Raw genomic sequence first — 57079 nt, 5'->3', positions numbered from 1 at the left:
GGTGCCGGACGGCAGGCGGACGCCCTTGCCGTGGGGCGCGACGGGCTCTGGCTGGCCGCCATTCTGGGCCTGGCGGTGGCCGTGGCCGGGGCGTTCGCCGGCGGGCCGGTGCTCAACTCCATGGGAGCCAGGGGCGAGGTGCTCAGCTACGCACACGACTACTTCATGGTCAGCCTGGCAGGGATCCCGGCCATGCTGCTGGTCATGGCCGCCATGGGTGTGCTGCGCGGGCTGCAGGACACCAAGACGCCCCTCGTGGTTGCCACCGCCGGCTTTGCCGTCAACATCGCCATGAACTTCCTGTTGGTCTACGGCCTTGACCTGTCCGTGGGCGGTGCCGCGCTGGGGACTGTGATCGCCCAGTGGGGCATGGCGGCTGTGTACCTGGCCATCGTGGTCCGGGCCGCCCGACGGCACGGGGTGGGGCTGCGGCCGGACTGGGCAGGCGTGCGCACAGTGTCCCGGGTGGGCAGCTGGCTCATGCTGCGGACTCTGTCACTGCGGGCCGCCATCCTTGCCACCATCCTGGTGGCAACCGCGCAGGGACCCACAAACCTGGCCGCGCACCAACTCGCCATGACCATCTTCACGTTCCTCGCCTTCGCCCTCGACGCGCTGGCCATCGCCGCCCAGGCGCTCATCGGCAAGGAGCTGGGAGCCGGCAACATCCCCGAAGTCCGCGCCCTGACCCGGACCATGACGAAATGGGGCCTGGGCTTTGGTGTGCTGACCGGCCTTGGCCTGGCCGCCGCCTCCGGTGGGGTTGGCTGGATCTTCACGGGCGACCCCGGGGTTCATGCCGCACTGGCCGCGGCCCTGCTGGTTGTGGCCGTGGGCCAGCCGGTGGCGGGCTATGTGTTTGTGCTGGACGGAGTCCTCATCGGAGCCGGCGACGCCCGCTACCTGGCACTGGCAGGCCTGGCCAACCTGGTCCTCTACCTGCCGCTGCTGCTGTGGGTTGGCAGGGCCAGCCTTGGCGACACCCACGCCGGCCTGTTCTGGCTGTGGGCCGCCTTCAGCGTGGGCTACATGGGGGCCCGCGCCCTCACCCTGGGTCTGCGGGCCCGCACCGGGCGGTGGATGCAGGTCGGAGCGACGGCGGGCCGCGGCTAGACTTGACGGGTGAGTGAAACAGCCCGCCCCCAGCCCCTCAATGCCGCAACCGCCGGCTCCGGAACCACGCCATTGTGGCAGCCGCTGCTGCTGCGTGCCGCCGCCACGCTGGCATTTGGCCTGGTCACTGTCTTCTGGGCCGCACCCGGCACGGTGGGCCTGTGCGTTGGCATCGCCGCCTATTTCCTGGCCCTGACGGCCACCCAGTACTGGACCGTCCGCGCACTGCGCCTGCCGCGCGGGGACGCCAGGCGGCTTGCCCTCATCGCAGCCGCCGGCCTGCTCGCCGTCAGCGGCGTTGTCGTGGCGATTTCCGCAAGCGCCATTGTTGCCGCCTGGCTCGGCGGCGCTGCGCTCGCGGTCATGGGGGCCGCCGAGCTGTTTGCCGCGCTCCGCACTCCCAAGGCGGCTGCGGAGGCCGGGCGCGGACCCCGGGGTGACTGGATGATCTCCGGCGTTCTTGGCCTGGGCACGGGCATACTGCTGCCGTTCTTCGCGGCGGCGGGCCCGCACGGCCTCATGGGCGTGGCGGGTGGCGGGGCCATGATGTCGGGGGCGTTGTGGGCGTTGTCGGCACTCACCTTGCGCCATGACGGCGGCGGGGCAAAAGGCCGGTAAACTGGACACCACATGTTCTACTTTGCGTAGAAACGAGTGGTGCGCGCAACACCGAACAAGGCAAAGGACCAATTGTGGGCAATTCAGAGCCGCAAAAACCAAAACAAAACCAGGGAGCTTCCATCAAGTTCCCGCTGAGCTTTTCCGCTGCCCTCGGCGCAGTGGCCGGCCTGGTCACCCTCGTGGTCTCCGCCGGTGGCACCGAACACGGCCTGCGCTGGGACCTGGCCGGCATTGCCTTCGGCATAGCGTTTATTGCAACGCTGCTCATTTCCTCATTGCTGGTCATGGGCCACAAGGAAAATGACGACTACCTGGGCGAAGGCTCCGGTGTGAACCGACGTTCCTCCGACCGCCTGGATGCGGCAAGGTCCGAGGCTGAAAAAGCCGGGGATGCCACGGGCAACACGGATGAAAAGCCCGCAGGAAACTAACGGGGCAGCCGTACGGCAGGCACCCTGACGCGAAACGCGAAGGCCGCCATGACCACTGGTCATGGCGGCCTTTCCTGCGCCTCAAGGGACTTGCGTGGCCGGCCTAGCCGTCCCGGAGGGCCGCCAGGCTTGCCTTGATGCGGCCAAAGACGGTGGCGTCCACTGCCTCGCCGCTGCGCTTGAGGACCATGACCGCTGCCCCCACCGTGCCGTCGTCCACGAGCACCGGGGCCACGGCGCCACCGGCCGCTGCGAGCCTGTCCGTTACGGCCGTGGCAACGGCCCTGCCCTTGGTGAGCACACTGCCGCCGAAAACGAGCGGACCGGCCGCCACCCCCGCCGCGCTCCCCGCGCCGCGACCGCCCTGATTGCCGGTGGCACCCGGGCCGCCTGACGCTGCGGCCAGCAAGGTGCCCGCCAAGGCCTCGGCCGCCCGGGCGACGATGTCCTGGGCGACTGCGTCCCCAGGTGCGGCAAACACCATGGGGGCAAAGCGGGAAAGCTCAATGGCGCTGCGCTCGTACACCTTCAGGATCAGCTGCTGCTGGGCGCGGAGCCGGCCCTGCGTGCGGTCCAGGGGATCAAGGACTATGCCCAGCTCTGCCAGAAGCAGCCCGGTCAGGGCCGTCGCGGGGCCGCGGCCGTCCAGTGCGGCGCCCACTGCCTGGGCAACCTCTCGGCCAATCCAAAAGCCCGAGCCGGAGTCGCCGAGCAGCCACCCGGTGCCGTCGGCGACCGAGGCCAGCTGGCCTGCTTCAATGCGGGCACCCACCGCCCCTGTGCCGGCTATCAGCGCATGACCATCGTCATGAAATGTTCCGGAATAAAACGCAGCCAATAGATCAGATTCAATCATGACGTTTCCGGTGAGTCCCAGCGTAACGAAGGCGTCACGGAACAATTGGGTGGGCAATTCAAGTGATGCACCGGCCATGGCGAGCAGTGCCTGGGAGATTGGCCTTCCGGTGTCCCCAAGTGCCTTGCCGGACGCCTCGGTGAGGGCCTCGAGTGCGGGTCCAAATCCGCGTGAAACCGGGTTTCCACCGCCTGCAGTGGCATAGCCCAGGCACTCCCCGGAAGCGTCTACAAGTACGGCCCGCGTTGAGGTTCCGCCGGCGTCAATTGCTAGGTAATTGGGCATCGTTATCATTCCGTGTCTCGGTGTGACTTGACTTACATTGACCGTGAGAATAGTTTTCATTGTGTCAGCACGCAAAAGAAACGGATTTTCACATGTCAGCCTCCACGTCACCTCCCGCAGCAGCGACAGCTGCCGGTGTGGTGAACCGCATTCAGGCCAAATTACCTGACATGCCGGCCGCCATGGCGAAAATCGGGTCCTTTCTCCTGCAGCACCCGCAGGCGCCGCTGGAGCTGTCCATCATGGAGTTGGCCGAACAGACCAAGACCTCTCCTGCCACGGTGACGCGCTTCTGCCGCCTGCTGGGCTACGCGGGCTATGTCCCCTTCCGTGTCAGCATTGCCTCGGACATGGGGCGCAGTGACGCACGGGAGTCATGGAAAGCTGACATTGGCCGGGCCTTTGGGCCCGATGACTCGCCCCGGGATGTGCTCAGCACCCTGGTGAACGCCCACACGCGTTCACTTGAGGAGACTGCCGCTGTCATGGACCTGGCACTCATGAAGAAGATTGCGCGCCGCATTGCCATGAGCTCACATGTGGACATCTACGGGATTGGCGGCAGTGCCGTCATGGCCAAGGAACTGCAGTCCCGCCTCTACCGGATCGGCATCAATGCCCATCACTGGTCAGAGGTTCATGACGGGCTGACGAGTGCTGCCATCCAGGACACGAATTCCGTGGCCATCGGCATTTCCAACACGGGGCGCACCGAAGAGACCCTGCAAATGCTCCGTGAGGCCGGCGAAGCTGGCGCATTGACCATTGCACTGAGCAACAATCCGGGCTCCCCCTTGGCGGAGAGTGCCGATGAATCCATCATCACCTCGGTCCATGAGCAGTTCCTGCAGCCGGATGACCTCTCGGCCAAGCACGTGCAGCTGCTGGTCCTGGACCTGATCTACCTACTCGTGGCCCAGGTGAACTTCGCCCAGACCACCTCCAAGCTTGCGGCTTCAGCCATGGCTGTTTCGCCGCACCGCCGTCCCACCCGGGCCGCGCGGCTTGAACTTGGCGCCCACCGGGGCCAACGGACAACAGGAAAGGGTGAGGGCAATTTCTGATTCCATCACCACCTTCAGCCTGGAGGTCACCTCCCGGCTTGAGGCCATCACCGCCTGGGCCCGCGAGGGCGGCCTGGCAGAGGCTGCCGAGGCACTCGTCGAGGCGCTTGGCAATGGCGGCGTCATCCAGGCCTTCGGCACCGGCCACTCCGAGGCTTTTGCCATGGAGATTGCCGGCCGCGCCGGCGGGTTGATCCCGACCAGCAAGATTGCCCTGCGCGACCTGGTGCTGCACGGTGATCGGGACGTCGCGGTGCTTGACTCCCTTGAGGGCTCCGTCCTGGAGCGCGAGACGGGTGTTGCGGAGGAGCTCTTCGAGCTGTCCCTGGTGGATCCCCGCGACATATTCATCATCGCCTCCAACTCCGGTGTCAACGGGTCCATTGTGGGCCTGGCCCTGGCCGCCAAGGAACGCGGCCACAAGGTCATTGCCGTCACAAGCCTCGAACACACCAATGCCGTCGAAACAAAACACCCTTGTGGGATGCGTCTCAGTGAGATTGCAGATATTGTTATCGATAACAAGGCGCCGTATGGCGATACAACCCTTGAAGTTTCCGGCGGGGGAGGTGTTGGTGCCGTCTCATCGATCACGGCTGCGTACATCGCGCAGCTGCTGACCATCGAGACGGTCCAGAGCCTGGTCCGTGCGGGGAAGCAGCCGCCCATCTATATTTCGGCAAATATTCCGGGCGGAGACGAACACAACACCGCACTCGTGGGCCAATATGTTGGCCGGCTCAGGCGTGAGGCGTGATTGTCGCGGCACGCGGTTGAAGTCAGCCGCAATGCCTGCAGTCAGCCGAATGAATTGCAGTGAAATGCAGTGACGCACCGCTCCGGTGCACAGCAGTACCGAATTAGCGCTCGAACCATCAATGGAAGGCAGTACAACAAATGAGTATTCAGAACAAGCCGCTGCAGCGTCGTGGATTCCTCCGCGGTGCCCTGGCCACCGCCGTGCTCTTGCCCCTGGGTGGAGCCCTGGCTTCCTGTGCAGGTGGTTCCGGCACTGAGACTTCAAAGGCTCCCGGCGGCGACGTTGATCCCACGAAGAACCCGTTCGGTGTTGCCGCAACCGGCAAGCTTGACGCCGTTATCTTCAAGGGCGGCTACGGCATCGACTACGTCGAGTTCGCCGGCGCCATCGTGAAGAAGAACTTCCCGGACCTGGAAGTTGCGATCAACCCCTCCACCGACATCGCCCAGGAACTGCAGCCCCGCTTTGTCGGTGGCAACCCGCCGGACCTCGTTGACAACTCCGGTGCAAAGTCCATCGGTTTCAGCACCATCCTGGACCAGCTCGAGGACCTGCAGAGCGTCATTGACGCCAACAACCTTGAAGGCACCAAGATCGGCGACACCCTGTTCGACGGCGTGCTGGCACCGGGCACCTTCGACGGCAAGCTTGCCGCCATCAACTACGTGCTCACGGTTTACGCAATGTGGCACTCCGCCAGCCTGTTCAAGGAAAACAACTGGACCGTTCCCACCACCTGGGACGAAGCCTACGACCTGGGCGTCAAGGCCAAGGAAAAGGGCAAGTTCCTGTTCGTCTGGGGCAAGGAAGCCGCAACGTACTACCTGACCATGGCCATCGAATCAGCCATCAAGGAAGGCGGCGACGAAATTCGCCTCTCCCTGGAAAACCTGAAGCCCGATTGCTGGTCCGCCCCCGCCATGCAGAGCGTCCTGGCCGCCATGGAGAAGATCGTCAAGGCCGGCATGTTCAAGCCCGGTGGCGCAGGCACCGTCTTCACGGCTGCCCAGGCTGCATGGTCCAACGGCCAGGAAGCACTGCTTTACCCGTCCGGTTCCTGGATCGAGAACGAGATGAAGGACCAGACCAAGGCCGGCTTCGAAATGACGGGTACCCCGGTTCCCGTTGTCTCCGCCAGCCCGAAGATCGCCCAGACGGGTGTCCGCTCCGCAGGCGGCGAGCCCTTCATCGTTCCCTCCAAGGGTGCAAACGTTGCTGCCGGCAAGGAACTGCTGCGCACCATGCTTTCCAAGGAAGCAGCAACCAACTTTGCCAAGGAGAAGCTGGCCCCCACCGTCGTCAAGGGCACCGTTCCCGCCGACGGCTTCGGCTCCACGGCACTGGTCTCCCAGACCGCCATGCTGGACAAGGCCGGCAAGGACATCTTCACCTGGAACTTCATCGACACCTACGGCATGAACGGCGACCTGCTCGTGCCCTGGAACTCCTTCCTGGACGGCAAGCTCGACACTGCCGGCCTGACCAAGGCGATGCAGGAAATCACCGACAAGGTAGCCAACGACTCGTCGGTCAAGAAGATTGAAGTGAAGTGACACAAGCAACAAATGAAGTGCAGTCGGGCAGTGGCGTTGTCGCCACTGCCCGGCGGCGCCGGAAAAAACTGACATTCGACAAGGTCAGCTTCATGGCAGTCTTCTTGGGGCTGCCCCTGGTGATCTACCTGGTCTTCGTAATTTCGCCGTTCCTTCAGGCGATCTACTACTCGATGACCAGCTGGAGCGGCTTCGACAACAACATGCCGTTCGTGGGCCTCGACAACTACGTCAAGCTCTTCAACGATGACATTTTCATGATCTCGATCCGCAACAGCATCACGCTTGCGATCTTCCTGCCGATCATCACTGTCATCCTGGCATTGGTCCTGGCCACGCTCGTCACCATCGGCGGAAGCAGCCGCGGCCAGATCAAGGGTCTGAAGGGTGCCGGTTTCTACCGCGTCATCTCCTTCTTCCCCTACGTGATCCCCGCCGTCGTCATCGGCATTATCTGGCAACAGATTCTCAACCCGGACAATGGCTTGCTCAACGGCATCCTGACAAGCATCGGCATCGACTCGGCAAAGAACTTTGCTTGGCTCGGTGACCCCCGCACGGCCATGGGCGCCTCCATCTTTGTCATTGTGTGGGGCTTTGTGGGCTTCTACATGATCCTGTTCATTGCCGCCATCAAGGGCATCCCGGCCGAAACGTTTGAGGCTGCCCGCATCGACGGTGCCGGGCGCCTGCGCACGGCCGTGAGCATCACGATCCCGCTGATCCGCGACAACATCCAGACGGCCTACGTCTACATGGGCATCCTGGCCCTGGACGCGTTTGTCTACATGTCCGTGCTGAACTCCACGGGCGGCCCCGCCAACTCGACCCTGGTCATGGCACAAAAGCTCTTCAGCACCGCCTTCACCAAGGGCCAGTTTGGCCTGGCCTGCGCCATGGGTGTGGTTCTGGCAGTAATTACGCTGCTCTTCTCGGCCTTGGTCTTCCTGGTCAACAAGCTCACCGGCGGCAGCAAGGATGTGTCTGAATAATGTCTGTTAACACTTCAAAGAGGGTGGACACCGGCGCCCACGTTGAGCGCAAGGCCCAAGACACCAAGAGTGACAAGGTAGTTGCGGGCGTATCGCACTCCATGCTGGCCATTTGGGCTCTGCTGGTGCTCATCCCGCTGGGCTGGACCCTGATGTCGTCCTTCAAGACGACCTCGGAAATCTTTTCCTCCCCCTTCTCGCTCCCCGCCGATTGGAAGTTCGAGAACTACGTCAATGCCTGGAACACCGCCGGCATTGGCAGCTACTTCTTCAACACAGTGATCGTGGTGGGCTTTGCCCTGGTCATCGTCATGGTGCTCGGCGCCATGTGTGCCTACGTTCTGGCCCGCTTCGTGTTCCCCGGGTACCGTGCCGTCTACTACCTGATGCTCGCCGGCCTGACGTTCCCGGTCTTCCTGGCAATCGTGCCCCTGTTCTTCATCCTGAAAAACATTGGCCTTTTGAACACGCTGCCCGGCCTGATCATTGTGTACGTGGCGTTCGCGCTACCCTTTACCGTGTTCTTCCTGTTCTCCTTCTTCAAGGCGCTCCCGCACGAGATTGCCGAAGCTGCACAGATTGACGGAGCCGGCGAATGGCGCACGTTCTTCCAGGTCATGCTGCCCATGGCCAAGCCGGGCCTCGCCTCGGTGGCCATCTTCAACTTCCTGGGCCTGTGGAACCAGTACCTGATTCCCGTGGCCATCAACACCAGGCGTGAGAACTACGTTCTTTCGCAGGGCATCGCGGCCTACGCAGGCCAGATGGGCTACGCAGTGGACTTCGGTGCACTGTTCGCCGCCGCCATCATCGTGGTGGTCCCCGTGTTGGTCATGTACATCGTGTTCCAGCGCCAGCTTCAGGGCTCGGTGTCGGCAGGAACCATGAAGTAACGTTCTTCACTGTGAACGGGCAGTGGTTGTTGATGTTTTTGAAAAACGTCAACAACCACTGCCCGTTCCTTTTTGCTTAAGCGGTTGATTTTCGAAGCCGGTAGGCGGCCACGTGGGCGCGGTTGCCGCAGTTTCCGGTGTCGCAATACCGGCGGGAGCGGTTCTTGGACAGGTCGATCACCACGGCGCAGCAGTCGGGGGCGGCACACACTTTCAGGCGCTGAAGTTCCTTGCCCCTGATCACGTCCACCAGGGCCATGGCTGCCTCGACGCCCATGCGCTCGGCCAGCGGTGCCGCCTGCGCCGTGGCGTGCAGGTGCCAGTCCCACTCGTCATGCTTGACCAGCTGGGGCAGGGCCTGCGCCCGGGCCAGCAGCCCGTTGACCAGGCCCACGGCGTCCTCTTCGTCCGCAGTGAAGGTGGTCCTCAGTTCCCCGCGCATGGCCCGCACCGCCTGAACCTCCGCGGCCGAATGCTCCCGGGAGCCGGAAAAGCGCTCGCGGCGCACAAAGTCATCCAGGCTTGCCACAGTTTCCAGGGCATCCGGCCCCGTCACCTGGCCGTCCTCGGCCACCGACGTGGGTGCGGTGTTGATCAGGTTGACGGCAGAAAGCAGCGCCATTTCCGTGTCATGACTAAAGACCATGTTGACTCCTGACAAAGGGCGGGCGTAATGTCACTAGTCTAACGCCTTTCACTCCTGACATACGGATCTGCCATGACGACTTCAACCACCCCGTTCCGCGCCCCTGCCGTGCGCCCGCGCGCCGCACTGGCCTCCCCGGCCCTGCTGCTGGCGCTGATTTCGGCGGCCGCCTTTGCCCTCTCCGGATCCTTCGCTAAGTCGCTGTTCGACGCCGGCTGGTCCCCGGGCGCTGCCGTCGCCGTCCGGATTGGCGGCGCCGCCGTCGTCCTCTTCATTCCGGTGGTCATCACCCTGGTGCGGCGCTGGTCAACGGTCAAGCGTTCCTTGGGCAGGATCGCGATCTATGGTGTGGTGCCCATTGCCCTGTGCCAACTGTTCTTCTTCAACGCCGTCCAGCATTTGTCGGTGGGCGTGGCGCTGCTGCTGGAGTACCTCTCACCCGTGCTGCTCGTGGCCTGGGCCTGGCTCATGACCCGCAAGCGCCCGCGGCTGCTGACCATCATCGGCGGCGCCGCGGCCATGGGCGGCCTGGTGCTGGTGCTTGACTTGGCTGGCAGCCAGAAGGTCAGCGTGGAAGGCGTGCTGTGGGGGCTGGCCGCGGCGGTGTGCTCAGCCGTGTACTTCGTCATGTCCGCCAAGACGGACGACGACGTCCCTCCCGTGCTCATGGCCGGCGGCGGAATGCTCGTGGGTGCCGCAATGATCGTGTTGCTGGGCCTGGCCGGTGTGCTGCCCATGGCGTTCACATTCAACAGCCCCGTGTTTGCCGGTGTCCAGGTGCACTGGCTCGTGCCGGTGCTGGGCCTGGTGCTGGTGACAACTGTCTTTGCCTACCTCATGGGCATTGTCGCCACGCGCGGGCTCGGCTCCAAGGTGGCCTCATTCGTGGCCCTCTTCGAGGTGCTCTTTGCCGTGATCTGGGCCTGGCTGCTGCTGGGCGAAATGCCCCGGGCCGTCCAGCTGGCAGGCGGCTTGTTCATCATGTTTGGCGTGGTCATGGTGCGCCTGGACGAACTGCGGGGACTGCCCCCGGTTGGGGCAGTCCCCGCAGAGGAGCTGGACGGACTAGCGGCCGAAGCGGCGCAGCCGTAGCGAGTTCGCCACCACCAGCACCGAGCTGGCGGCCATGGCTGCCCCGGCAATCATGGGGTTGAGCAGTCCCAGCGCGGCCACCGGGATGCCGATCGCGTTGTAGAAGAAGGCCCAGAACAAGTTCACCTTGATGGTGCCCAGGGTCCTGCGGGACAGGGCGATGGCCGTGGCCACCTGGCCCAGGTCGCTGCCCATGACCGTGAGGTCGGCCGCGGCAATGGCCACATCGGTGCCGGATCCCATGGCGATGCCGAGATCGGCCTGGGCCAGTGCAGCGGCGTCATTCACGCCGTCGCCTGCCATGGCCACCGTGGCCCCTGCCTCCTGCAGCTTCTTGACGGCCTCCACCTTGCCCTCGGGCAGGACATCGGCAAACACATCCTCCGGGGCAATGCCTACGGCGGCTGCCACCTGGGCGGCCACGGCGGCGTTGTCGCCGGTCAGCAGGATGGGGCGCAGGCCCAGTTCCTTGAGCTTGGCAATGGCCTCCCTGGACCCTGCCTTGATGGTGTCCTTGAGGGCAATCAGGCCGGCGGCCTCGCCGTCCACGGCAACCCAGATGGCTGTGGTGCCGCGCTGCTGCTGTTCCGCCAGTGACGCGCGGGCCTCCGCGGACAGTGCGACGCCGTTCTCCTCGAGCCAGCCTGCACGGCCGGCCAGCACGGTGCGGCCCTCGATGACGGCCCGCACCCCGCCGCCCGGGGCGGACATGAAGTCCGCCAGTTCGGGCAGGTCCCCTGCCGCACGGGCATGCGCCGTGATGGCGTGGGCAATGGGGTGCTCGCTGTGGGACTCCACCGCACCGGCCAGGCGCAGGAGCTCCGCTGCCGGCAGCTGGCCAAGGGTGACCGTGTCGACCACGGAGAGGCGGCCCTCGGTGACGGTGCCGGTCTTGTCCAGCAGGATGGTGTCCACCGTGCGGGTGTCCTCCAGGACCTGCGGGCCCTTGATCAGGATGCCCAGCTGTGCCGCCCGGCCCGTTCCTGTCAGCAGTCCCACGGGCGTGGCCAGGCCCAGGGCGCAGGGGCAGGCGATGATCAGCACGGCGACGGCGGCCGTGAAGGCGGCCTGGATGTCGCCGCTGAACAGGAGCCAGAGCGCGAAGGTGACGACCGCGATGACCAGCACGATCGGCACAAACACGGCGCTGATGCGGTCCGCGAGCCGGGCGATGGGCGCCTTGGCGGCCTGGGCGTTGCTGACGAGCTTGCCCATCTGTGCCAGCGTGGTTTCACTGCCCACGCGGGTGGCCCGCACCAGCAGGCGGCCCGAGGTGTTGATCGTGGCGCCCGTGACGGCGTCATCAACGCCGACGTCGACGGGCAGGGATTCGCCCGTGATGAGCGAGGTGTCCACGGCCGAGATGCCGTCCGTGACCACACCGTCGGTGGCAATCTTCTCGCCCGGGCGGACCACGAAGATTTCATCCACGGCCAGTTCTGCCGCCGGAATCTTGACCTCGACGCCGTCGCGCAGCACGGTGGCTTCCTTGGCGCCCAGGCTCAGCAGCGCCTTGAGGGCGTCGCCGGCCTTGGACTTGGCCCGGGCCTCCAGGTAGCGGCCCAGCAGCAGGAACGTCACCACCACGGCGGAGACTTCAAAGTACAGCGGGGCGTGCCCTGCCATGTGGGCTCCGTGGGCCGTCATCATGGGATCCAGGGCCAGTTGCACGGCCGAGAAAATGAAGGCTGCACTGACGCCGATGGACACAAGGGTGTCCATCGTGGAGGCCAGGTGCCGGGCGTTGATGGCCGCGGCCCGGTGGAACGGCCAGGCCGACCACGTGACCACGGGCAGTGCCAGGATGCCGGCAACCCAGCCCCAGTGCGGGAACTGCAGCGCCGGGAACATGGACACCAGGAACACGGGAACGGTGAGGATGGCGGCCACGATCAGGCGCGGGCGCAGCGAGGCGGCGGTGCCGCCATGGGCCATGTGGTCCTCGTGAGAGGCGTGGTCCATGTGGTCGCCGTGCTGGGCGTCTTCCGTGGCGTTTTCCTGTGCGGCACCCGGGTGGGAGCCGTGTCCAAGGTGGTGCCCGGCGTCGTGCTTGACGGCCGGGGGAGCGGGGGGATTCTTCAGGCGCGCCGTGTATCCGGTGGCCTTGACGGTGTCGAGGATTTGTTGATCTGACATGCCGGCGGGGACCGTGACCTGGGCTGATTCCAGCGGGAGGTTCACGGAAGCGCTGACGCCTTCGAGTTTGCCCAACTTGCGTTCAACCCGGCTGACGCATGAGGCACAGGTCATGCCTTCAATGTCGATCTCGACCATGCGGGGGCCGGGTGAGGCGGTTTGGGACAAAATATCTGAGGCGCTCATGGCGCTCCTTACATTGTGTGTGGGTTTAGGCGTTGTTCGCCACGACGAGGTATCCGGCCTCTGCGACGGCCTCGGAAATTTCCGCGGTGTCCAGGGTCAGGGACGAGGTGATGGTGACCTCGGAGATGCCGCCGGCGTTGAGGTCGATGGAGACGTTCTCGACGCCCTTCAGGCCGGTGAGCTCCTCGGTGACCGAGCTGACGCAGTGGCCGCAGGTCATGCCGGAAACGTTGACGATTGTGGTGTTCATGGTGGTTAGCTCCTGAGTAGGCGTGAAATGGCGGCTGTTGCCTCGGCAACCTTTTCCGAGACGATCTCGGGGTTGCCGGATTCCTGTGATTCGTGGGCGGCGTTGACCACGCAGTGCGCAATGTGGTCTTCGAGCAGGCCGATGCTGACGGCATGCAGGGCCTTGTTGACGGCGGCCATTTGGGTGAGGATGTCGATGCAGTACTTGTCTTCCTCGACCATCCGCGCAATGCCGCGGACCTGGCCCTCGGCGCGCTTGAGACGCCGCAGGTAGGCCTGTTTCTCTTCGCTGTAGCCGTGCTGGCCGGTGGCTTCTTCTGTTTCCATGTCTTCAATTTATACCCCCATGGGGTATGTGTCAAGTACCCCTAGGGGGTATCCTCGACGACCCGGGAGGGTCAAGTTACCAGCGAGTAACCCTTGTTGCCCTGCGGGCGCGGTGGTCGAATTTAACCCATGACGCAGACCCATGAACCCGTAGCCGCACCTCCGAATGCCGCACACCTTCTTGCGGTGGGAACCAAGAAAGGCCTCTGGCTGGGCACCAGCGATGACCGCGTGAACTACACGTTCACCGGGCCGCATTTCCTCATGCAGGAAATCCCCAGCGTGGGCATTGACACGCGGGACGGCCGGACCCGCATCCTCGTGGGGCTGCGCAGTGAGCACTGGGGCCCCACGGTGGCGCACTCGGACGACCTTGGCGCCACCTGGCACGAGCCCGACAACGGCGCCATCACCTTCCCGCCCGACACCGGGGCCGCGCTGGAGCGCGTGTGGCAGATCCAGCCCGACGCCGAGGGCCGCGAGGGTGTGGTCTGGGCCGGCTGCGAGCCCATCTCGGTGTGGAAATCAACCGACGGCGGCGAGCACTTCGAGCTGAACCGGGGCCTGTGGGACCACCCGCACCGGAGCGAATGGGGTGCCGGATTTGGCGGGGCGGCGGCGCACACCGTCCTGCCCAGCCCATCCGACCCCGGCACCATCCACGTCGCCATGAGCACAGGCGGCGTGTACCGCAGCACCGACGCCGGCGAATCCTGGCAGCCGCGGAACAAGGGCATCGGTGCCAGCTTCATGCCGGAGGAAACCCCGGAATTCGGCCAGTGCGTGCACAAGGTGGCCCGGGACCCCAACCGGCCCGAGGTGCTGTTCGCGCAGAACCACGGCGGCGTCTACCGCAGCGGCGACAACGGGGACACCTGGGACTACATTGCCGACGGCCTGCCGGCGGACTTTGGCTTCACCATCCTCACCCACCCGCGCCGCTCCGACACGGCCTGGGTCATCCCGCTCATTGCCGATGCCCAGCGGATCCCGCCGGAGGGGAAGCTGGCTGTGCACCGCACAGACGACGGCGGGCAGTCCTGGACGCGCCTGGCCGACGGGCTCGTGGAGCCCGAGTACAACGTGGTGCTCAGGGATGCGGCTGCCGTGGACACCGCGGAGCCGGCCGGGCTGTTCTTCGGGACCCGCGGCGGCACCGTGTACGCAAGCGCTGACGAAGGGGCGCACTTCACGCCCGTGCTTGCACAGCTGCCGGATGTCCTGTGTGTCCGGGCCGCCACGATCAGTGCGTGAGGCGGGGCCATGGCGGGCGAGGTGACATTGCTGGTGCCGCGGCTGCTCCAGCCGCTGGTGGGCGGGAGCGCTGAATTGCGCCTTGATGTGGGGGAGGGCGCGCCCCTGGGGGAATTGCTGGATGCCGTTGCCGCCGACTTCCCGGTCTTTGGCCGCCGCGTGCGCGATGAAACCGGGACCCTGCGCCGCTTTGTGAACATCTACGTGGACGGCGACGACGTCCGGCGCCTGCAGGGCCTTAAAACGCGGATAGCCGCCGGCCAGGAACTGATGATTATTCAGTCCGTGGCCGGCGGCTGACGCCGCGACAGTTCCTAGACGGCGTCCAGATCGGTCTCGATCATTGCGGCAAGCTGGTCGAGGGCGGCGTCTGCGCCCTCGCCTTCGGCGCGCAGGACAACCACTGCGCCGTGCTCGGCGCCCAGGGTCATCAGGGACAGCATGCTGCTGGCATCCATGGCATCTTCTGCCGGGGTTCCATCCAGCGCGATCGTGACCTCAACATCCAGTTCTCCCGCTGCTGCGGCAAAAAGTGAGGCGGGGCGGGCGTGCAAGCCGGAGCTGCTGGCGACAGTTGCTTTGCGTTCGGACATGGTTCCTCCTGTGGGAGCGGGTGTGTGGCGTGGTGCTGGGCGTGAATCAGAGGCCAAGCTCGGCAAGGACCGGCAGCTTGGTGCGTGCGAGCTCCCGGGCCTGCTCAGGGCTGGTGGCGCGTAGAGACAGTGTAGCGATTTCCTGAGCTTCTTTCAGTGTGACCGTGGAAAGGACCGCGGCGACCCCCGCCAGCGAACGGGCCGTCATGGACAGGGTTGACACCCCCAGGCCCACAAGCACGACGGCGAGGGCCGGGTCGGCGGCAGCCTCACCGCAAACACCCACGGGCTTCCCGTTGCCCTCGGCCACGGAGCCGGCCACCGTCAGGCGGACCAGCTGGAGAACGGCCGGCTGCCACGGATTGTTCAGTGCCGCGAGCGACCCCAGTTGGCGGTCGGCGGCCATGGCGTACTGCGTCAGGTCATTGGTGCCCAGGCTGGCAAACTCCACCTGGCCCAGGATGGATTCGGCAGTGACTGCGGCGGAGGGAACCTCCACCATGACACCGGGAACCTTCAGCCCGGCGGCCCTGCACATGGCGGCAAAGTCGGCCGCCTCTGCGGGGGTGGAAATCATGGGGGCCATGACCCAGACATCGGCCGTGGTGCCCGTGGCTGCGTCCGCGATGGCCGCGAGCTGGCGCTCGAGCACGCCGGGGGAGGTGGTGTCGGTGCGGTAGCCGCGAACACCAAGCGCCGGGTTTGGTTCGCTCGCATCGGTCAGGAACGGCAGGGGCTTGTCGGCGCCGGCGTCCAGTGTGCGGACTACCACCTTCTTGCCCGGGAACGCGTCGAAGACGCCCCGGTACGCTTCCACCTGCTCCTGGTGGCTTGGCTCGGTTTCGCGTTCCAGGAAGCAGAACTCGGTGCGCAGCAGGCCCACGCCCTGGGCGCCCGCGGCGGCGGCCTTCACGGCGTCGGCGGCCCCACCCACATTGGCCAGCAGCGGCACCAGGTGGCCGTCTGCGGTGGTGCCATTTCCGTCAAAGACTGAGATGAGTGAAGCATTCGCGGCCCAGGCGGCCGCTGCGGCGCGCTCGGTGTCGCCAGGCTCGGTGGCCAGGGTTCCGGCCGCACCATCGACATACACCTCCGTGCCATCGGCCAGGTGGTCCACGCCGGCAGCCGCCACCACTGCCGGCAGCCCGAGGGAGCGGGCAATGATGGCCGTGTGCGACTGCGGGCCACCGCCGGAGGTGACCAGGGCGACAACGACGGCAGGGTCAAGGGTGGCGGTGTCGGCCGGGGCAAGGTCTTCGGCAACCAGGATGAAGGGGGTGCTGGAGGAGGGTATGCCGGGGGCGGGCACGCCGCGCAGTGCGGCCACGATCCGGGCCCTGACATCCAGCACGTCGGTGGCGCGTTCGGCCATGTAGCCGCCCAAGTTCACCAGCATGGCAGCAACGGTCTCGGCAGCATCCCAGATGGCCCGTTCGGCCGAGGCGCCGCCATTGATCAGCTTGATCGCGGCCTTGATGAGCATGGGGTCCACGGCCATGACGGCCGTTGCTTCCAGAACGGCCTTGGCGTCGGCGCGCGCAGTGGCGGCGCGGGACGCCAGTTCCGACTGCACGGCCTTGGCGGCTTCCCGCAGTGCCGACGCGGCGGCGTCCGGGCTGGTTCCCGCCGCCAGGGTCTCTCCGGCGGGCGGTTCGGCAAGCGCGCCGGGCATCTGCCTGATGGTCCCCGTGATGCGCCCGGGGCTGACGCCAACTCCTAGGAAGTTCTGCATTGAAAGTCCTTAATTTCGTGTTCTCTTGCCAGTGCGCATGCTGCAGGGCCTGGGCCCGGCGGCAGCTGCTTGTGGGATGTGGGGCTGTTCATAACGCAAGTCATGTGATTTGCTTCATATAGCAATGTTATAGATGCTAGGGTAGCAGTCATGAATATCGACAGCCAGCTTCCACCCAAGGCAAGGCTGCTGAGGGCTGCGGCCGAATTGTTGGCAGATTCGGGTGGAAAAACCGTCTCAACCCGGCAAATCACAGAGCTTGCCGGCGTGACAGCACCTACGCTTTACCACCACTTTGGTGACAAAGATGGACTCTTCAACGCAGTAATCGATGCGGGCTTTGAGGACTATGTGGCAGGCGAGCACAATTTTGTGCCCACCGGCACGCCTCTGGGCGACGTTCGCCAAATCTGGGACAACCACCTGAAGTTTGGTTTGGACAACCCGCAGCTGTACTCGGTGATGTTTGGCAACAACCGCCCGGAAAGCCGCCCGGCGCGGGTCGCCGAAGCCGAGGGCTTCATGGAGGAAATGCTCGAGCAGGCTGCCATGGCCGGCCAGCTGCGCGTTTCACCCAAGGAAGCCGCCCGAAGCATCCTGGCCGCCAATGTGGGCGTGACCTTGATGCTCATTGCGGAGCGCGCAGCGGACCGCAATTTTGACTTGTCCGACATGACCCGGGAAGCAGTGATCTCTGCCGTTTCCTCGGACGGGGAACTGAGCACGGCGGCCACACCCGTGGGCGCCTCCTCAGTGGTTGTGGCGGCCATCGCCCTCAACGCCGCACTTGAGTCATCCAGTCCGGAACAGCTCTCAACCACCGAGTTGAAAATGTTCCTGGAATGGCTTGACCGCATCGCCAAAACTTCATGAAACACCACCGAGCACCACAACAAATCCTGCACCGGCGCGGGACCAACCGTTAGGAAACTCTCATGGCAACACCAACAGTGGCCGCCCCGAAGGGCGGTGTGCGAGTTGGGGTGCAGAAATTTGGCACCTTCCTCTCCGGCATGATCATGCCCAACATTGGCGCCTTCATCGCCTGGGGACTCATCACGGCCCTCTTCATCCCGGCAGGGTTCCTGCCCAATGAATCGCTGGCCGCCATGGTGGGCCCCATGATCACCTACCTGCTGCCCCTGCTGATCGGCTACACCGGCGGCAAGATGATCCACGGAGTCCGCGGCGGCGTCGTCGGCGCCGTGGCAACCATGGGTGTCATCGTCGGCACCGACATCCCCATGTTCATCGGTGCCATGATCATGGGCCCGTTGACGGCCTGGGTCATGAAGAAGCTGGACAAGGTATGGGAAGGCCGCATCAAGCCCGGCTTCGAAATGCTCATTGACAATTTCTCCGCAGGCATCCTGGCCGGCATCATGGCCATCGTGGGCCTGAAAGCAGTTGGCCCCGTGGTCATTGCCTTCAGCAACGGCGCCGGAGAGGTAGTGGAATTCCTGGTCAGGAACGGCCTGCTGCCGCTGACCAGCATCTTCATTGAACCGGCCAAGGTCCTGTTCCTGAACAATGCCATCAACCACGGCATCCTGACCCCGCTGGGCACTGAGCAGGCGCTGGCCAACGGCAAGTCCATCCTGTTCCTGCTCGAGGCCAACCCCGGCCCCGGCCTTGGACTGCTGCTGGCCTACTCAATCTTTGGACGCGGCCTGGCCAAGGCCTCGGCCCCCGGCGCTGCCGTGATCCAGTTCTTCGGCGGCATCCACGAGATCTTCTTCCCGTACATCCTGATGAAGCCCGCCATGATCCTGGCCACCATCGGTGGCGGCATGACAGGCATCTTCATGCTGGTCCTGACCAACGCCGGCCTGGTGGCCCCCGCGGCCCCAGGCAGCATCTTTGCCGTCTTTGCCATGGCGTCCAAGGACAGCTACTTTGGCCTTGCCCTTTCCGTCTTTGCCGCGGCTGCTGTCTCGTTCGTCATTGGTTCGTTCATTCTCAAGATCAGCCCGGTCGCCGCCGACAGCGATGGCCTCAGCGATGCCACGGCCAAGATGGAGGCGCTCAAGGGCAAGAAGAGCTCGGTTGCGTTTGCACTGGCAGACGCCGGAACCAGCGGACCGATCGGCACTGTTGTGTTCGCCTGCGACGCCGGCATGGGGTCAAGCGCCATGGGCGCCTCGGTGCTGCGCAACATGATCAAGAAGGCCGGTTTCCCGGATGTGAAGGTCACCAACTCGGCCATCTCCAACCTGAGCGACACTTACGACGTCGTGGTCACGCACCAGGACCTGGCCGCCCGGGCGAAGCCGGTGACGGCAAGTGCGCTCCACGTCTCCGTGGACAACTTCATGAACAGCCCCCGCTACGAGGAGATTGTGGAGCTGGTCCGTTCCAGGAATTCAGCGGACGGACAGGCCGGCCAAGCCGCTGCGGAAGAAGTTGAGGAAGTTGCCGCCGGCGGTGGCACCATCCTGGCCCGTGAAAGCGTGATCCTGAGCGGCACCGCGACCACCCGGGACGGTGCCATCGACGAGGCCGGTGCCCTGCTGTTGGCCCGCGGCGCCGTGGATGCCGTCTACGTCAAGGCAATGCACGAGCGCGAAGCCTCGGTTTCGACCTACATGGGCAACTTCCTTGCCATCCCGCACGGAACGAACGAGGCCAAGGGCAACATCACCAGCTCGGCAGTCTCGATCATCCACTACCCCAACGGCATCGACTGGAACGGCAAGCCCGTGAAGTTCGTCGTGGGCGTCGCCGGCGTGAACAACGAGCACCTGGCCATCCTGTCCTCCATCGCCCGGGTCTTCACCGACAAGGCACAGGTCGCCAGGCTGGAAGCCGCCACCACGGTGGAGGAGATCTTGGACATCTTTGGGAAGGTAAACGCGTAATGAAAGCAGTGCACTTTGGGGCCGGCAACATCGGCCGTGGATTCGTGGGGCTGCTGCTCCATGAAGCAGGCTACGAGATTGTCTTTGCCGACGTCGCCGAAGCCCTGATCAATGACCTGGCAGCGGCGGAGAGCTACGACGTCCACGAGGTGGGTGAGAACGCCACCGTGCGCACCGTCACCAACTTCAGGGCGTTGAACTCCGCCACCGCAACTGACGCAGTGGTCGCAGAAATTGCGACGGCGGACATGGTCACCACCGCTGTGGGGCCGAACATCCTCAAGTTCGTTGCACCGCTGATCGCCCGCGCCATCGCCGACCGCGACGCCGGCCTGGCACCCCTGCAGGTCATGGCCTGCGAGAACGCCATCAACGCCACTGACATTCTCGAAGCGGCAGTCCGCGGCGACGACGCAGTGGACGCTGCCAAGGTTGATGCGGCTGCCGTGTTCGCCAACACGGCAGTGGACAGGATCGTGCCGAACCAGGCCGCAGGCCAGGGCCTGGACGTCACGGTGGAGACGTTCTTTGAATGGGTCATCGACAGGACCCCCTTCAAGGGCGGCGAGCCCGCCATCGGCGGGGCCACGTTCGTCGATGACCTGGGCCCCTACATTGAGCGCAAGCTGTTCACCGTCAACACCGGCCACGCGGCAACGGCCTACTTTGGCTACGCCGCAGGCATTGAAAAAATCTCCGACGCCATGGCAGACCCCGCGGTCAAGGCCAAGGTCCGGGCGGTGCTGGAAGAAACCAAGGCCTTGCTGGTGAACAAGCATGAGTTTGCCGAGGCCGAGCAGGAAGCCTACGTCCAGAAGATCCTGGTGCGGTTCTCCAACGAATTCCTGCCCGACACCGTGACACGCGTGGGCCGCGCCCCGATGCGCAAGCTCAGCCGGCACGAGCGGTTCATCGGCCCGGCCGCCGAGCTGGCCGAGAACGGGACCGTTCCGCTGGCCCTGCTCGACGCCATCGGCGCAGCGCTGCGTTTTGACGACGCCGGCGACGCCGAAGCAGTGGAGCTGGCCGAGATCATCGCTGCCAACACCGCCGATGACGCAACGGCACGGATCACCGGACTGGCTCCCGAGCATCCGCTGTTCTCGAAGGTCAGCACCGTAATTGACGCCCGGAAGTCCGGGCAGTAGTTCAAGCAATACCCCGAAGGGCCGGACGGCTGACCGTCCGGCCCTTCGCCGGCCCGGGGAAGCCGCCGCCTGGTCACCGCAGCAGGCTGGGCAACTTTCCCCGGGGATAGACTTCACCCAGATCAACCCATCCGGCCCGGAATCCCTCCCCAGGCCCCGCCGCAAGGAGTCCCATGCTCATCGCATCCGCCGTATTCGCCGCACTTGCAGCGCTTGTCCACGTCTACATTTTTGTGCTGGAATCCCTGCGCTGGACGGCCCCGGCTACCCGCAGGACGTTCGGCACCTCGGAGGCCGACGCCAACGCCACCAAGGAAATGGCCTTCAACCAGGGCTTCTACAACTTGTTCCTGGCCGTCATGGCGGCCGTGGGCATCATTGCCGCCGCATCAGGCCACCACGGAGTGGGCGTTGCCCTGATCCTGGCCGGCTGCGGCTCCATGCTGGCCGCCGGGCTGGTGCTGCTCATTTCCTCGCCCAGCAAGGCAAAGTCCGCCCTGACTCAACTGGCCTTCCCGCTGGTGGCCGTGGTGCTGGCCATCGTGTGGCTGGCCGCTTAAAACACTGCAGCCCCAGCCATTGAACGGGGCGCAAAACGGGCATAGCGTTGAAGTGCATCCAAGGGGGTGGCCCACATGGAAATCCACCGATGGTGGCTTGAACTGGAACTGCCGGCCAAGCAGTGGTTCCGCGAAAACAACGGCGCCGCGGAGGTGCCCGGCCCCGTTGCCGAGGCCGTGGCTGCGGCCGGCGGAAACCTGAGCGATGGAACCCTGACCTTGCGGGAATGGGATTTCATCGTGACCCAGTCGGAGTTTGTCGACTGATTGCCGGCGCAAGGGGGGCTTGCGGCGGCGCCCCGGGAGGCGCCGTCGCGCCTTCCGCTGTGGCCCAGTGTGATCTTGGCGGCCAACAGGGGACAGAAACGGGGGACCTGGGGGACAATGGAAAGGATGACTTCCCCCAAAAACACTCCCAGCCCCGCCGTCGACGCTTCCGCCGAGACCGCTCCGAAGACGCGCCCGGTTCGCCGTGCCGCCCAGGTCATGCCCGCGACCGAGGGCTGGAAGCAGGCGAAGGACCCGGGTGGACGGCCGCTGCTGCAGTTCAAGTCCCCGCGCGTTTCACAGCCGCCGGTGCACTTGGCCGACATGACGCTGCCCGAGCGTGAGGCGAAGTTCAAGGAGATGGGCCTGCCGGCGTTCCGTGCCAAGCAGCTCTCCGTGCATTACTTCCAGCACTACACCACCGATCCCGAGCGCATGAGCGACCTCCCCAAGGACCGCCGCGCCGAGATTGTGGACACCATGTTCCCCAAGCTCCTGACCGAGGTCAAGCGCCTCACCACGGACAACGGCGACACCATCAAGTTCCTGTGGCGCCTCTTTGACGGCTCCCTCGTGGAGTCCGTGCTGATGCGCTACACCGGCCGCGTGACCTTGTGCGTGTCCAGCCAGTGCGGCTGTGGCATGAACTGCCCGTTCTGCGCCACCGGCCAGGCCGGCCTGACCCGCAACATGTCCACCGCCGAGATCCTTGACCAGATTGTCCAGGCCAACCGGGTCATCGCCGAGGGCGGGCTGGGCCACCTGCGCCGCGACGGCGGGCACGACGCCGACCGCGTCACCAACATTGTCTTCATGGGCATGGGCGAGCCGCTGGCCAACTACAAGCGCGTCATGAACGCCGTGCACCGCATGGTGGCCGAAGGCCCCGAGGGCCTGGGCATGTCCGCCCGCGGCATCACGGTTTCCACAGTGGGCCTGGCTCCGGCCATCAACAAGTTGGCGCAGGAAGGCCTGGGCATCACGTTCGCGCTGTCCCTGCACGCGCCCGATGACGAGCTGCGCGATGAGCTCATCCCCGTCAACGACAAGTGGAAGGTGGACGAGGTCCTGGACGCCGCGTACAACTACTACAAGGTCACGGGCCGCCGCGTCTCCATCGAGTACGCGCTGATCAAGGACATGAACGACCACCCGTGGCGTGCCGAACTCCTCGCCAAGAAGCTGAACCAGCGCGGCCGCGGCTGGGTCCACGTGAACCCGATCCCGTTGAACCCGACCCCCGGCTCCATCTGGACGTCCTCCGAGCCGCATGTCATGCAGGAGTTCATTGACACGCTGGTCGAGCATGGCGTGCCCACCACGCTGCGGGACACCCGCGGCAAGGAAATCGACGGCGCCTGCGGCCAGCTCGCCGCCGCCGAGTAACACTCAAACAAAAGAACGACGCCGGAACCCAGGTTCCGGCGTCGTTCTTTTGTTTAAGCGGTGGCCAAGTGGCCCGTTGCGTTTAGGGGATGTCGTTGAGGGTCTTCTCGACCGCGGCCAGGCGCTTGTCGAGGGTCTCCAGCTTTCCGAGCAGTTCGGTGCTGACGGCCGTGTTTGCCTTGACCACGTCACGCAGTTCCGAGGCGCCCCCGAGCTCCACCTGGCGGGTCTTGGCGTTGGCCCGGGCTACGACGATCTGGTAGGTGATGCCGCCGATGATGCCGATGATTGCAATCCAGGCCCACCACGGTACAAATTCGATCCCCATGTCATTTACCGCTTTCTTGGTTCGTTTCGATGTCGGGCGCGTCCAGCGGTCCGACGGCTGCCATGATGGCAGCCGGGTCAATGGTGAGCTTGAACGGCACGACCTCGAAGTACTTCAGGGCCTTGCCGTCAGCCGAGAGCTCCAGCCGGCCGGAAAGGTATCCGGCCTCCTCGAGTCTCTGCAGGTGCATGTAAAGCAGTGGACGCGACATTCCCAGCTGCCTGGCCAATTCGCTCACATGGAGCGCTTGCGCCGAGAGGGCTGCGATGATGCGGTACCGCGTGGGGTGGGCAATTGCCGTGACCCTTGCAATCTCTTGTTCCAATGACATTTCTGCACCTCCTTTCACCTGTCAGTAAATAATTACACATGACGGTGTGGGGATGCAAGAGCTTTCTTGCGCGAGTTTTTTTGGAGTTGGCGGAGGCCCTATTTCCCCTTCGAGGCCGCCACATAGGCGGTGGTGGAGCCGGGCTCGATCTCGGTGCGTCCGGCGTCCTGGATGACAGGGCCGGCCGACTTGCGTGCGCCCTTGCGGAACTCCTTTGCGGGCAACTGTGTCACGCCAAGCGGGAAGTCGTTGGCGGCCCACGCCTCCACCGCGGCGGGCTTGGACTCCAAAACCCACGCGAAAAGGGCGTGAGCGGCCTGGGCGGCAGCCTTGCCAGTGGACATTTCCAGGGAGGCGTTCAGGACAATCGTCAGTGGCGCCGGCGGAAGCGGCTCCCCTTCGGGAAGCTGGGTGCCGGACACCTGCAGCTTGGCCAGCAGCTTGGGCAAGGCGGCCGCCGGCATGGGAGGCAGGCCTGCGGCAGATGCCTCGCCAACCGTTGCCAGCACGTGGTCCGGGAAGGCCGCCAGGACCTTCGCGAACATCTTGGCGTCGGCCCGGCGGACCGACTTGGCAAAAGCCCCGTTGGCCCACTGCCGCCAGTCTGCATTTTCCGGGTCGCGCATGAACGCCTGCACGGAGGCCAGGGCAGCGGCCGCAATGCCATGCTGCTCCCCGGCAGGGTCCTCGCGGTCAACGAGCAGGATGATGGGCTGGACCAATTCCTGGTCGGCGCGTTCTTCGGCGTCGGTTTCAGTAAATTCATTCACCCTCCAAGCGTAGGGGCATCGGAGGGAGCCCCGGGCAGGAGGGCCCGTGTGGCAAGCTGGAGGCTGGTCCATCAGCCCCACCCGCCTTCTGGGTCCCGCCCCAGCACGCCAGGAGTTCCCATGCACAAGCCCCTCACAGTTGCCGGCCGCTCCCACGTTGAGCCCTTTGCCGTCATGGACATCCTGCAGCGCGTGTCTGACCTGCGTGCGGCCGGCCGCGACGTCATCTCGCTGTGTGCCGGTGAGCCCGGCGGCGGCGCCCCACGTGCGGTGTCCGCCAGGGCGGCCGAGCTCCACACCTCAGGGGCCGCGCTGGGCTACACACCGCCGTTGGGTACCACGGAGCTGCGCCAGGCCATCGCGGGACACTACAAGCGCTGGTATGGAATCGAGGTTCCGGCAGAAAATGTTGCGGTGACCACGGGTTCCTCCGGCGCCTTCATGCTTGTCTTCCTGGCCGCGTTCAACCCCGGCGACAGGGTGGCGCTGGCCCGGCCCGGCTACCCCGCGTACAAGAACATCCTCACGGCCCTGGGCATCGAGGTGGTGGAGGTCGACGCCGGTGCCGACACCCGCTTCCAGCCCACCCCCGCGCTGCTCGAGGAGGCAGTTGCCGAACATGGTCCACTGGCCGGGCTGGTCCTGGCCTCCCCGGCCAACCCCACAGGAACCATGGTGACCCGCGCGGAGCTCGCCGCACTGATCTCCTGGTGCGCGGAGAACGGAGTGCGGCTGGTCAGTGACGAGATTTACCACGGCATAACGTTCCCCGCACCGGGTGGCACCGATCCGCGGGGCGTGTGCGCCTGGGAACTGGAGCGCACCGGCGTCGTTGTCTCCAGCTTCTCCAAGTACTGGGGCATGACGGGCTGGCGGCTTGGCTGGGCCATTGTGCCCGAGGACCTGCTGCCGGGCGTTGCCGCACTGGCCGGCAACGTGGCCCTGTGCCCGCCGGCGCCGGCCCAGATGGCGGCACTGGAGGCGTTTACCGAGGAGTCCTATGCCGAGGCCGATGCGTCAGTGGCCGAGTTTGCCCGCACCCGGGCCCTGGTGCTGGAGAAGGTGCCGGCCCTGGGCTGGCTGGATGCCGCCCCGGCCGACGGCGCCTTCTACTTCTACGCCAAGCTGGGCCCCGCGCTCGCAGGCTATGCAGACTCCCGTGAGTATTGTGCTGCGCTGCTGGAACGTGAAGCGGTGGCGCTGGTGCCCGGGCCGGACTTTGACAGTGCCGGCGGACACGCCACTGTCCGCTTGAGCTTCGCCGCCGGTTACGACGCCGTCCGCGAGGCCCTGGTGCGGATCGAAAGGTTCCAGGCAGGGTAGCCGGGACGGCCGTTCCTCCACAGCCGGGGGAGCGGGGCAGTTGCTCCACATTGTTCGCATGGCCCCTTCTGCGGGTGCCCATGCGTTGCCATTGTTGTTCCATGGAAAGGAAATCCCATGGATGAATTTGGCGAACTCAACGATGACGGAACTGAAGGAGATGAGGCGGATCGACAGTTTTGGCAGCTGACGAACTCGCTTGTGAGCCCTCACTACAACGAATGCCTGGTGTGCTTTTTGGTGCGGGCCGTGCCCTTGCTGGATCCCGCGGGCTTCGCCATGACCTGCCTGTTCCGGGAGACCAATGCACCGCGTGCCACGAGTCTTGGGTCCCGGCTGCAGCAGTTGGGCATCTACGGTGACGCCCAACTGCTTCAAGAGGGTGTGGTTGCCAATTCATCGATTTGGGAGGTGCAACGCTGCCCCGATTGCGGCATTCCCCTGGGAGCGCCGGATTGTCTCGGCGTTAGAAAGGGATCCACCCAGCCGTGCGACTTGTGGGTTTGGCGCAGATCCGCCTATCTAAAGCGCTACGAGGACTGGCTGGAGCGCGGGTTCTAAGTGGGGTGATGCCGGGTCAAGAGTCGGCGCTACCCGCGCTGCGGCTGCAGGGAAGGTCGGTGCGCGCCGAATTGTTACTGAATTGGTGCTGTGTGCGTGGCGGGAATGCGGTCACGGTCGTAGGTGATGGTTGTGTGGCCGTGGGGTTCCGGCTTGCCGTCCGCCCCGAGGTTCACAAAGACCACCTGGTCAATCGTGAGGATCGATTCCCGGGTGAACATGTTGCGGACCTCGGCGCGCATGGTCAGCGAGGTGCGGCCAAAGCGCGTTGCAGTCAGCCCCATCTCGATGAGGTCGCCGAGGACGGCGGAGGAAACGAAGTTGATCTCGGACATGTACTTCGTCACGGCCCTGCGGTTGCCGAGCTGGACTATCGCGTAGATGGCCGCTTCCTCGTCGATCCACCGCAGCAGGCTGCCGCCAAACAGGGTGCCATTGGCGTTCAGGTCTTCGGGGCGGACCCACTTGCGGGTGTGAAAGGTAATGCCGCGGCTGTTCATGGTTGCCAATGTATCCGGGGCTGTGGGCATTTGTGACGGATTTGTTGGCAGAAACACAACAACCCACGGTTCGCGGCGCCCATGCCGTAGGCTCTGCTGACCAGGCACGGCCAGCGCGTCACAACGGTGTGGCGCACAGTCCCCGGCCAGGCAGGGGGCGGGCGTGGACATGGAAGTTGGCGGGCACGGGAGCATTGGGCGGGATCCGGGTGCGGACCTGCGCAGGCGGGTTGCCGGACAGTCCGTCATGGCCAAAATCCTTGATGAACAGGAAAAGCTGCCGCCGCAGGGGTTCCTGGCCCGGCTTTTTGGCTTCAGGCCCCTGGGCCAAGAGTCGGAATCTTGGTACAAGGGCGCCCTGGGCGAGATTGAGGTTGGCCGGATCTTGGCTGGGCTCGGGCCGGAATGGGAGGTGCTGCACGCCGTGCCCGTTGGCAAGGCAGAATCAGACATCGACCATGTGGTCATTGGGCCGGCAGGGGTGTTCACTCTCAACACGAAGAACCATTCGGGCCAAAAGGTATGGGTCCACGGCAGTGGGTTCGGCGTCAACGGAACGAAGACGGCACACATCCCCAAAGCCCTGTCAGAGGCGCAGCAGGCATCTCGGCTTTTGGGCAAGGCGGCGGGCCGCGAGGTGGCGGTCGCGCCCTTGCTTGTATTGATTCAGCCCCGCGAGCTGAAGATCAAGACGCGGCCCGATGGCGTGGAAATCGTAACGGCCGGCAAGCTGATGGGGTGGTTCTCGCGTCAGCCACAAGCCCTCCGGGCCGAAGAGGTGAAGCACCTTGCGGAGGCGGCTCGTGCCCCCGGCACCTGGCACGAGAATCCACAGCTGGGCGAGGAAGCTGCCACGGTGACGGCTGGGTTCACGTCGCTGCGCGGGCGAGTCCGGAAGGCGCGGTCGCGGCGCATGGCGTGGGGGCTGGCCATGATGGGCGGCATCGTGGCGGCCGTGGGGCTCGTGGCCATTCCGGTGCTGGGCAGCCTTTTTGCCCGCCTCACGGGTGGCTAGCGCGCACCCAAGCCGCCGCCGTCGAGCCTTAAAAGTCGAAGGGGAGTAGCTGTTGATGTGTCTCGAAACAATCAACAACTACTCCCCTTCGGCGGGAGCTACTTGTTCAGGTGGTCCACCAGCGACTCGGCGATGCCGATGTACTTGCCGGGGGTCAGGTCCAGCAGGCGCGCCTGTGCGCCGTCGGAAAGGCCCAGGCCGGAGACGAACTCCTGCATGCGCGCGCCGTCCACGCGGTGGCCGCGGGTCAGGTCCTTGAGGCGCTCGTAGGGATCTTCCATGCCCGCAACGCCGGCAATGGCCTCGGCGCGCATGACCATCTGGATGGCCTCGGCGAGGACCTCCCAGTTGTGGTCCAGGTCCTCGGCCAGCACGTCCTCGGCGGTGTCCAGGCGGCCCAGGCCGCCCAGGACGTTGTTGATGGCCAGCAGCGAGTGGCCGAAAGCCACGCCAATGTTGCGCTGGCTGGAGGAGTCGGTGAGGTCGCGCTGCCAGCGGCTCGTGACCAGGGTTGCGGCCAGGGTGTCCAGCAGGGCGTTGGAGATTTCCAGGTTCGCCTCGGCGTTTTCGAAGCGGATCGGGTTGACCTTGTGCGGCATGGTTGAGGAACCTGTGGCGCCCGGAACCGGGATCTGGGCGAAGTAGCCAATGGAGATGTAGCTCCACACATCGGTGCACAGGTTGTGCAGGATGCGGTTGAATCGGGCCATGTCGGCGTACAGCTCGGCCTGCCAGTCGTGGGATTCAATCTGGGTGGTCAGCGGGTTCCAGCTCAGGCCCAGCGACTCAACGAAGCCCTTGGCCACAACTTCCCAGTCCGCGGCCGGGACGGAGGCGTAGTGGGCTGCGTAGGTGCCGGTGGCGCCGTTGATCTTGCCCAGGAACTCGGTCTTGGCGATGCGGTCCAGCTGGCGGGTCAGGCGGAACGCCGTGACGGCCAGTTCCTTGCCCAGAGTGGTGGGGGTGGCGGGCTGGCCGTGGGTGCGCGAGAGCATGGGCACGGCGCGGTTGGCCTCGGCCATTTCGGCGATCTTGGCAACGAGCGAGCGCGCGGCGGGCAGCCACACGTCCTCGACGGCGCCCTTGACGCCCACGGCGTAGGAGAGGTTGTTGATGTCTTCGCTGGTGCAGCCGAAGTGGACCAGCGGCTTCAGGCGCTCCAGGCCCAGGGCGGCCAGGCGGTTGCCGATGAAGTATTCCACGGCCTTGACGTCGTGGACGGTGACCTTTTCAATGTCGGCCAGTTCCTGCACGGCGGCGGCATCAAATTCGGTGACGATGGCCCGCAGGCCCGCCTTCTGCTCCGCGGTCAGGGCCTCGGTGCCCGGCAGCACGCCGTTGTCGGTCAGGTGGATGAACCACTCAACTTCAACGCCCACGCGGTCGCGGTTCAGCGCGGCCTCGGACAGGTAGTCCACCAGGGGTGCCACTGCGCCGGAATAACGGCCGTCGAGGGGCCCCAGGGCAATGCGCTCGGAGGAAGCGGCCAGGGACAGGCGGCCGGAAGGGATGCGGGCTGTGGCGTTTGCGGAATCAGACATGGGCCAATTCTTTCATGAACCGCCAATTCCTCCACAGCGGGGGCCGCAGTCCGGAACGAACACATTCTTGCACCTGCCCTGCCGCAGCCCCGCCGGGCTTCCTAGGCTGGATGCATCGGGACACAGGGGAGGCGTCATGGGGCATCCGGCCGGGGACGGGGCATGGGCGGCATTTGGGTCGGATGGACGGTCGACGTCGGGTCCGCCACCTGACGCCGTGGCAGTGGTTGCCCAGCGGCTGCTGGCCATCGCCGGGGAGTTCTCCGGCCTGCGGCTGCCGTTGGACCAGGTGGCCACCGTCGAGTGGCGTTCACCCTCGGCCGGCGCCTTCCGCGCGGAGCTGGAGGAGGTTTGCCTGGCACTGGCTTCCGCCGTTCGCAGCGTGGAGGACGCTGCGGGGGCCGTGGCGCGCTACGCGGCGTTTTTGGCGTCAGGCGGTACGCCCGGAAGCTGGATGGGACCGGGCGGGGCCGGTGGATTCCCGTACGGGATGCCGGGTGCGCCGTGACGGTGGGGGAGGCAGGCAGCGGCAGCAGCAGCTCTTTCGGCGGCGGGACATCGTTCACGGTTGCGGGCGGCGTGGGCTCCGTCAGTTGGACCATGGCGGAGATTGTGGAATCTTCCGGAACACTGGCCCGCACCGCCCAGCTTATGCAGCCGCTGATTGACCGCCTGGCTTCTGAACGGCGGTGGCTTGGCGCCGCAGCGGCCGGGGACTTCAACTTTCCCGGGGACACCCTTGAAGCCATGGTGTTTGCCGAATGGCGCTGCGGAGCGGTGAGCTCCCGCATTGAGAACTTGGCACGAAAGGCCGGCCAGGCAGCCGCCAACTATGCAGCCGCGGAGGCCAACAATGCCAATGCTGCCATGGCGGCCACGCGCCTGGCCGCGCTGGGCCAGGGCCTGCTCGCGTGGAGGGCAGGACCGCTGGCCCCCGTGGCGGCGGGGATGGACCTGCTCAACTGGCTGGAAGCGGCCAAGCGGCAAGGGCTGCGTGATGCCACGGAGGCTGCCTTGAACAACGGCGGGGCGTATGCGGCCGGCACGCTGGGCCCTGGCGTGGTGGTCCTGTACCTGCTGGCCCAACTTCGTCGGCGGGACACGGGGCCAGCCGGTTCGGCTCCGGCGTTCATGCTGCGGAAGTCGTTTGACCGGGCCGGCATGGTCCGCCCCGGAAAGTTGTCTGTCCGGCCGGTTCCGGCCCAGGAGTGGGACCCCGACGCGGCCGGCCAATGGCCGGCCGGCCACGCGGTGTCCCTGGATGGCCAGCCATGGGCCATGGACGCCACTTTCGAAGCGACGCTGGGCGGCAGCAATGACGCCTACGGCTATCCGCCAGGTTCCATCGGCGTAATTCGGCTGCAGCGGCCCGACGGCAGCAACGCCTGGGTGGTGCACCTGCCGGGAACAGAGGACTGGGGCGCCCTGGACAGCACCAACCCCTTCGACATGGAAGGCAACCTCGAGGGCCTGACGACGGCCCAACGGGTGCAGTTTCAACAGCAGGAAGTCCTGGTCCAGGAACTCATCAAGGCGGCCCTTCAGTCCGCAGGCGCCATTGCGGGGGAGGACGTCCTGCTGACGGGGCACAGCGGCGGCGGCATCCACGCAGCCGCCGCAGCCGCGAGCCCTGCGTTCCTTGCGGACGTCAACGTCAAGATGGTCGTCATCGCCGGGTCACCCGCCCGGAACATGGCCGTGGGTGACGGCATCGCCGTGCTGGAGCTGGAAAACGAGGATGACCTAGTCACCGCCGCCGACTTCGGCCCGCCCGCCCCCAACAAGAACTGGGTGACAGTCACCTCCCACCGGCCGCCCGTGGCAGGCGGCGCCCTGGAAGTGGTGGGGCAGGCCCATTCACTCGAGAACTACATGGCGGATGCGGCGGAACTGGATGGCAGCGGCGATCCCGCCCTGCAGGCCTCGAAAGAGACGCTGCGGAACATCCTTGGGGTGCCTGCCGGCGGTGCAGCGGCCGGGGCGGCCATTGCCGGAACCAAGTGGGTGTTTCAGGGCCGCGACAACAACAAGGCCCGGGCCAAGCCCGGGCCGCCGCCGGTCAGGGGCAGGGATTTCTCGCCGGGCGCGCGCTGATCGGGCCGGGACAGGCAAAACCGGGTGGATGGGCACTAGGGCCCTGAGCCGCGGCCAATGCGGATCAGCGGCGGGCGTCGGAGCGGCCCACGCTGCCCACAATCATCGAGACCACGCTGATGATCAGCGCGGCGAGGATGGCGGTCCAAAAAAAGTCGTCGATGGTCATCGTGACCGGCGTGTAGCTGCTCAGCCAGGCCGTCAGCCACAACATGGCGGCATTGATGACAACTGTGAACAGCCCCAGCGTCAGGATGGTCACCGGCAGGGACAAAAGCTTCACAATCGGCTTGACCAGGGAGTTGACCACGCCAAAGACAACACCGATGAACAGGTACGCCAGCACCGTGTTGATGGTGCCCGCGCTGCCTTCCGCCCCGCCGATGTCGCTGCCCACCACGGAGGCGGACTCAATGTGCATCCCGGGCAGGATCCAGCCGGCGACCCACAGGGCAAGGGCATTGACCACTACTTGAATCACGAAACGTCGCATGGCTCCATCGTTCCACAGGAAACCCGGTGACAGGCTGGGAACGCCCCGCTGGATTAGGCTTGGAGCATGACCGAGACCAACAGCACAGCGCAAACCGGCGTGCACCCGCGCCCCGTGGTGGGGCGTCTGCCCAAGTACGCAGCAGGAAAGCCGCCGGCGGCGGTGCCGGGCCTGGAGAGCTTCAAGCTGTCCTCCAATGAAAACCCGCTGGGACCCGTCCCCGCCGTGCTGGAGGTGCTGCACCAGGCGGTGGGCGTCCACCGCTACCCCGACACAACCTGCACGCTGCTGCGCACCGCGCTGGGCCGCTTCCTCGATGTCCCGGCCGAGGATGTTGTCACCGGCGCCGGCAGCCTCGGTGCACTGAACCAGATCCTGGCAGCATTCGCCGGCCAAAACGACGACGGCGGGCAGGACGAGGTTGTCTACGCCTGGCGCTCCTTCGAGGCCTACCCCATCTGCGTCGGCCTGGCGGGTGCCAAGAGCGTTCAGGTCCCCGTCCTGGCCGACGGCCGCCACGATCTCGACGCCATGGCTGCCGCCGTGACGGACAAGACCCGCGTGGTGCTGCTGTGCACCCCCAACAACCCCACAGGCCCCGCCCTGGGCGCCCGGGAAACCGAGGACTTCATCAACCGTGTCCCCTCCGATGTGGTGGTGGTTGTTGACGAGGCCTACCAGGAATTCGTCCGCATGGACGGGGCCGTGGACGGCGTTCAGCTGTACCGCAGGCACCCCAACGTCATTGTCTTGCGCACATTCTCCAAGGCGCATGGACTGGCCGGACTGCGGGTGGGCTACTCGGTCTCGCAGCCCGGGATCACCGGCTACCTCCGGGCCGCCGCAACTCCGTTTGCCGTCTCCGGCATCGCCGAGCAGGCCGCCGTTGCATCGCTGGAAAACTACGGTGAGGTTGTAGAAAGAGTACAAAGCCTTGTGGACGAGCGTGACCGCGTCACGGCCGGGCTGAAGCAACTGGGCTGGGACATTCCGGAAGCCCAGGGCAACTTCGTCTGGCTGCCGCTGGGCCCGGACACCCAAGAGTTTGCGGCACTTGCCGAATCCCGGGGGCTGTCCCTGCGAGCCTTTGGGGATGAAGGCGTGCGCGTGAGCATCGGGGAGGTCGAGGCCAACACCCGTTTCCTTGAAATCTGTGCAGCCCATACAAAAGAGCCACGGCGTTCCTAGCGATTGTCAAAGGCAGTGTTTGACTGCCTGTACCGATACAGTTGTAAATCGAAAACGTAAATATATGCTCACGCCGGAATGTATTCCTGAACTGGCATATATCGGCACCAACGAGTCGGGACAGGGAGCCAAGGCACCTGGGTCCGGCAGACGAGGAGACAGCATGGGCGCCGCCCAGACAGCTGCCAACAGTTCAACCAGCCCCGACGTGCCCGGCAACGCCCCGCAGGCACGGCAGCGGCCCCTGCCCGGCACCTCCGCAGGAGTGCTGCAGGAGAATGCCGTGGGGCCCCAAGAAGCTGTCCAGCTCCTGGATGAGCACGGCAACGCGCACCATGACGACACCTTCAGCCCGTTCGTTGACGGCCTGGACGCGGAAACCCTCCGCGGCTTCTACCGCGACATGGCCGTGGTGCGCCGCTTCGATGCGGAGGCCACTGCCCTCCAGCGCCAGGGCGAGCTTGCCCTGTGGGTTCCCGTTGTGGGGCAGGAGGCTGCCCAGATCGGTTCCGGGCGGGCCATGAACCCAGCCGACTACGCATTCCCCACATACCGCGAGCACGGTGTTGCGCTGACGCGCGGGCTGGAACTGTCCAACTTGCTCAAGCTCTTCCGCGGCATCTCCAACGGCGGCTGGGACCCCCGCGAGTGCAACTTCCACCTGTACACGCTGGTCCTGGCAGCACAGACCCCGCACGCCGTGGGCTACGCCATGGGCATCCAGCGTGACCTGGCCGCCGATCCCGCAACGGAACCGGCCGCCGTCGTTGCCTACTTCGGTGACGGCTCCAGCAGCGAGGGCGACGTCCACGAGTCAATGGTCTTCGCCGCCTCCTACAACGCGCCCGTGGTGTTCTTCTGCCAGAACAACAACTGGGCCATCTCGGTCCCCTTCGAGGTGCAGTCCAAGATTCCGCTGGTCAACCGCGCTGCCGGCTACGGCATCCCCGGCATCCGCGTTGACGGCAACGACGTCCTGGCTGTCTACGCCGTGACCCAGTGGGCCCTGGAACACGCCCGCAACGGCCACGGTCCGGTCCTCATCGAGGCTTCCACCTACCGTGTGGGCGCCCACACGACGGCCGATGACCCCACCAAGTACCGCATGATGGCGGAAGAGGAAGCGTGGAAGGCCAAGGACCCGCTGCAGCGCCTGGAAACCCACCTGCGCGCCCAGAACCTGGCGGACGACGCATTCTTCGAGCAGGTCACGGCCGACGGCAACGAGCTGGCCGCCCGCGTGCGCAGCGAAACGCTGGCCATGGGCGGGGCGGACATCCGCCAGAAGTTCGCCACCGTCTACTCCGAGGCACACCCCCTGGTGGCCGAGGAACTGGCCTGGTTTGAACGCTACGAGGCGTCCTTTGCCGACGCAGAACCCCAGAACCCGGGAGGTGCAGCATGAGCACAATGACCATTGCCAAGGCCATCAACGAAGGCCTGCGCGCCACACTGGCCAAGGATCCCAAGAGCTTCCTGATGGGTGAGGACATCGGCTCCCTGGGTGGCGTCTACCGCGTCACGGAGGGCCTGAAGAAGGAATTCGGTGCCCACCGCGTCATGGACACCCCGCTGGCAGAGTCCGGCATTGTGGGAACGGCAATCGGCATGGCCCTGCGCGGCCACCGCCCCATCTGCGAGATCCAGTTCGACGGCTTCGTCTTCCCCGCCTTCAACCAGATCACCACCCAGCTGGCCAAGATCCACACCCGCTCCGACGGCCAGCTCAGCGCCCCCGTGGTGATCCGCATTCCCTACGGCGGCGGCATCGGCTCCATTGAGCACCACTCGGAATCACCGGAAGCCCTGTTCGCCCACACTCCGGGCCTGCGCATCATCACCCCGTCCAACGCCAACGACGCCTACTGGATGATCCAGCAGGCCGTCGAGTGCAAGGACCCTGTCATCTTCTTCGAACCCAAGCGCCGCTACTGGCTCAAGGGCGAGGTCGACACGGAAAACAGCCCCGGGGACCCGTTCAAGGCCCACGTACTGCGCGAAGGAAGCGATGCGACGCTGGTGGCCTACGGCCCCCTGGTGCCGGTGGCCCTTGCGGCAGCCAACGCCGCTGCTGAGGACGGACACAGCGTGGAGGTCATTGACCTGCGTTCCATCTCGCCCATCGACTTCGACACGGTGGAAGCCTCCGTGAACAAGACCGGCCGCCTGGTCGTGGCACACGAGGCCCCCACCTTTGGCGGCATCGGCGGCGAAATTGCCTCCCGCATCAGCGAACGCTGCTTCTACTCGCTGGAGGCCCCGGCCATCCGCGTGGGCGGATTCCACATGCCCTACCCCGTGGCCCGCGTCGAAGAGCACTACCTCCCGGACATTGACCGCATGCTGGAGGCGCTTGACCGCGCCTTCGCATACTAGGAAGGCCCCCATGTCTACCCTCAACCTGTTCAAGCTTCCCGACGTCGGCGAGGGCCTCCTGGAGGCCGAGATCGTCTCCTGGAAGGTCAAGCTGGGCGATATTGTGGCCGTCAACGACGTGATCGTGGAAATTGAAACGGCCAAGTCACTCGTGGAACTGCCCTCCCCGTACGCGGGAATGGTGGCCCAGCTGATGGTGGCCGAGGGTGAGACCGTGGAGGTGGGCACGCCCATCATCGCCATTGGCTCCGAGGCCGATGCGCCCGCCGCGGCACCGGCCGCTCCCACCCCCGTTGCGCCGGCCGCTCCGGAGGCCGAGGCCATGAAGCCGCTGGTGGGTTCAGGACCCAAGGCTGACGCTGTCAAGCGCCGCCCGCGCACCACCTCGCCTGCCGCTGTGCCCACCCAGGCCGCCCCGGCGCCCACTATTGCGGCAGCTGCCGTGGCCCAGGCGCCCGCCCAGGTGCCGGCGTCGAGCATTCCGGCCAAGGTCAAGGAAAGGATCAGCCGCGTGCTGGCCAAGCCCCCGGTGCGCAAGGCTGCCAAGGACCTGGGCATTGACCTGAATGAGGTGTCGGCAACCGGTCTGCGCGGCGAGGTCACCAAGAAGGACCTGCTCAGCTACCAGGACCAGCGCACGGCCGAGCAGGACCAGGCCGGCACGTTCTGGGCGCCCGCAACGGGAACCGGGCTGGCCGACGATCCGCGGATCGAGCGCATCAAGGTCAAGGGCGTGCGCAAGGCGACGGCCAAGGCCATGGTGGAAAGCGCGTTTTCGGCGCCGCACGTGAGCATTTTTGTGGACGTGGACGCCTCGCGCACCATGGAGTTCGTCAAGCGCCTAAAGGCATCGCGCGACTTTGAGGGCATCAAGGTTTCGCCGCTGCTGATCCTGGCGAAGGCCGTGATCTGGGCTGCCGCCCGCAACCCCTCGGTCAATGCCACGTGGACCGGCGATGAGATCATCATCAAGCACTTCATGAACCTGGGCATTGCCGCGGCAACCCCGCGCGGGCTCATGGTGCCGAACATCAAGGACGCCCAGAACCTGTCGCTGAAGGAACTGGCTATTGCACTGAACTCGCTGGCCACCACGGCGCGTGCGGGCAAGACGCAGCCGGCGGACATGCAGGGCGGCTCGCTGACGGTCACCAACATCGGCGCCCTGGGCATCGACACGGGCACGCCCATCATCAACCCGGGCGAAGTGGCCATCGTGGCCTTTGGCACCATCAAGCAGAAGCCGTGGGTGCTGGACGGGGAAGTCATTCCGCGCTGGATCACCACCCTGGGCGGCTCGTTCGACCACCGCGTGGTGGACGGCGACCTGTCCGCCCGCTTCATGGCCGACGTTGCCGCCATCATGGAGGAGCCTGCGCTCCTGCTGGACTAGCATTTCCAAAAAGCCGGCCCACCCCGATGCGGGATGGGCCGGCTTTTGCGTTCCCCGCTGTGCCCCGTTTGCTACTGTGCGGCGACGTCGATGAACACCGGGTTGGCATAGAACCAGGTGTCCGCCCAGGGGTCGCCCTCGCCGGCGCCGTGCGGGATGGGCCCCTGCGGATCCACCGCGGCACCCAGCGGGCCGACGCCGGAGCGCTTGCCGTCGCTGCCGCGCAGGCGCAGGTAGAAGGGCTCAATCACGTTGCTGAACGTGCGGGTGAAGACGAGCTCGCCGGTCCGCCCGTTCGTCTCAATGCGTTCGTGCACGCGCGTGTTGGGGGTGGTGAAGCCGTCCCGGTCCGCAACGGGGCCCGTTACGAGGCCCTTGATGATGTCCACGTGCGCCAGCTCGGGCACCGTGCCGTTCGGGTTGGCCTTGGATGCGGTCTTGACGGTGATGACAAGTTCCACGTCGCTGCCGGGGGCAACGCTGAGGGTGGAACCCATGGCCAGGCCAGGGCCCGTGTGGCCGGACTGGCGGACACGGACGTCCAGCCCGTCGATCAGGTGCCCGTGGTCAACCCACATGCGGCCGGCCCGCATGGCCGCCATGACGGCAAGGTAGTCCCTGCTGTCGGCCCCAATGTGGGTGCGGCTGAACTGGCCCGGCCAGAAGTCGCTGCCGTTTTGCGGCGTTCCGGCTTCCACGGGGTCCGGCCGGCGCCCGGCACGGTTGAAGTTCTTCAGCGAGGCGCCGTTGTCCCAGCCGTCCCCCGCCGGGTAGTCACCAATGCGCATGGTGTCCCTGGCCGTGAGGTGGTTGTCGCTGTTGGAGGTGATCCAGAACGGCTTGCCCTCGGCCAGCATGGAGTCCCACAGCCCGCCCACCACGGCCGTGACCCAGTCAAAGCCTCCGCGGGTTTTGTACGCCTCAGCGGGGAAGCCGGGGAAGGAGAATTCGCTTGGCGCATTCTCGTATTCGCCGCGCTGGCTTGAGCCGTTGGCGAAGGTGCTGACGGCCGAGGCCTGGGCGCCGGGCGCACCCTCCATGCCAATCACAATGTCCGGGGCGGCGTCGCGCCAGTTCCGCATTTCGTGCGGCGAGTCAATGCCCAGGCGGGACGGGTGGTTTGCCAGCACCACCACGTCGTCAATGAAGCCGGACTGCTTCTGCGCAGCCAGCCACGCGATGGCCTGGCCCGCCTTCGGCTCCCACTCTGCTGCCTGGTTGGAGCCGGCTGCCGGCTTCTCCCATCCGTTGAGCTTGCCGTCCCAAAGCAGCTCAAACTGGCGCAGGATGCGGGCCTCGTTGGGGCCCGGCGCCACCAGCACGGAGGCGTGCTCGGCTGCCGGGATGTACCACTCCAGGCCCTGAAAGATCAGCATGTCCGGGCGGGCGGCACGTGCCGCGGCAATTTCACGCTGGGAGTTCAGCGCCCCGCCCATGTTCGCGTGGCCCCAGTTGCTGTGCTCGGTGAAGGCGATGACGTCCACGCCGAATTCGGCAGCCTTCTCCAGCAGGTGCCCCTGCGTGTACTTGGCGTCGTGGCTGTAGACGGTGTGGACGTGGTGGTCGCCCACAAGCCAGGCCAGGTCCGCCCGGTCATCGACTTTGCCTGCAGCGTTGGCGCGGGTGGGCAGAGCGGCGGTTCCGGCCACCATGCCGGCCGCGGCCAGGGCTGCGGCAGCCATGAGCTGGCGGCGGGACACCGTCATGGGCGTGTTGGACGTGCACATATCTAAAAGCTCTCCTTGTTGTTTGGAACAACCAGAGCGTAGGCAGGCAAGGTGAACGCAGGGTGGAGACGGGGCAGCCGGCCGTTAACCCCGCGGCAAGATGCCGTCTATCTGGATGGGGGACGATGCATCAACCAAGCCGCCCAAACCGGGCGACCACCAGAAGGGTCCCTTGACGTGTCACTGATTTCCGCCGCCCGACGCTCCGCCGCCGTCGCAGCTTTCGCACTGCTCCTGGCCGCACCGGCCGCCGCCCAGGCAGCCGCCCCTCCCGCGCCGGAGAACAGTGTTGGCATCCTGGCGCTGCTGGATGCACAGGGTGGCGTTCTGTCCGAGGGAAGCACGACGGCGCAACCCGGTTTTGCGGCCGCCCTGGCCCCTGCGCCGTGCCCGGCGGGATTTGCCGACGCGGCCCGGGTGTCCGTGTTGCCCGCGGGCGGCGCGGCCGTGGTCATCTCGGCCACCGTGCCGCTGGCCGATGCGGCGAAGCCCGCCGAGGTGCCTGTTCAGGCTGTCCTGGCGGACTACGCGGTGGACAGCGGTGCCACGGTGTTGCTGGAATGCTTGGCCGTGCAGGGCGGCATTCCGATTCCGGCAGCCACTGTCTTCAGTGTGGGCCTGGACGTTTCAGGCAGTGCTTTCGCTGTGGTGCCCAAGCCGGTGCTGCCCAGCACGCCCCCAGCGAGCCCGGTTGCCACGGAAACCCCGACACCCACGCAGACGCCCACGCCCGCGCCGAGCAGTGCTGCGGCGCAGACGCCGTCGGACGCAGCAACAATGCCAGCCGCCGGTTCCGGGACCGGAGCAACCGGGAACGACCTTGCCTCAACGGGCTCCGCCGCGCTGCCGCTGCTGTTCGGTGCGGGCCTGCTGAGTGCGGCAGGCGCGGGCTTGCTGCTGTGGCGCCGCGGCAGGGCATCGCACTCCTGAGCCTGCGATCGTGCGGGCCAGGCCGAAAGCAGTCGCTACTTGCCGGCGATGGCCTCGGCCAAAACCGGGGCCAGCCGCTTGACGCCCTCGCGCAGGGTTTCCGGCGGCACCGCACTGTAGGCCAGGCGCAGCTTGTTGCTCGGGGTGTGGGTTGCCGTGAAGGCGGCGCCCGGGACAAACACCACGCCGGCCTCGATGCCCTTGTGCAGCAGCGGGTATGTGTCGATTCCTTCGGGGAGGGACAGCCAGACGAAGAAGCCGCCCTCGGGGCGCGTCCAGCTCACACCCGCGGGCATGAACTCATCCAGTGCTGCAAGCAGCGCCGCGCAACGTTCCTGGTACAACGCCCGGTAGGTGCGCACCTGGCCCTGCCAGTCATAGTTGGCCAGGTAGTCGCTGACCAGCAGCTGGTTGAAGGTGGGTGGGCACAGGGTCACGGCCTCGCTGGCAAGGTAGTAGCGCTGCTTGAGGTGTGCCGGGACCAGTGCCCAGCCGATCCGCAGCCCGGGGGCGAAGATCTTGGAGAACGAGCCCAGGTACAGCACGTCGTCGGGGTTGGCGGCGCGCAGGGGCGCCGGCAGCACGCCGTCGAACTTCAGGAGCCCGTAGGGGTTGTCCTCGAGCACCAGAATATTCGCTTCGCGGCATATGTCCACGATCTCCTGGCGGCGCTCCGGGGCCAGCATCACGCCGGAGGGGTTGTTGAAGTTGGGGATGGTGTAGAGCAGCTTGATGCGCTTGCCGGCAGCCTGGAGTTCGGCGATGCGCTCCCGCAGCAGGGAGGGGATGGTGCCGTGCTCGTCGCCGGCCACCGGCTGGACGTCCACCTCGTACGCCTCAAAGGTGTTCAGCGCGCCAACGTAGGTGGGGTCCTCGAGCAGGATTACGTCACCCGGGTCGCAAAACACCTTCGCGGCAACGTCCTGGGCGGACTGGGAACCGGCCGTGATGACCACGTTCTCGGGATCGGCGTCCAGAATGCCCTCGGCGGCCATGACCTGGCAAATCTGCGTGCGCAGTTCCAGGGTTCCCTGGCCCCCGCCGTACTGCAGGGCCTCGAGGCCATGTTCGGCGATGACGGCCGCGGCAGTGTCGGCCAGCCGTTCAAGCGGCAGCGACTGCAGGTATGGATTGCCGCCGGCCAACGAGACAAGGCCGGGCTGCATGGAAATTTCAAAAACGTCCCGGACGGCCGACTGCTTGATGTTCGCCGCCCTCCGCGAGAGCAGTGCATCGTGCCGGTGGGCGCCCGGCGTGGCGCCCATCCCCGCCGGGGAAGCTTGCGCGGCACCGCCCTCTGCCCGGGAAAGGGCGTCGACGGCTTCTTCGGACAGGAATTCGGCGGCACCCGCGGCGCCGGAGGCAGAAGTGTTCACTCGCTCAGGATATAACCAATGTTGCGCAATAGGCATCAAAAGTTTTTCAAAGGTGTGTGCTACCTCAGGCTCAGCGCTTCACTCAACGTTTTGCCGTTGATTGTGATGGCCACCACGCTGCCCGCTGCCGTGTTTGCCGTGAGCTGCAGTTGCGCCTCAACGCGCGGAATGTCGCACTCCCCGCCCATGGACAGCGTGCCTGTGAGATGGGCGGTGATGGTGGTTCCGCTCCGCTCAATCGAGTCCACTGCAAGTTGCGACTGCCACAGCGTATTGTCCAGGCCGGACTGGCCAATCTGCTGCTCGTGGTTGGCCAGCAGCGTCCGCAGCGCCCCCTCCACGGGGTCCGTGTAGCTGATGGTGGGGCTTGTCACCGGGATGGCGCTGTCGCCGCAGCCGACATCCGGCCCGCCCGCCCCGCCGTCGCCCTGGGCAATGTAAAACACCGTCACCGAGGCGTTGGTGGGCAGCACGGTTGGCTGGGTTTTGGGCGGCTGGGTTTCCATGTCCGACGTCGGCACCTGGCTGGGGCCCGGCCCGCCGGCCGGCGCCGTGGTTGCGGGTGCGGAAGGGGTGACGGTGGAAGGTCCCGCCCCGGGAGATGGCACGGCACAGCCGGCCAGTACCAGGACCGCGCCCGCGGCGAAGATCAGTGCTGAATATCGTCCCCTGCCATGCATGGCTGCCTCCCCGTGTGGCCCAGGGATTCCTGCCCCGCAGGCACCGCGGCGCCCGCTCAGGCGCCATCCCTGCCTTCAAGGTAGGCGCGGACGGCGTGCGGGGACAGGTCCCGGGGGCAAAGGGGACAGAACTGCAACTTCATCGCGGGAGAGTCACGGCATCCGTCAGGGTGTCCGGGAACGTAACAAAGACGGAATTCGCGGCAAACCATTGTGATCCATAACACCGGCGGTTAGTCTCGGCATTGGATATGGGATGTCCCATGCTCAAATTTTTTTCTGCTCCGCCCTTGCCAACCACCGCCGGTGCCACGCTCCCGCGGTCCCACCCTGGAGAGTGCCTTGAGTTCCTGGTATCGAAAAACACTTGTAGCCGCCGTCGCGGCCTGCATGCTGGGCGCCATGGTGGCGCCCGCCCAGGCGGTGCAACTGGGAGCAGAAGCCCTGCCCGCGGTTTCACCGGCAGTGGCCGCCGGACCGACCACCAGCCCCGCCCCGCTGGCCGAGCTGGCCAACGTCACCAAGGTTGACCTGGCCAGCCACCAGGACGGGCTGTACCGCCAATACCGGATTCCGGGCATGATCGTCACCAATGACGGCACCATCGTCACCGCTTACGACGGCCGCCACACAGTTGCCGACCTTCCCTCATTCATTGACACAGTGGTGCGCACCAGCAAGGACGGCGGAGCCACCTGGAGCGAGCAGAAGATCGCCCATGGCGGCGCCTATCCTGAGGGCTACGGCGACCCCTCGCTGGGCTACAACCCCGAGACCAACAGGGTCTTCCTGTTCTACTCGGGCTCGAGGAAGACCGGCTTCGTGGCCGGTGCCGCGGGCGTGGGCGACGTGCCCGAGGTGGTGCAGCACTGGGTCAGCTACTCCGATGACAACGGGGCCACCTGGGAACACCACAACATCACCCCGCAGGTCAAGGACCCAGCCTGGGCCGGTGGCTTTGCCGCCTCGGGCATGGCCACCTTTATTGCCACCGGCCCCTACAAGGGCCGCCTGGTGCAGCAGTACCTCATGCGCACCCCCGGCTCCAGTGCCGTTAGCGCCTGGACCGATGACAACGGCGCCACCTGGCACCACGGCGAACCCCTGGCCGGCGCCGATGAAAACAAGTCGGCCGCCATGTCCAACGGCAACCTGATCTGGAACAACCGGGCCGGGGACAACCGCCAACGCGCCTATTCCACCGACGGCGGCGCCACCTGGGGCCCCAAGACCGACGACCCCGCGCTCATCGATGCAACCAGCAACGGTTCCATCACGCGGGTGTTCCCCACGCTTCCCGCAAGCGACCCCAAGTCCAAGTGGATGATCTCCACCAACAACTTTGACCGCGACATCCGCATGAACACCACCGTCCGCCTGTCCTGCGACGACGGCACCACCTGGCCCGTGGGCAAGGTCCTGGAGACGGGATCTTCCGGCTACTCCACGGCCGCCATGGTGAATGGCAGCACCGTGGGCGTGCTGTATGAGCGCAACGGCTACGCTGACATCACCTTTGCCTCCTTCCCGCTGGCCGAGCTTGAGGGCGCATGCGCCCCGCTGTCCATCCCCGCCGCCACCGCCCTGGCCATCGGCAACACCACCACTGTCCCCGTCACTGTCACCAACCAGACCCCGGCGGCACTGCCCGCCGGCACAGTCACGGTCGACGGCGGCCGCTACGTCAGCGGAACGGCCGCCACCCCTGCCATCGCGGCCGGCGCCCAGGCCGTGGTCAACGTCCCCGTGGCCACCAGCAAGGACAGTGCCGTCCAAAGCCAGGATGTTCAGGCAACCTTCACGGCCGGGGGCAAGAGCTCCCAGGTGCTGGTCCGCCTGGCCACCGTGGCCGGCACGGGAGCAGCCTCGGAAACAGTTGTTTTTGAGGACACAACCACCAGAAGCTATGACGGCACAACCCTGACAAACATCACCACCGAAAGCCTCGAGAAGATAAAGAACCTGGCAAAAGGCAGCATCTCTGTCACGTTCAACTCATCTGCGTCGGTCAACGCGAAACCGCAGACCTTGTTTGGTGCAACGCAAAAAAGCGTGGATGACCATGACCTGCTGCTGACAGTGAACAACGGCGGCAAGGCCTACTTTGAGATACGCCCGTCCCGGGCCGTGGGCTACCTGGCCAACTACTCCTCGACCCCGAACAGCGCCAACGGGGTGGACCACACCGTCAAGCTGACAGCAGGAAACGGCACCACCAAGTACTTCCTGGACGGCGTTGAACTGTACTCCAAGGCCGGCGAATTCTTCTTCAAGTCGCTTCCCAACCTTGACACCGTGACGATCGGCGGCGTGAACTTCAAGACCAGCGCCGACGCGGGGCCCTTGGACCAGTGGAAATTCAACGGAACCATCAAGAACGTCAAGATCACCACACCGGGAACAACTCCCGTTGCGGACCTGACGGCCGCCCCTTCGGCCAAGATTGAAACCGTCCTGGATGTCTTCAACTACGCATCGCCTCCCGGGCTGGGCATCAATGACAAGGGTTCCTACATGGTGCGCGTCACCAACGACGGCAACGTGCCGCTGGAAAACCTTGCCGCCACCTCCAACATCGACATTGCCGGCTGCTTCAGCGGCACACTGGCTCCCGGCGCCCAGCAGTTCTGCCGCGCCAAGAAGCACACCTTCAACGCCGCCGATGTTGCCGCAGGCAACTACACGCCATCCATGACCGTCACGGCAACGGCTGCGGGCCAGCCGTTCACGTCCTCGGCAACCGGAGACACCATTGAGCTCCAGGCGCCGTTTGAACTGCCCGCGGCCCCGGCCGCACTGACGGCAGTTCCCGCAGGCTGCGATCCCACGGCCATCAAGCCGGTTTCCGCCAAGGCCAGCTCGGAGGAGTCCCTGGCCAGCTACGGTTCCGAGGACACCCCGGCATCAAGCGCCATTGATGGAAACAATGCAACTTTTTGGTCAACCGGCTGGTCCAAGGGCACCATGGAATTCCCCAACTCCCTCACGGTAGACCTCGGTGCCAGCAAGACCCTGTGCGGGGTGAACTACACAGCCCGCCAGAACAACACCAACGGTGCCATCGGCGACTACCGCGTATACGTCTCCGATGACGGAAGCAGCTGGGGATCACCGGTTGCCGGCGGCAAGTTCACCACCGGAAACGCCAAGCAGGCGGCCTACTTCGCAGCGCCCGCCACGGGACGCTACGTCAAGCTGGTCTCCTACAACGACATCGGCGCCGCGAAAACGGAAACCACCACCGTGGCCGAATTCTCCGTGAGCGCCAACAACCCGGACTACGTTGCGCCCACGGGCCTGCCGGCCCTTATTCCGAAGCCGAACTCAGTGGTTTCCGGAACCGGACCGCGCTTTGGCCTGACCAAGAACACCCCCATCGTCACCGACGCGGACACGGCCACGCTGGGCAGTTACCTTGCGGATCTGCTCAAGCCCGCCACGGGCTTCGCGCCCAAGGTGGGCCGGACGGCGTCGAGCCTCTACCCGGCCATCACCCTGGCCGCGAACGGGCCGGCAACGCTGGGCGAGCAGGGCTACACGCTCAGCGTCAAGGGCACCGGCGTGCTGGTCACCGGCCACACGGCCGAGGGCGTCTTCAACGGCATCCAGACCCTGCGCCAGCTGCTGCCCGTGCAGATCAGCGCCCCCACGGTGCAGGCCGGCGCCTGGACGGTGGCTCCGGTGGAGATCTCCGACAAGCCGCGCTGGGACTACCGCGGCGCCATGCTCGATGTGGGTCGCCGCTACTACCCGGTGGCTGACGTGAAGGCCTACCTGGACTACATGGCCGAATACAAGCTCAACGCCTTCCACTTCCACCTCACGGAGGATCAAGGCTGGCGCATAGCCATTGACGCCTACCCCGCCCTGACAGGTGTGGGTGCGTCCGTGCAGAGCGGCATCCCGGCCGGCACTGTGGACAACGGCGTGTCCGGTCCCTGGTTCTACACCAAGGCCGACTACAAGGAAATTGTTGACTACGCCGCTGCACGCTTCATTGAGGTCATCCCGGAAATTGACGGACCCGGCCACGCCGGCGCCGCCATGTCCGCGGTGGCCAACTTGAACTGCAACAACGTGGCCATTGCGCCGTGGACCAACTTCGACCGCGGGCCGAACTTCTGCCTCAAGGACGCCGAACACCTCGACAACGTCAAGACCTTCCTGACAGCCGTCATGGCCGAGGTTGCTGCGCAGAACACCACCACCGACTACATTCACGTGGGCGGCGACGAGTCCGCAGGGCTCACGCACCAGCAGTTCACCGACTACACCAAGATCGTGAACAAGATTGTCACCGACAACGGCAAGAAAGTCATTGGCTGGAACTCCTGGGCCGACGGCGAAGGCCTCCCGGCTGGCGGCGTGCTGCAAAACTACGCCCAAACCTCCGGTGACGCCACGGAACTGCTCAACAACGTGGCCCACGCAGTGGACGCAGGGAACAAGTTGATCATGTCCCCTGCCGACAGGACCTATGTGGACATGAAGTACGACGCCACCACCAAGTACGGCCTGAAATGGGTCAACGGCGGCTACGTCAACCTGGCCCGTTCCTACCAGTGGGAGCCAACCACGGCCGTGCCGAGGGTTGGCGGCGGAACACTGGCGCTGGCCGACAGCCAGATCCTGGGTGTGGAGGTTGCCCTTTGGTCAGATGCCACCAACCAAAACGGCAGCCACGCCTTCTGGACGCCCGAGAAGCCCTTTGACTCGGTACGCACCTACATGAACCACATGATGTTCCCGCGCTTCCCGGCCGTTGCCGAGCTTGCCTGGAGTGCCAAGGCAGACCGCCAGAATGATCCGGCCCAGTTCGAGGACTTCACGGCCCGCCTGCTCAACCGGGCACAGGGCTGGGATGCTGCAGGAATCGGCTACTACCGGGCGCCTGACGTGGCCTGGAAGGCTGTGGGGGCCCCGGCCCTCCCTGCCGCTGCCACGCTGACCGTGACCGACTTGTCGGCCGTGGTGTCCTTCGATGACGCCGGCAAGCCTGTCTTCACGGCCTCCGGCACCTTGGCGGGGGTCACCGGAACCGTGAATGTTGTGGTCAACGGTTCCGCCAAGGCCATCACCGCCGACGGCGCCTTCACCTTCAGCGTTCCCGCAGCAGCGGGTGAAAACACGCTGGCCCTGACCGGCCTGGATGCCAACGGCACCCTCCCGGTGCTGGCGCAAACTGCTGTGGCCAGGGTTGGCACGCTGTCTGCAACGGCCACTGACGGCGGCTGGAAGGTCTCCGGCTCCGGGTTCACGCCCGGACAGCAGTTGGCCCTGACCCTGCACTCGGACCCGCTGCCGCTGGGCACAGTCACGGCCGACGGCGAGGGCAACTTCGCTGCCGACGTCACCATCCCGGCCGGTGCGGTTGCCGGGAACCACCAGATCCGTGCGGTTGGTGCCAGCAGCGCCGGTGCCGCGGCAGTGACGGTGGCCGAGGCGGTCGAACCGACGCCGAGCCCGACGCCGAGTGCCTCCCCGAGCGCTTCGGTCACGCCAAGCCCGTCGGCAACGCCGAGCGCAACCCCGTCGCCGACGGGCAGCCCCTCGGTGAGTCCCTCGGCCTCTGGTGCCACATCGCCAACCGGTGCCGCAACTGCGGGCCAGCCGACGCCGTCGACCACGTCAATCCCGGCCGGCACCACGGCTCCGGCCGCGGCGGACGACCTGGCGAACACGGGCACCAACGTCTCACTGCTGTCGGGACTGGCCTTGGTCTCGCTGTTGATCGGCGTGGGCATGGCAGTGGGCCGGAAGCGACGCAGCCGGCACGCCTAGGAGCCAAAAACGCCTGCGGCGGTCCCCAACATGGGGGCCGCCGCAGGCGCTTAAGTGGCGGTCGGTTCTAGACCAGCTGGCGCCAGTCATCGGCCAGGGGCAGGTCGTGGGCGCTGGACACCGAGTGGTGGGCAACCTGGCCGCCGGCCACATTCAGGCCCGCAGCCAGGGCCGGGTCTGCCTCGAGGGCTGCAACGACGCCCAGGTTGGCCAAGGCCACCGCATAGCGCAGGGTCACATTGGTCAGCGCGTAGGTTGAGGTGTTCGGCACGGCGCCGGGCATGTTGGCCACGCAGTAGAACACCGAGTTGTGGACCTTGAAGGTGGGGTCGGCGTGCGTGGTGGGGTGCGTGTCCTCAAAGCAGCCGCCCTGGTCCACGGCGATGTCCACCAGCACCGAACCGGGCTTCATGCGGGACACCATCTCATTGGTCACCAGCTTGGGGGCCTTGGCGCCGGGGATCAGGACCGAGCCAATGACCAGGTCTGCGGCCATGAGGGAACGCTCAATTTCCAAGGTGTTGGACGCCACGGTCTTCAGACGGCCCTGGTAGTGGTCGTCCAGCTGGTGCAGACGGTCAATGTTGATGTCCAGGATGGTGACATCGGCGCCGGCGCCAATGGCCATGGCGGCGGCGTTGGTGCCGGACACGCCGGCCCCCAAAATGACCACGTTGGCCGGGCGGACCCCGGGGACTCCGCCCAGCAGGATGCCCTTGCCGCCGGCGGGAGCCGTCAGGCACTGGGCGCCAACCTGCACGGACAGGCGCCCGGCAACCTCGGACATGGGTGCCAGCAACGGCAGGGTGCGGCCAATCTGCACTGTTTCGTAGGCAATGGCCGTCACGCCGGACTCCATGAGTGCCTTTGTCAGCTCGGCCTCGGCAGCCAGGTGCAGGTAGGTGAACAGGATCAGGCCCTTGCGGAAGTACGGGTACTCAACGCTGATGGGCTCCTTGACCTTGACCACCATGTCGGCACGGCCCCACACCTCGGCCGCGTCAGCCACCAATTCGGCGCCGGAGGATGCGTACTCTTCGTCGGAAATGCTTGAGCCAACGCCCGCACCGCGTTCAATCAAAACCGTGTGCCCGTGGCGCGTGAGTTCGTGGACGCCCGACGCCGTCATGGCCACGCGGAACTCGTTGTTCTTGATCTCTTTGGGAACGCCGATAATCATGATTTTGTCCTTCATTTCGGTGCGGTGGGCCTGCGCCCGGACGCTGTTGGTGTACTGAATACACTAGGGCCGTCTTGTGAAGTAGTTCATAGCCTTCCGGCGCCTTTGGCTCAGCCCAGCCCCGTGATCTAGGTAAATTGCCAACAATCAACTCGACATTTGTCGAGTCCGACCGGTTCAAGTGTCGCCTGCTGTCGTGCGGGCACATAAGGTTTGATTCATGCGCAATCCGGAGATCGAGAACCTCGTGGAACAACTGGCCAGCCAACTCGAGCGGGGATTGTCCCTAGAGGACCTTGACGGCCTCCTGCTGGCCTACAGCGCCAACCAGTCGCATGCCGACAGGGTGCGGGTGAACTTCCTGTTGAGCAAGCGCGTGCCGGCCGACGTCAGTGCCTGGCAACTCTCGCACGGCATTGCCAGCGCAGTTCGGCCCGTGGTGATTCCGGCCAATGAGGGTCTGGGCATGCTGGGGCGTGTCTGCGTGCCCCTGCTGGTGCGCGGATTCCGGGTGGGCTACCTGTGGGTCCAGCAGGAGGAACAGGAGCCAAGTGCGACGGCGATCCTTGCCCAGTTGCCGCAGGTCAGGGATGAGCTGGACCTGCTGGCCACGCTGCTGCTGGATTCCAACACGGCGGAATCCGGTGCCCGCCAGTTGCGGGAGCAGCAATTTTTGGCGGCCGTGGCCGGAGACAAGCGCGCCATCGACGTGCTGGGCGAGTGGCCCGAGGTCAGCCACAAAGGGCCGTGGCAGATGGCCACGCTGTACGCGGCTCCCGGACGCTCTCCGGTGCCCCGGGCCGCGGACCCGCTGGCGGCGGCCCTGATCCACCGCAGTGCCGGTTTGCAGGGCACCGTTGGCGTGGACGAAGCCCTGTTCAGTGCGGGCCTGCCAACCCATTCGGCCCTGCTCTTTCGGCACACGCCGGGGCGGACGAGCCATGCCACGGTGCTATCGCGGTACACGGCGGAACTGGGCAAGCGGACGGGTGTTCCGCCGCAGCGTGTGGTGATGGGCATCAGCGAACCGTTTGCATCACTGCGGGCCTTGCCGGCGGCCGGCGTTGAGTCGCAAGTTGCCGCCCAGGCAGCAATGGTGGACCCGGCGCTGGGGGACATCCTGGATGTCCGCGGCGCAGGAGTCTATGAGGTTCTGGCCGGAGGTGCGGCTGACCCCGAGGACAGCGTGTATTACCGGCTGCTGCGGGACCGCGACGGCGCGGGGGAGTTGTTTCCGGTCCTCGAGTTGTTGTACGACAGCGACGGGGCCGTGGCCGGGGTGGCGGAGCAACTGCACCTGCACCGGTCAAGCGTCTACAACAGGCTGGCGAGGGTGCGGGGCATCATCGGGGCCGATCCGCTGTCCGGGCGGGTGCGCCTGGAATTGCACGTGGCGCTGAAGGCGGCCCGCTGGTCCGGCCGGCCCCGGCTCTAGCCGGGGTGAGGAACTAAGCCTGGGGCGCTGCGTTCTTTTGCCCTTCCAGCCACGCCATGATGTCCTGGCTCCGGATGCGCCGGTGGGTGCCGCGGTACTGCACGGGTATGTCTCCCCTGTCCGTCATGTTTCGCAGGAAGGTGTGGGAAATGCCGGCCAGCTCGGCTGCCTGGGAGGTGGTCAGCAGTTCCGAAATGCTGGCCACGCTGACGGCGTCCCCGCGTGAGAGCCGCCCCAGCAGGTCAAGGACTGATTCCCTTGCGCCGGCATCGAGGCGGTGGGCCGTCCCATCGACGAACAGTGTCACGTCGTCGCTGCCGTCGAGTGCGCGGGCCAGTGCCGCCTGTTCGGTGGCCGGCAGGGGGGAGCTGAGTTTGGGTGCATCCAGGGTCATGAAACACATCGTAGCGGGCGGCGGGGTCCGTGGAGGCGGGCGGTAGGTTTGTGGCATGCCCCAAACCATCCGCACCGCGCTACTGGGCTACGGCCTGGCCGGCAGCGTTTTCCATGCCCCTGTACTCTCCCACCTCGAGGCATTCAGCCTGGAGGTGATCGTGGCCTCCGACCCCCAGCGGCAGGCCGCAGCCAGGGCCGCCCACCCCGCGGCCAGGGTGCTCACCCGCCAGGAATGGGAAGCCCCCGGAAGCCACGACGGCATTGACCTTGTTGTGGTTGGAACCCCGCCGGCCACCCACGCGCCCCTGGCCCGCAAAGCACTTGATGCAGGCTGCGCCGTGGTGGTGGACAAGCCCTTCGTGCTGACAAGTGCCGAGGGTGATGAGCTCGTGGCGCTCGCGGCCGAGCGCGGGCTGTTGCTGACCACCTACCAGAACAGGCGCTGGGACGGCGAGTACCTGACACTGGCAAAGCTGCTCGCCGACGGTGCCTTGGGTGAGGTTTACCGCTTCGAGTCCCGGCTGGAGCGGTGGCAGCCGGCCATCACCAAGGCCTGGAAGGCGGAGGCGACGGCGGCCGACGGCGGCGGGATCCTGTTTGACCTCGGCACGCACCTGATCGACCAGGCGCTGCAGCTGTTTGGCCCCGTGGAGCGGGTCTACGGAGAGCTGGCAGCCCACCGCCCGGCAGAACGCGCCGATGACGACGTCTTCGTGGCATTGCAGCACAGCAGCGGCGTCATCTCGCACCTGTGGGCCAACCTCAGCACAGCCCAAAAGGGGCCCAGGCTGCGCGTCCTTGGTTCCGAGGCAGGCTACGTAAAGGTGTCCGCGGACGTCCAGGAGACCCAGATCCAGGCCGGCATCCTGCCCGGAGACCCGGACTATGGGGTGGACCCGGAAGCCTCCTGGGGAATGGTGGGGCGCGACGGGAATATGGTGCCCGTGCCCACCGAGCGGGGCAACTTCCCCCAGTTCTACGAGAAGCTGGCCGAGGCAATTCGGCACGGCGGTCCCGTCCCCGTGGATCCTGCCGACTCCATTGCCGCGCTGCGCATTGTTGAAGAAGTCCGGCGCAACCATTCACAGGACCGTGCCGGTGCGTAAGCTGGGGTGACACACAGGCGCGGCGACGCATTGGGCGGGGAGGCGGCAGCAACCGTGAAGCAGGATCAAAGCGAAGGATTTGCGGGGCGCGCACCGGCAGGATTGGCCCTGGCCGAGCCCACCGAAACCGTCCGCCACCGGTGGACCATCTCGATTGTGCTGGTCAACATTGGCATCAATGCCGCCTTCTTCGGCCCCATCCAGGTGCTCCTGGGCCAGCAGGCCGCCCACTTCAGTGCCGACGACAAGGAAGGCATCCTGGCGCTCGTCACCGGTGCCGGCGCCGCCGTCTCACTCGTGGCAAACCCGCTTTTTGGCACCTTCAGCGACCGGACCACCTCCCGGTTCGGGCGCAGGGTTCCCTGGGTTTTCATCGGCGCGCTGCTGGGTACCATCGGGCTGCTGGGGCTGGCCGGAGCACCCACTATTGCCGCCATGACGGCCCTGTGGTGCCTTGTACAGCTGGGCTGCAACGGCGCCCTCGCGGCGACCACGGCGGCCATCCCTGACCAAGTGCCCATCAGGCAGCGCGGCTCCATTGGCGGCCTGGCCTCCATGGGAACCGTGGCAGGCATCCTGGTGGGCGCGGCAATTGCCGCCGTGGTGGCCGGCAACTACTCACTTGGCTTCATCATCTGCGCCGGGGCGCTCGCAGCCGGCATGGTCCCGTACTTGTTCTTTGCCAACGACCCCGTGCTGGCGCCGGATGAAAAATCCCCATTCACGTGGGGCAACTTCGCCAAAGGGTTCTGGATCTCCCCAAAGCGCTACCCCGACTTCGCCTGGGCCTGGATCACCCGCTTCCTGGTCAACGTGGGCAACCACCTCGTCACCCTGTACCTGCTGTTCTTCCTCGCCGATGCCGTTGGCTACGACAAGCCGGAGCTTGGTGTGCTGATCCTGACCGGCATCTACGCCGTGCTGACGCTCATCACCGCCGTCATCGGGGGGAAGTGGACCGACAGGGTGGGCCGGCGCAAGCCGTTTGTCATTGCCTCCTCGGCCATCATTGCGCTGGCCGCCCTCATTCTTGCCTTCTTCCCCACCTGGCCGGGGGCCATCACGGGTGCGGCCGTCCTGGGCATTGGCTACGGCGTCTATTTGGCCGTGGACTTTGCCCTGCTCACGCAGGTTCTGCCCTCGGCGGCCAGCCGGGGCAAGGACATGGGTGTCATCAATGTGGCGAACTCGCTGCCGCAGGTCATTGCCCCCATCATTGCCTTCCCGCTCGTGGCCTTCCTGGGTGGCTACGTCACGCTTTACATTGTGGCGGCCGTCATCGGCCTGTTGGGCGCGGTGTTCGTGGTGAAGATCAAGGGAGTGGACTAGGGTCGCCGAGGGACCAGCTGGTGACACTGTGTCATTAAGATCTTGACAGAGTGTCACCATCTTTGATTAGCTAAGGTTACCTTTGCCTAATTATGGAGTCCCGCATGTCTGCACCCGCCGTTGAATCCGTCCTGACCGAGACCCCTGCCGCACTGTCCCAGGAGCTCAAGTCCCACACCGCCGCAGCACACATGGCGGCCGAGGACTCCACTTTTGTTGCGGATTTGATGGGCGGGACGCTGGACGCCGCTGCGCTCGTGAGCCTCCTGGACCAGAGCCTGGTCATCTACCGTGCCCTCGAAACGGCGCTGGCCGCGCACACCGGACACCCCCAGCTGGGACCCTTTATCGATTCGAAGCTTGCTCGGGTGGCGGCCCTGGAGGCCGACATGGCCCACCACCACGGCGCCGACTGGGAGGCGCAGCTGGCCGACGGCCGCATCGTAATCGTCCCCGCCACCCTGGCATACGCCGAGGCGCTGGCGGCCATGGGCCGCGAATCCATCGAGTTCCTGCTGGCCCACCACTACGTGCGCTACATGGGCGACCTCTCCGGCGGCCTCATCATTGCACGCATGGTCCAGCGCCACTACGGCATTGCGGACGAGGGCCTGAACTTCTACGCGTTCCCCGAGATTGAAAAGCCCAAGCCCTACAAGGATGGCTACCGGGAACTGCTGGACACGACCAAATTCAGCCGCGCCCAGAAGGACGCCATCCTGGACTTCGCCGCCGAATCGTTCGAACTCAACCGCGCGGTGTTTGTGGACCTCGACGCCGCACGCAAGGCCGCGGCCTAGAAACCTTCCGGCCGCTAGTCCCGCTTGGCGACCTGGTAGCGCCCATCCTCGTAGACGGTGGTGTAGCTGGTCCCCGGGAAGCGCTGCTCCGCCTGCTGCTCCGCAGTGGTGGGCGTGGCGGCCGCATTGCCGGAAACATCGATCAGGAAGTACTCCGGGGCAGGGTTCCCCTGGTTGCCAAGCCAGTACACTTCGGTGCGGTCCACAAGGTAGCTCATGAGGGAGATGTCCGTCTCCACAGTGACGCCGTCGGGCACGGCGGCGAGGGCGGCCTGCGCGGATGCGACTGTGGTGAGGGGGAAGTTCTTGGTGGTGTCGTTCAGTTTTCCGAAGGCGTACTGGCTGGTCAGCACCACGGCAATCAGCAGCATGGCGGTGCCCATGAGCAGCCGCAGCCGCTCCGAGTTGAGCACCTTGCGGCGCGTCAGGGCGTCGATGGCGGCGCAAAAGACCACAGGCATGAGGACGGCGCTGTATTGCCATTCCTGGCCCCAGTAGACGGGCAACTCGGACAGGAAGCGCCACGCCAGGGTGGGCAGCACAATCAGGGCCATGGGGGAGGCCAGGCACAGCCCGGCCGTGATGGCCACCAGCAGGAAGACCGTGGTCAGCTTGTCGGCCTGGAAGAGGGAGGCCGGGTCGCTGAGCAGCCCGGCAATGTCCAGCTGGCTCTGATAGGCCCAGGCGTCGCCCGGATTCATGGCGGGCAGGATGACCTTCGTGGCCAGCACAAACCATGCAACGCCCCACACCGAAAGCCACAGGCCGGCGGCGGACCGTGCGCGCATGGCCATGATCAGGCCAATCACCAGGACCGTCAGGCCCAGGTCCTCCTTGACGAAGACCAACAGCGAGGCCCAGATCCACGCCGAACGCCACCGCTCCTCCATGAGGGCCACGAGCGCCAATGCCAGCAGCGGCACGGCGAAGGCAACCTCGTGGAACTGCGAGTCAATGGCCGACTGCAGCCCCCAGCTCAAGGCATAGGCGGCGCCAAGGCAGGCGCCGGTGATGCGCCCCAGACGCTTGATGGCGTAGTGGCTGATGACCACCACGGACACGGCCAACAGCACGTTTTGGACCACCAGCAGCGTGTAGGCGCTGGGGAATAGGCGGTAGATGGGCCCCAGGACCACCAGGAGCGGGTGGAAGTGGTCGCCCAGCAGGTTGAAGCCCTCGCCCTTGATGCTCACGATGGGCGGCTGGAAGTTGGCATACGCCTTGGCCAGCTGGGTGAAGATGCCCAGGTCCCAGGACCGGATTGCGTAGCTCTGCCACTGCAGCCGTGAATACACCGAGTACACGGCGAAGGCCAGCAGGCCCACCAGCAGTGCCAGGGCCAGTGGTGTCGTGGCGGCACGCTGGAAATTGGCGAGCCGGCCGGGGGCGGCCTGGGCACGGCGTTCCGGGTCCTTGCTGGCCGCGTCCTGGGGGGCAGTCTTCTGCAGAGTGGTCACAGGGAAAGTCTAGGCGGGCGACGGGATGGATCGGGCATTGTTAATCCGGCCTCAGGGCGAGCCTCCTGGCGTTTGAGACTGGCTTGGTGCTGTGTCGGGTGGCTGCTGGATTCGGCCGTTTCAGGTGCCTGCGGGGCCTGGCTGGCCGGAGGTGTCCGGGGCATCCGGGCTGCTGTTCTGCCCGTCCTGCTGGAGTGCCTTGGTGATGCGGGTTTTGAGCCATTTGGGGTAGGCGGGGCGTGGGTTTTCGGTGGCCTGGGGTGGGTGGTAGTTGCCCGAGGGTGAGATCCAGCCGATGCGCCCGTCCTGGCAGGGCTTGGGCGTCCAGCCGGGCAGGCGGATGCCGGTGCGCCAGGGCTCGGCGATCCTCCGTGGTGTCCCGTGCCGGTTCTTGTCGTCCTTGAAGTGCTTGAGCCGGTGGTGCTGGGCGCAGGCCGGGCGCAGATTCCCCGGCGTGGTCTTCCCGCCCTGGGCGAAGGCCTTTACGTGGTCCAGGTCCGTGAGCAGGACCGGGTTGGTGCAGTTCGGGAAGTAGCAGCCCCCGGCCATCGCCTGCAGCACGGCTTTCTCGGCGTCGCGCAGTGTGTAGCGTTCCGGCTCCAAGGGCAGCGCTTCCCCGCTGATCGGGTCCGTAAGCACCCGCAGGAACGTGGAGGATCCGGCCAGCAGTTTCCGGGCGATGCCCATCGGCACGGGCCCAGCGTTTCTCTCGTCGAGTTCGGCGGGTTCGTCCGTGAGGCCCAGCAAGCCCAGGACCGGGACCGTCACGATGACCAGGGCCTTGGGCAGCGGCGGATCGGTGAGCACCACGTTGTTGGCCAAGTCGGCCAGTTGTTGCAGGTACTCGGCCTGGGGGTGTTCGAGGATCCCGTCCACGACCCCGTCCACCCAGCCGGACCCGTCCCCGACCACCACCCCGGCCACCGGCACATCCTCCCCAGCATCCCCCTCCTGGCCGGTGGTGGAGAGGGTCGCGTCGTCGCAGCCGGGAGAGGGCAGGATGGTCCCTTCGAGCGGGGTCCCGGCATCACCGACGGCACCCTCCGGCACTCCGGGAAGGGTGGGCTGCGGGCTGGCGCCTGTCGGCGGTTCCGGGCGGCGGTGCTGCCAGGGCGGTTCTTCATCCGTCACGGTGACCCCGAAGGCAGACCTCTGCCCAAACACCACATCTCGGCCCGCAGCGTCCGGGCCGGGATGATCGAAAGCCCCGCGCGGACCAAAGATGGGGGACGAACCGCCTGGGCCGGGGCCGGCCCGGAAACCATTGAAGCCCTTGCCGGCACCTGCACTGCTGCCGGCGCCCGCGCTGGTGGTGGGTGGTTCCTGGCCCAGGAGCAGGATCGCGGCGACGTCGGCCCGGAGCTGCTCCAGGGTCCGGTATTCCCGCATATCCTCCCCGCTCCCGCCACGGGCGTCGGCGGCGCGTTGGGCTTCGGCGGCGTTGGCCTTGATCGCACGGGCGGCCCGGGTGCAATGGACCATGATCGCGTTCGCCGCGAGCGTGGGCAGATGCAGGCTCAACCAGCTCATCCCGTCCCGTCCCGGTTCCACCCCGATCCGCCGTGACCTAAACGCCTCCGCCGTGCGGGTACCCAGGGACTGCGGGAACAAGGACTCCCGGGCCCGGCAGGCCTTGGAAGCAAACACCCCCGCCGTGGTCCCCACCGCCAAACGCAGCAACCGCGCCTCAAAATCGGCCACGTCACTCTCGGTGACAGAGGGGGTTTCGGCCAGGGTCTCCAGCTCGGCCAGGACCGTGCACACATGCCGCCAGGACAGCTTCCCGGATACCAGTGCTTCCCGGGTGACGGGCCGGTGCTGCAGCGCCACCGCCCGATGCCCCAGGGCTGCGGCGGTGCGTTCGGCAATGCCCAACACCACCGCGATTTCCGCCACGCACCCGGATTCCGCGTTCACCCGCTGCCCCGCGTCCAGCTTGTACACCACCGCCTCCACCGACGCCGCGC

At 65.9% G+C, this 57079-nt stretch carries 52 protein-coding genes (1 of these 52 cut by a window edge); 32 read left to right on the top strand and 20 right to left on the bottom strand.

Going from position 1 to position 57079, the window contains the following annotated elements; genetic code table 11:
• The 3 genes from PCK14_RS16030 to PCK14_RS16020 all read left to right on the top strand — a co-directional run.
• On the top strand, positions 1-1113 hold the 3' portion of the coding sequence (locus tag PCK14_RS16030; RefSeq protein ID WP_269939515.1) for an MATE family efflux transporter. Its footprint begins 261 nt before the window's first position; the window shows 1113 of its 1374 coding nt (coding positions 262-1374); the start codon falls outside the window, past its left edge; it ends in the stop codon at positions 1111-1113.
• Between the two features lie 9 nt (positions 1114-1122).
• Positions 1123-1731: a hypothetical protein gene (locus PCK14_RS16025; protein WP_269939514.1), complete on the top strand. Its 609-nt coding sequence runs from the start codon at positions 1123-1125 to the stop codon at positions 1729-1731.
• A 74-nt stretch (positions 1732-1805) separates the two neighbouring features.
• Positions 1806-2165, top strand: a complete 360-nt coding sequence (locus PCK14_RS16020) for a hypothetical protein (RefSeq protein ID WP_269939513.1) — start codon at positions 1806-1808, stop codon at positions 2163-2165.
• Positions 2166-2268: 103 nt separating this feature from the next.
• Here the strand turns inward: PCK14_RS16020 and PCK14_RS16015 are convergent, their stop codons facing one another.
• The gene (locus tag PCK14_RS16015) at positions 2269-3306 is read right to left on the bottom strand and encodes an N-acetylglucosamine kinase (RefSeq protein WP_269939512.1); all 1038 of its coding nucleotides are present in this window, start codon (positions 3304-3306) and stop codon (positions 2269-2271) included.
• Between the two features lie 92 nt (positions 3307-3398).
• Between PCK14_RS16015 and PCK14_RS16010 the strand changes: the two genes are divergently transcribed.
• The 5 genes from PCK14_RS16010 (at position 3399) to PCK14_RS15990 (ending at position 8568) form a co-directional block, all read left to right on the top strand.
• The gene (locus PCK14_RS16010; protein WP_269939511.1) at positions 3399-4370 is read left to right on the top strand and encodes a MurR/RpiR family transcriptional regulator; all 972 of its coding nucleotides are present in this window, start codon (positions 3399-3401) and stop codon (positions 4368-4370) included.
• Positions 4354-5127, top strand: coding sequence for a sugar isomerase domain-containing protein (locus tag PCK14_RS16005; RefSeq protein ID WP_269939510.1), 774 nt, complete (start codon positions 4354-4356; stop codon positions 5125-5127). Before PCK14_RS16010 ends, PCK14_RS16005 begins: the two co-directional genes overlap by 17 nt.
• Positions 5128-5267: 140 nt before the next feature.
• Positions 5268-6683: an N-acetylglucosamine/diacetylchitobiose ABC transporter substrate-binding protein gene (ngcE, locus tag PCK14_RS16000; protein WP_269939509.1), complete on the top strand. Its 1416-nt coding sequence runs from the start codon at positions 5268-5270 to the stop codon at positions 6681-6683.
• A gap of 92 nt (positions 6684-6775) precedes the next feature.
• The gene (locus PCK14_RS15995; RefSeq protein ID WP_269939508.1) at positions 6776-7675 is read left to right on the top strand and encodes a carbohydrate ABC transporter permease; all 900 of its coding nucleotides are present in this window, start codon (positions 6776-6778) and stop codon (positions 7673-7675) included.
• A gap of 101 nt (positions 7676-7776) precedes the next feature.
• Positions 7777-8568 (top strand): carbohydrate ABC transporter permease, encoded by a 792-nt coding sequence (locus PCK14_RS15990; protein ID WP_269939533.1) that lies wholly within the window; start codon positions 7777-7779, stop codon positions 8566-8568.
• A 76-nt stretch (positions 8569-8644) separates the two neighbouring features.
• Here the strand turns inward: PCK14_RS15990 and PCK14_RS15985 are convergent, their stop codons facing one another.
• Positions 8645-9214, bottom strand: a complete 570-nt coding sequence (locus tag PCK14_RS15985; RefSeq protein WP_269939507.1) for a CGNR zinc finger domain-containing protein — start codon at positions 9212-9214, stop codon at positions 8645-8647.
• Positions 9215-9286: 72 nt separating this feature from the next.
• Between PCK14_RS15985 and PCK14_RS15980 the strand changes: the two genes are divergently transcribed.
• Complete coding sequence (locus PCK14_RS15980; RefSeq protein WP_269939506.1) at positions 9287-10306, top strand: EamA family transporter; 1020 nt, start codon at positions 9287-9289, stop codon at positions 10304-10306.
• On the opposite strand, the gene PCK14_RS15975 is transcribed toward PCK14_RS15980, so the two are convergent.
• Genes PCK14_RS15975 through PCK14_RS15965 form a run of 3 tightly spaced genes read right to left on the bottom strand, consistent with a single transcriptional unit; the run spans position 10280 to position 13204 of the window.
• On the bottom strand, positions 10280-12628 hold the full coding sequence (locus PCK14_RS15975; RefSeq protein WP_269939505.1) for a heavy metal translocating P-type ATPase: 2349 nt from the start codon (positions 12626-12628) through the stop codon (positions 10280-10282). The two genes, PCK14_RS15980 and PCK14_RS15975, sit on opposite strands and share 27 nt — an antisense overlap.
• A gap of 25 nt (positions 12629-12653) precedes the next feature.
• The gene (locus PCK14_RS15970) at positions 12654-12878 is read right to left on the bottom strand and encodes a heavy-metal-associated domain-containing protein (protein ID WP_269939504.1); all 225 of its coding nucleotides are present in this window, start codon (positions 12876-12878) and stop codon (positions 12654-12656) included.
• 5 nt (positions 12879-12883) lie between these two features.
• A complete protein-coding gene (locus PCK14_RS15965; protein WP_269939503.1) occupies positions 12884-13204 on the bottom strand; it encodes a metal-sensitive transcriptional regulator in 321 nt (106 codons plus the stop codon).
• Between the two features lie 129 nt (positions 13205-13333).
• On the opposite strand from PCK14_RS15965, the gene PCK14_RS15960 reads away from it, so the two are divergent.
• Together PCK14_RS15960 and PCK14_RS15955 are read left to right on the top strand one after the other, a co-directional pair.
• Entirely contained in the window at positions 13334-14458 is a 1125-nt protein-coding gene (locus tag PCK14_RS15960; RefSeq protein ID WP_269939502.1) for a WD40/YVTN/BNR-like repeat-containing protein, read from the top strand.
• Positions 14459-14467: 9 nt separating this feature from the next.
• The gene (locus PCK14_RS15955) at positions 14468-14758 is read left to right on the top strand and encodes a MoaD/ThiS family protein (RefSeq protein WP_269939501.1); all 291 of its coding nucleotides are present in this window, start codon (positions 14468-14470) and stop codon (positions 14756-14758) included.
• Positions 14759-14772: 14 nt separating this feature from the next.
• Here the strand turns inward: PCK14_RS15955 and PCK14_RS15950 are convergent, their stop codons facing one another.
• Positions 14773-15051, bottom strand: a complete 279-nt coding sequence (locus PCK14_RS15950; RefSeq protein ID WP_044574758.1) for an HPr family phosphocarrier protein — start codon at positions 15049-15051, stop codon at positions 14773-14775.
• Between the two features lie 46 nt (positions 15052-15097).
• Positions 15098-16783 carry a phosphoenolpyruvate--protein phosphotransferase gene (ptsP, locus tag PCK14_RS15945; protein WP_269939500.1) on the bottom strand — a complete coding sequence of 562 codons (1686 nt, stop codon included), beginning with the start codon at positions 16781-16783 and terminating at the stop codon, positions 15098-15100.
• Positions 16784-16933: 150 nt separating this feature from the next.
• Between ptsP and PCK14_RS15940 the strand changes: the two genes are divergently transcribed.
• The 6 genes from PCK14_RS15940 to rlmN all read left to right on the top strand — a co-directional run bounded on the left by PCK14_RS15940 (position 16934) and on the right by rlmN (position 23002).
• Entirely contained in the window at positions 16934-17656 is a 723-nt protein-coding gene (locus PCK14_RS15940; protein WP_269939499.1) for a TetR/AcrR family transcriptional regulator, read from the top strand.
• A 62-nt stretch (positions 17657-17718) separates the two neighbouring features.
• Positions 17719-19641, top strand: coding sequence for a PTS mannitol transporter subunit IICBA (locus tag PCK14_RS15935; RefSeq protein WP_269939498.1), 1923 nt, complete (start codon positions 17719-17721; stop codon positions 19639-19641).
• Complete coding sequence (locus PCK14_RS15930; RefSeq protein ID WP_269939497.1) at positions 19641-20789, top strand: mannitol-1-phosphate 5-dehydrogenase; 1149 nt, start codon at positions 19641-19643, stop codon at positions 20787-20789. The genes PCK14_RS15935 and PCK14_RS15930 overlap by 1 nt, the downstream gene beginning before the upstream one ends.
• 173 nt (positions 20790-20962) lie before the next feature.
• The gene (locus tag PCK14_RS15925; protein WP_269939496.1) at positions 20963-21349 is read left to right on the top strand and encodes a DUF1304 domain-containing protein; all 387 of its coding nucleotides are present in this window, start codon (positions 20963-20965) and stop codon (positions 21347-21349) included.
• Positions 21350-21424: 75 nt separating this feature from the next.
• Entirely contained in the window at positions 21425-21616 is a 192-nt protein-coding gene (locus PCK14_RS15920) for a hypothetical protein (RefSeq protein WP_269939495.1), read from the top strand.
• 126 nt (positions 21617-21742) lie between these two features.
• Entirely contained in the window at positions 21743-23002 is a 1260-nt protein-coding gene (rlmN, locus tag PCK14_RS15915; RefSeq protein WP_442864745.1) for a 23S rRNA (adenine(2503)-C(2))-methyltransferase RlmN, read from the top strand.
• A gap of 82 nt (positions 23003-23084) precedes the next feature.
• Here the strand turns inward: rlmN and PCK14_RS15910 are convergent, their stop codons facing one another.
• The 3 genes from PCK14_RS15910 to PCK14_RS15900 all read right to left on the bottom strand — a co-directional run bounded on the left by PCK14_RS15910 (position 23085) and on the right by PCK14_RS15900 (position 24431).
• Complete coding sequence (locus PCK14_RS15910) at positions 23085-23330, bottom strand: hypothetical protein (protein WP_269939494.1); 246 nt, start codon at positions 23328-23330, stop codon at positions 23085-23087.
• A 1-nt stretch (position 23331) separates the two neighbouring features.
• Positions 23332-23661 (bottom strand): ArsR/SmtB family transcription factor, encoded by a 330-nt coding sequence (locus PCK14_RS15905; RefSeq protein WP_269939493.1) that lies wholly within the window; start codon positions 23659-23661, stop codon positions 23332-23334.
• A 98-nt stretch (positions 23662-23759) separates the two neighbouring features.
• Entirely contained in the window at positions 23760-24431 is a 672-nt protein-coding gene (locus PCK14_RS15900) for a peptidyl-tRNA hydrolase (RefSeq protein ID WP_269939492.1), read from the bottom strand.
• A 120-nt stretch (positions 24432-24551) separates the two neighbouring features.
• Here PCK14_RS15900 and PCK14_RS15895 point away from each other — a divergent pair, with 120 nt between their 5' ends.
• Both PCK14_RS15895 and PCK14_RS15890 read left to right on the top strand, forming a co-directional pair.
• Entirely contained in the window at positions 24552-25754 is a 1203-nt protein-coding gene (locus tag PCK14_RS15895) for an aminotransferase class I/II-fold pyridoxal phosphate-dependent enzyme (protein ID WP_269939491.1), read from the top strand.
• 117 nt (positions 25755-25871) lie between these two features.
• Entirely contained in the window at positions 25872-26315 is a 444-nt protein-coding gene (locus tag PCK14_RS15890) for a hypothetical protein (protein ID WP_269939490.1), read from the top strand.
• 74 nt (positions 26316-26389) lie between these two features.
• On the opposite strand, the gene PCK14_RS15885 is transcribed toward PCK14_RS15890, so the two are convergent.
• Positions 26390-26815, bottom strand: coding sequence for an acyl-CoA thioesterase (locus PCK14_RS15885; protein ID WP_269939489.1), 426 nt, complete (start codon positions 26813-26815; stop codon positions 26390-26392).
• 169 nt (positions 26816-26984) lie between these two features.
• On the opposite strand from PCK14_RS15885, the gene PCK14_RS15880 reads away from it, so the two are divergent.
• The gene (locus PCK14_RS15880) at positions 26985-27830 is read left to right on the top strand and encodes a nuclease-related domain-containing protein (RefSeq protein WP_269939531.1); all 846 of its coding nucleotides are present in this window, start codon (positions 26985-26987) and stop codon (positions 27828-27830) included.
• 98 nt (positions 27831-27928) lie between these two features.
• Here the strand turns inward: PCK14_RS15880 and purB are convergent, their stop codons facing one another.
• On the bottom strand, positions 27929-29371 hold the full coding sequence (gene purB / locus PCK14_RS15875) for an adenylosuccinate lyase (RefSeq protein WP_269939488.1): 1443 nt from the start codon (positions 29369-29371) through the stop codon (positions 27929-27931).
• Between the two features lie 217 nt (positions 29372-29588).
• On the opposite strand from purB, the gene PCK14_RS15870 reads away from it, so the two are divergent.
• Entirely contained in the window at positions 29589-29879 is a 291-nt protein-coding gene (locus PCK14_RS15870) for a hypothetical protein (protein ID WP_269939487.1), read from the top strand.
• A complete protein-coding gene (locus PCK14_RS15865) occupies positions 29876-31465 on the top strand; it encodes a hypothetical protein (RefSeq protein WP_269939486.1) in 1590 nt (529 codons plus the stop codon). The genes PCK14_RS15870 and PCK14_RS15865 overlap by 4 nt, the downstream gene beginning before the upstream one ends.
• 64 nt (positions 31466-31529) lie before the next feature.
• Here the strand turns inward: PCK14_RS15865 and PCK14_RS15860 are convergent, their stop codons facing one another.
• Entirely contained in the window at positions 31530-31958 is a 429-nt protein-coding gene (locus PCK14_RS15860) for a phage holin family protein (protein WP_269939485.1), read from the bottom strand.
• Positions 31959-32024: 66 nt separating this feature from the next.
• On the opposite strand from PCK14_RS15860, the gene PCK14_RS15855 reads away from it, so the two are divergent.
• The 4 genes from PCK14_RS15855 to PCK14_RS15840 all read left to right on the top strand — a co-directional run bounded on the left by PCK14_RS15855 (position 32025) and on the right by PCK14_RS15840 (position 36915).
• Complete coding sequence (locus tag PCK14_RS15855; RefSeq protein WP_269939484.1) at positions 32025-33146, top strand: histidinol-phosphate transaminase; 1122 nt, start codon at positions 32025-32027, stop codon at positions 33144-33146.
• A gap of 163 nt (positions 33147-33309) precedes the next feature.
• Positions 33310-34551, top strand: a complete 1242-nt coding sequence (gene pdhA / locus PCK14_RS15850) for a pyruvate dehydrogenase (acetyl-transferring) E1 component subunit alpha (RefSeq protein ID WP_269939483.1) — start codon at positions 33310-33312, stop codon at positions 34549-34551.
• Positions 34548-35522, top strand: coding sequence for an alpha-ketoacid dehydrogenase subunit beta (locus PCK14_RS15845; protein WP_269939482.1), 975 nt, complete (start codon positions 34548-34550; stop codon positions 35520-35522). The genes pdhA and PCK14_RS15845 overlap by 4 nt, the downstream gene beginning before the upstream one ends.
• Positions 35523-35532: 10 nt before the next feature.
• A complete protein-coding gene (locus PCK14_RS15840; protein ID WP_269939481.1) occupies positions 35533-36915 on the top strand; it encodes a dihydrolipoamide acetyltransferase family protein in 1383 nt (460 codons plus the stop codon).
• Between the two features lie 71 nt (positions 36916-36986).
• Here PCK14_RS15840 and PCK14_RS15835 read toward each other — a convergent pair whose 3' ends face one another.
• Complete coding sequence (locus PCK14_RS15835; RefSeq protein WP_269939480.1) at positions 36987-38642, bottom strand: PHP domain-containing protein; 1656 nt, start codon at positions 38640-38642, stop codon at positions 36987-36989.
• Positions 38643-38819: 177 nt separating this feature from the next.
• On the opposite strand from PCK14_RS15835, the gene PCK14_RS15830 reads away from it, so the two are divergent.
• Positions 38820-39572 (top strand): LPXTG cell wall anchor domain-containing protein, encoded by a 753-nt coding sequence (locus PCK14_RS15830; protein ID WP_269939479.1) that lies wholly within the window; start codon positions 38820-38822, stop codon positions 39570-39572.
• Positions 39573-39607: 35 nt separating this feature from the next.
• Here the strand turns inward: PCK14_RS15830 and PCK14_RS15825 are convergent, their stop codons facing one another.
• Positions 39608-40948 (bottom strand): aminotransferase-like domain-containing protein, encoded by a 1341-nt coding sequence (locus tag PCK14_RS15825; protein WP_442864744.1) that lies wholly within the window; start codon positions 40946-40948, stop codon positions 39608-39610.
• Between the two features lie 59 nt (positions 40949-41007).
• A complete protein-coding gene (locus tag PCK14_RS15820) occupies positions 41008-41628 on the bottom strand; it encodes a hypothetical protein (RefSeq protein ID WP_269939478.1) in 621 nt (206 codons plus the stop codon).
• 342 nt (positions 41629-41970) lie between these two features.
• Between PCK14_RS15820 and PCK14_RS15815 the strand changes: the two genes are divergently transcribed.
• On the top strand, positions 41971-47409 hold the full coding sequence (locus PCK14_RS15815; protein ID WP_269939477.1) for a family 20 glycosylhydrolase: 5439 nt from the start codon (positions 41971-41973) through the stop codon (positions 47407-47409).
• A gap of 67 nt (positions 47410-47476) precedes the next feature.
• On the opposite strand, the gene ald is transcribed toward PCK14_RS15815, so the two are convergent.
• Positions 47477-48589, bottom strand: coding sequence for an alanine dehydrogenase (ald, locus tag PCK14_RS15810; RefSeq protein WP_269939476.1), 1113 nt, complete (start codon positions 48587-48589; stop codon positions 47477-47479).
• A gap of 220 nt (positions 48590-48809) precedes the next feature.
• On the opposite strand from ald, the gene PCK14_RS15805 reads away from it, so the two are divergent.
• A complete protein-coding gene (locus PCK14_RS15805; protein ID WP_269939475.1) occupies positions 48810-50024 on the top strand; it encodes a PucR family transcriptional regulator in 1215 nt (404 codons plus the stop codon).
• A 13-nt stretch (positions 50025-50037) separates the two neighbouring features.
• On the opposite strand, the gene PCK14_RS15800 is transcribed toward PCK14_RS15805, so the two are convergent.
• Positions 50038-50418: a helix-turn-helix domain-containing protein gene (locus PCK14_RS15800; RefSeq protein WP_269939474.1), complete on the bottom strand. Its 381-nt coding sequence runs from the start codon at positions 50416-50418 to the stop codon at positions 50038-50040.
• Positions 50419-50473: 55 nt separating this feature from the next.
• Between PCK14_RS15800 and PCK14_RS15795 the strand changes: the two genes are divergently transcribed.
• The 3 genes from PCK14_RS15795 to PCK14_RS15785 all read left to right on the top strand — a co-directional run bounded on the left by PCK14_RS15795 (position 50474) and on the right by PCK14_RS15785 (position 53655).
• Positions 50474-51526 (top strand): Gfo/Idh/MocA family protein, encoded by a 1053-nt coding sequence (locus PCK14_RS15795; RefSeq protein ID WP_269939473.1) that lies wholly within the window; start codon positions 50474-50476, stop codon positions 51524-51526.
• 54 nt (positions 51527-51580) lie between these two features.
• A complete protein-coding gene (locus PCK14_RS15790) occupies positions 51581-52855 on the top strand; it encodes an MFS transporter (protein ID WP_269939472.1) in 1275 nt (424 codons plus the stop codon).
• A gap of 104 nt (positions 52856-52959) precedes the next feature.
• A complete protein-coding gene (locus PCK14_RS15785; protein WP_269939471.1) occupies positions 52960-53655 on the top strand; it encodes a biliverdin-producing heme oxygenase in 696 nt (231 codons plus the stop codon).
• A gap of 14 nt (positions 53656-53669) precedes the next feature.
• On the opposite strand, the gene PCK14_RS15780 is transcribed toward PCK14_RS15785, so the two are convergent.
• Together PCK14_RS15780 and PCK14_RS15775 are read right to left on the bottom strand one after the other, a co-directional pair.
• Entirely contained in the window at positions 53670-55112 is a 1443-nt protein-coding gene (locus PCK14_RS15780) for a DUF2079 domain-containing protein (RefSeq protein ID WP_269939470.1), read from the bottom strand.
• Positions 55113-55232: 120 nt separating this feature from the next.
• Positions 55233-57079: HNH endonuclease signature motif containing protein (locus PCK14_RS15775; RefSeq protein WP_269939469.1), on the bottom strand; the 1847-nt coding region annotated here is incomplete at its 5' end.

Source organism: Arthrobacter sp. HY1533, assembly GCF_027568515.1.
Lineage (GTDB): Bacteria > Actinomycetota > Actinomycetes > Actinomycetales > Micrococcaceae > Specibacter.
The sequence above is the reverse complement of the archived record's forward strand: the minus strand, read 5'-3'. Positions and strand labels throughout refer to the sequence as shown.

Coding starts and splice junctions, on each gene's coding strand:
- PCK14_RS16015 (WP_269939512.1), bottom strand. CDS start 3,306: ATGCCCAATTACCTAGCAATTGACGCCGGCGGAACCTCAACGCGGGCC.
- PCK14_RS16010 (WP_269939511.1), top strand. CDS start 3,399: ATGTCAGCCTCCACGTCACCTCCCGCAGCAGCGACAGCTGCCGGTGTG.
- ngcE (WP_269939509.1), top strand. CDS start 5,268: ATGAGTATTCAGAACAAGCCGCTGCAGCGTCGTGGATTCCTCCGCGGT.
- PCK14_RS15995 (WP_269939508.1), top strand. CDS start 6,776: ATGGCAGTCTTCTTGGGGCTGCCCCTGGTGATCTACCTGGTCTTCGTA.
- PCK14_RS15990 (WP_269939533.1), top strand. CDS start 7,777: ATGCTGGCCATTTGGGCTCTGCTGGTGCTCATCCCGCTGGGCTGGACC.
- PCK14_RS15985 (WP_269939507.1), bottom strand. CDS start 9,214: ATGGTCTTTAGTCATGACACGGAAATGGCGCTGCTTTCTGCCGTCAAC.
- PCK14_RS15980 (WP_269939506.1), top strand. CDS start 9,287: ATGACGACTTCAACCACCCCGTTCCGCGCCCCTGCCGTGCGCCCGCGC.
- PCK14_RS15975 (WP_269939505.1), bottom strand. CDS start 12,628: ATGAGCGCCTCAGATATTTTGTCCCAAACCGCCTCACCCGGCCCCCGC.
- PCK14_RS15970 (WP_269939504.1), bottom strand. CDS start 12,878: ATGAACACCACAATCGTCAACGTTTCCGGCATGACCTGCGGCCACTGC.
- PCK14_RS15965 (WP_269939503.1), bottom strand. CDS start 13,204: ATGGAAACAGAAGAAGCCACCGGCCAGCACGGCTACAGCGAAGAGAAA.
- PCK14_RS15960 (WP_269939502.1), top strand. CDS start 13,334: ATGACGCAGACCCATGAACCCGTAGCCGCACCTCCGAATGCCGCACAC.
- PCK14_RS15955 (WP_269939501.1), top strand. CDS start 14,468: ATGGCGGGCGAGGTGACATTGCTGGTGCCGCGGCTGCTCCAGCCGCTG.
- PCK14_RS15950 (WP_044574758.1), bottom strand. CDS start 15,051: ATGTCCGAACGCAAAGCAACTGTCGCCAGCAGCTCCGGCTTGCACGCC.
- ptsP (WP_269939500.1), bottom strand. CDS start 16,783: ATGCAGAACTTCCTAGGAGTTGGCGTCAGCCCCGGGCGCATCACGGGG.
- PCK14_RS15940 (WP_269939499.1), top strand. CDS start 16,934: ATGAATATCGACAGCCAGCTTCCACCCAAGGCAAGGCTGCTGAGGGCT.
- PCK14_RS15935 (WP_269939498.1), top strand. CDS start 17,719: ATGGCAACACCAACAGTGGCCGCCCCGAAGGGCGGTGTGCGAGTTGGG.
- PCK14_RS15930 (WP_269939497.1), top strand. CDS start 19,641: ATGAAAGCAGTGCACTTTGGGGCCGGCAACATCGGCCGTGGATTCGTG.
- PCK14_RS15925 (WP_269939496.1), top strand. CDS start 20,963: ATGCTCATCGCATCCGCCGTATTCGCCGCACTTGCAGCGCTTGTCCAC.
- PCK14_RS15920 (WP_269939495.1), top strand. CDS start 21,425: ATGGAAATCCACCGATGGTGGCTTGAACTGGAACTGCCGGCCAAGCAG.
- rlmN (WP_442864745.1), top strand. CDS start 21,743: ATGACTTCCCCCAAAAACACTCCCAGCCCCGCCGTCGACGCTTCCGCC.
- PCK14_RS15910 (WP_269939494.1), bottom strand. CDS start 23,330: ATGGGGATCGAATTTGTACCGTGGTGGGCCTGGATTGCAATCATCGGC.
- PCK14_RS15905 (WP_269939493.1), bottom strand. CDS start 23,661: ATGTCATTGGAACAAGAGATTGCAAGGGTCACGGCAATTGCCCACCCC.
- PCK14_RS15895 (WP_269939491.1), top strand. CDS start 24,552: ATGCACAAGCCCCTCACAGTTGCCGGCCGCTCCCACGTTGAGCCCTTT.
- PCK14_RS15890 (WP_269939490.1), top strand. CDS start 25,872: ATGGATGAATTTGGCGAACTCAACGATGACGGAACTGAAGGAGATGAG.
- PCK14_RS15885 (WP_269939489.1), bottom strand. CDS start 26,815: ATGAACAGCCGCGGCATTACCTTTCACACCCGCAAGTGGGTCCGCCCC.
- PCK14_RS15880 (WP_269939531.1), top strand. CDS start 26,985: ATGGAAGTTGGCGGGCACGGGAGCATTGGGCGGGATCCGGGTGCGGAC.
- purB (WP_269939488.1), bottom strand. CDS start 29,371: ATGTCTGATTCCGCAAACGCCACAGCCCGCATCCCTTCCGGCCGCCTG.
- PCK14_RS15860 (WP_269939485.1), bottom strand. CDS start 31,958: ATGCGACGTTTCGTGATTCAAGTAGTGGTCAATGCCCTTGCCCTGTGG.
- PCK14_RS15855 (WP_269939484.1), top strand. CDS start 32,025: ATGACCGAGACCAACAGCACAGCGCAAACCGGCGTGCACCCGCGCCCC.
- pdhA (WP_269939483.1), top strand. CDS start 33,310: ATGGGCGCCGCCCAGACAGCTGCCAACAGTTCAACCAGCCCCGACGTG.
- PCK14_RS15845 (WP_269939482.1), top strand. CDS start 34,548: ATGAGCACAATGACCATTGCCAAGGCCATCAACGAAGGCCTGCGCGCC.
- PCK14_RS15840 (WP_269939481.1), top strand. CDS start 35,533: ATGTCTACCCTCAACCTGTTCAAGCTTCCCGACGTCGGCGAGGGCCTC.
- PCK14_RS15835 (WP_269939480.1), bottom strand. CDS start 38,642: ATGTGCACGTCCAACACGCCCATGACGGTGTCCCGCCGCCAGCTCATG.
- PCK14_RS15820 (WP_269939478.1), bottom strand. CDS start 41,628: ATGCATGGCAGGGGACGATATTCAGCACTGATCTTCGCCGCGGGCGCG.
- ald (WP_269939476.1), bottom strand. CDS start 48,589: ATGATTATCGGCGTTCCCAAAGAGATCAAGAACAACGAGTTCCGCGTG.
- PCK14_RS15805 (WP_269939475.1), top strand. CDS start 48,810: ATGCGCAATCCGGAGATCGAGAACCTCGTGGAACAACTGGCCAGCCAA.
- PCK14_RS15800 (WP_269939474.1), bottom strand. CDS start 50,418: ATGACCCTGGATGCACCCAAACTCAGCTCCCCCCTGCCGGCCACCGAA.
- PCK14_RS15795 (WP_269939473.1), top strand. CDS start 50,474: ATGCCCCAAACCATCCGCACCGCGCTACTGGGCTACGGCCTGGCCGGC.
- PCK14_RS15785 (WP_269939471.1), top strand. CDS start 52,960: ATGTCTGCACCCGCCGTTGAATCCGTCCTGACCGAGACCCCTGCCGCA.